55 protein-coding genes and 1 tRNA gene (1 of these 56 cut by a window edge) are annotated in these 57,671 nt (G+C 54.7%); 53 read left to right on the top strand and 3 right to left on the bottom strand.

The features are described 5' to 3' along the window. Window positions 1–8: 8 nt before the first annotated feature. A tRNA-Asp gene (locus BU251_RS08035) sits at window positions 9–87 on the bottom strand. After that, the gene (locus BU251_RS08030) at window positions 63–332 is read right to left on the bottom strand and encodes a GIY-YIG nuclease family protein (RefSeq protein WP_128700668.1); all 270 of its coding nucleotides are present in this window, start codon (window positions 330–332) and stop codon (window positions 63–65) included. Before BU251_RS08030 ends, BU251_RS08035 begins: the two co-directional genes overlap by 25 nt. Window positions 333–634: 302 nt before the next feature. Here BU251_RS08030 and BU251_RS08025 point away from each other — a divergent pair, with 302 nt between their 5' ends. The 43 genes from BU251_RS08025 to BU251_RS07825 all read left to right on the top strand — a co-directional run bounded on the left by BU251_RS08025 (window position 635) and on the right by BU251_RS07825 (window position 46,454). Then, the gene (locus BU251_RS08025; RefSeq protein WP_128700667.1) at window positions 635–2,032 is read left to right on the top strand and encodes an HD domain-containing phosphohydrolase; all 1,398 of its coding nucleotides are present in this window, start codon (window positions 635–637) and stop codon (window positions 2,030–2,032) included. Between the two features lie 44 nt (window positions 2,033–2,076). Beyond that, on the top strand, window positions 2,077–2,733 hold the full coding sequence (locus BU251_RS08020) for a hypothetical protein (RefSeq protein ID WP_128700666.1): 657 nt from the start codon (window positions 2,077–2,079) through the stop codon (window positions 2,731–2,733). A gap of 134 nt (window positions 2,734–2,867) precedes the next feature. Further along, window positions 2,868–3,581 carry a hypothetical protein gene (locus tag BU251_RS08015; protein WP_128700665.1) on the top strand — a complete coding sequence of 238 codons (714 nt, stop codon included), beginning with the start codon at window positions 2,868–2,870 and terminating at the stop codon, window positions 3,579–3,581. Between the two features lie 40 nt (window positions 3,582–3,621). Next, window positions 3,622–3,957, top strand: coding sequence for a hypothetical protein (locus tag BU251_RS08010; protein ID WP_128700664.1), 336 nt, complete (start codon window positions 3,622–3,624; stop codon window positions 3,955–3,957). A 19-nt stretch (window positions 3,958–3,976) separates the two neighbouring features. Next, window positions 3,977–4,486: a flavin reductase family protein gene (locus BU251_RS08005; protein WP_128700663.1), complete on the top strand. Its 510-nt coding sequence runs from the start codon at window positions 3,977–3,979 to the stop codon at window positions 4,484–4,486. A 105-nt stretch (window positions 4,487–4,591) separates the two neighbouring features. Then, entirely contained in the window at window positions 4,592–5,122 is a 531-nt protein-coding gene (locus BU251_RS08000; protein ID WP_128700662.1) for a hypothetical protein, read from the top strand. A 7-nt stretch (window positions 5,123–5,129) separates the two neighbouring features. After that, window positions 5,130–5,378, top strand: coding sequence for a hypothetical protein (locus BU251_RS07995; RefSeq protein WP_128700661.1), 249 nt, complete (start codon window positions 5,130–5,132; stop codon window positions 5,376–5,378). Between the two features lie 869 nt (window positions 5,379–6,247). Further along, window positions 6,248–6,523, top strand: coding sequence for a hypothetical protein (locus BU251_RS07990; protein WP_128700660.1), 276 nt, complete (start codon window positions 6,248–6,250; stop codon window positions 6,521–6,523). A gap of 10 nt (window positions 6,524–6,533) precedes the next feature. Further along, window positions 6,534–7,898, top strand: a complete 1,365-nt coding sequence (locus BU251_RS07985) for a TrpB-like pyridoxal phosphate-dependent enzyme (RefSeq protein WP_128700659.1) — start codon at window positions 6,534–6,536, stop codon at window positions 7,896–7,898. A gap of 54 nt (window positions 7,899–7,952) precedes the next feature. After that, on the top strand, window positions 7,953–8,273 hold the full coding sequence (locus tag BU251_RS07980) for a hypothetical protein (protein WP_128700658.1): 321 nt from the start codon (window positions 7,953–7,955) through the stop codon (window positions 8,271–8,273). Between the two features lie 131 nt (window positions 8,274–8,404). Further along, window positions 8,405–8,827 carry a secondary thiamine-phosphate synthase enzyme YjbQ gene (locus tag BU251_RS07975; RefSeq protein ID WP_128700657.1) on the top strand — a complete coding sequence of 141 codons (423 nt, stop codon included), beginning with the start codon at window positions 8,405–8,407 and terminating at the stop codon, window positions 8,825–8,827. Next, window positions 8,824–9,345 (top strand): YkgJ family cysteine cluster protein, encoded by a 522-nt coding sequence (locus BU251_RS07970; RefSeq protein WP_128700656.1) that lies wholly within the window; start codon window positions 8,824–8,826, stop codon window positions 9,343–9,345. The genes BU251_RS07975 and BU251_RS07970 overlap by 4 nt, the downstream gene beginning before the upstream one ends. 12 nt (window positions 9,346–9,357) lie before the next feature. Further along, window positions 9,358–10,266, top strand: coding sequence for a DUF2156 domain-containing protein (locus BU251_RS07965; RefSeq protein WP_128700655.1), 909 nt, complete (start codon window positions 9,358–9,360; stop codon window positions 10,264–10,266). Further along, complete coding sequence (locus tag BU251_RS07960; protein WP_128700654.1) at window positions 10,247–11,668, top strand: anthranilate synthase component I family protein; 1,422 nt, start codon at window positions 10,247–10,249, stop codon at window positions 11,666–11,668. The genes BU251_RS07965 and BU251_RS07960 overlap by 20 nt, the downstream gene beginning before the upstream one ends. Beyond that, window positions 11,665–12,525, top strand: coding sequence for an aminotransferase class IV (locus BU251_RS07955; RefSeq protein WP_128700653.1), 861 nt, complete (start codon window positions 11,665–11,667; stop codon window positions 12,523–12,525). Before BU251_RS07960 ends, BU251_RS07955 begins: the two co-directional genes overlap by 4 nt. Before the next feature lie 191 nt (window positions 12,526–12,716). After that, on the top strand, window positions 12,717–15,110 hold the full coding sequence (locus tag BU251_RS07950) for a DUF3857 domain-containing protein (RefSeq protein WP_128700652.1): 2,394 nt from the start codon (window positions 12,717–12,719) through the stop codon (window positions 15,108–15,110). Window positions 15,111–15,139: 29 nt separating this feature from the next. After that, window positions 15,140–15,550 (top strand): tetratricopeptide repeat protein, encoded by a 411-nt coding sequence (locus BU251_RS07945; RefSeq protein ID WP_128700651.1) that lies wholly within the window; start codon window positions 15,140–15,142, stop codon window positions 15,548–15,550. Continuing rightward, the gene (locus BU251_RS07940; RefSeq protein WP_164908929.1) at window positions 15,534–16,706 is read left to right on the top strand and encodes a M48 family metallopeptidase; all 1,173 of its coding nucleotides are present in this window, start codon (window positions 15,534–15,536) and stop codon (window positions 16,704–16,706) included. Before BU251_RS07945 ends, BU251_RS07940 begins: the two co-directional genes overlap by 17 nt. Beyond that, window positions 16,703–18,664, top strand: coding sequence for a PilZ domain-containing protein (locus BU251_RS07935; RefSeq protein ID WP_128700649.1), 1,962 nt, complete (start codon window positions 16,703–16,705; stop codon window positions 18,662–18,664). The genes BU251_RS07940 and BU251_RS07935 overlap by 4 nt, the downstream gene beginning before the upstream one ends. Further along, window positions 18,633–19,277: an endonuclease III domain-containing protein gene (locus tag BU251_RS07930; protein WP_128700648.1), complete on the top strand. Its 645-nt coding sequence runs from the start codon at window positions 18,633–18,635 to the stop codon at window positions 19,275–19,277. The genes BU251_RS07935 and BU251_RS07930 overlap by 32 nt, the downstream gene beginning before the upstream one ends. Further along, entirely contained in the window at window positions 19,264–20,790 is a 1,527-nt protein-coding gene (locus BU251_RS07925; RefSeq protein ID WP_128700647.1) for an ArnT family glycosyltransferase, read from the top strand. Before BU251_RS07930 ends, BU251_RS07925 begins: the two co-directional genes overlap by 14 nt. Next, entirely contained in the window at window positions 20,787–21,689 is a 903-nt protein-coding gene (era, locus tag BU251_RS07920; RefSeq protein ID WP_128700646.1) for a GTPase Era, read from the top strand. The genes BU251_RS07925 and era overlap by 4 nt, the downstream gene beginning before the upstream one ends. Before the next feature lie 88 nt (window positions 21,690–21,777). Beyond that, a complete protein-coding gene (locus BU251_RS07915) occupies window positions 21,778–22,923 on the top strand; it encodes a M20 family metallopeptidase (RefSeq protein WP_128700645.1) in 1,146 nt (381 codons plus the stop codon). A gap of 48 nt (window positions 22,924–22,971) precedes the next feature. After that, window positions 22,972–23,940, top strand: a complete 969-nt coding sequence (locus BU251_RS07910; protein WP_128700644.1) for a PAC2 family protein — start codon at window positions 22,972–22,974, stop codon at window positions 23,938–23,940. A 38-nt stretch (window positions 23,941–23,978) separates the two neighbouring features. Next, complete coding sequence (locus BU251_RS07905; RefSeq protein ID WP_128700643.1) at window positions 23,979–24,617, top strand: HAD family hydrolase; 639 nt, start codon at window positions 23,979–23,981, stop codon at window positions 24,615–24,617. Continuing rightward, window positions 24,590–25,351, top strand: coding sequence for an ABC transporter ATP-binding protein (locus tag BU251_RS07900; RefSeq protein WP_128700642.1), 762 nt, complete (start codon window positions 24,590–24,592; stop codon window positions 25,349–25,351). Before BU251_RS07905 ends, BU251_RS07900 begins: the two co-directional genes overlap by 28 nt. Beyond that, a complete protein-coding gene (locus BU251_RS07895) occupies window positions 25,348–26,157 on the top strand; it encodes a hypothetical protein (RefSeq protein ID WP_128700641.1) in 810 nt (269 codons plus the stop codon). The genes BU251_RS07900 and BU251_RS07895 overlap by 4 nt, the downstream gene beginning before the upstream one ends. 268 nt (window positions 26,158–26,425) lie before the next feature. Then, on the top strand, window positions 26,426–27,430 hold the full coding sequence (locus BU251_RS07890) for a D-alanine--D-alanine ligase family protein (RefSeq protein WP_128700640.1): 1,005 nt from the start codon (window positions 26,426–26,428) through the stop codon (window positions 27,428–27,430). A 246-nt stretch (window positions 27,431–27,676) separates the two neighbouring features. Beyond that, window positions 27,677–28,894, top strand: coding sequence for a KamA family radical SAM protein (locus tag BU251_RS07885; protein ID WP_228767805.1), 1,218 nt, complete (start codon window positions 27,677–27,679; stop codon window positions 28,892–28,894). 437 nt (window positions 28,895–29,331) lie between these two features. Beyond that, a complete protein-coding gene (locus BU251_RS07880) occupies window positions 29,332–31,290 on the top strand; it encodes an elongation factor G (protein ID WP_128700638.1) in 1,959 nt (652 codons plus the stop codon). Window positions 31,291–31,441: 151 nt separating this feature from the next. After that, on the top strand, window positions 31,442–32,143 hold the full coding sequence (locus BU251_RS07875; protein WP_228767804.1) for a DUF933 domain-containing protein: 702 nt from the start codon (window positions 31,442–31,444) through the stop codon (window positions 32,141–32,143). Window positions 32,144–32,218: 75 nt separating this feature from the next. Continuing rightward, window positions 32,219–33,766, top strand: a complete 1,548-nt coding sequence (gene purH / locus BU251_RS07870) for a bifunctional phosphoribosylaminoimidazolecarboxamide formyltransferase/IMP cyclohydrolase (RefSeq protein WP_128700988.1) — start codon at window positions 32,219–32,221, stop codon at window positions 33,764–33,766. A gap of 175 nt (window positions 33,767–33,941) precedes the next feature. Then, complete coding sequence (locus tag BU251_RS07865; protein ID WP_164908927.1) at window positions 33,942–35,318, top strand: bifunctional folylpolyglutamate synthase/dihydrofolate synthase; 1,377 nt, start codon at window positions 33,942–33,944, stop codon at window positions 35,316–35,318. After that, complete coding sequence (gene mnmE, locus BU251_RS07860; RefSeq protein ID WP_228767803.1) at window positions 35,306–36,742, top strand: tRNA uridine-5-carboxymethylaminomethyl(34) synthesis GTPase MnmE; 1,437 nt, start codon at window positions 35,306–35,308, stop codon at window positions 36,740–36,742. The genes BU251_RS07865 and mnmE overlap by 13 nt, the downstream gene beginning before the upstream one ends. Before the next feature lie 12 nt (window positions 36,743–36,754). Continuing rightward, entirely contained in the window at window positions 36,755–37,318 is a 564-nt protein-coding gene (gene folE / locus BU251_RS09490; RefSeq protein WP_194946677.1) for a GTP cyclohydrolase I FolE, read from the top strand. 149 nt (window positions 37,319–37,467) lie between these two features. Beyond that, window positions 37,468–37,641, top strand: coding sequence for a hypothetical protein (locus BU251_RS09460; protein WP_164908926.1), 174 nt, complete (start codon window positions 37,468–37,470; stop codon window positions 37,639–37,641). Between the two features lie 97 nt (window positions 37,642–37,738). Further along, entirely contained in the window at window positions 37,739–38,179 is a 441-nt protein-coding gene (locus BU251_RS07855) for a PPC domain-containing DNA-binding protein (protein WP_128700632.1), read from the top strand. Between the two features lie 780 nt (window positions 38,180–38,959). Further along, window positions 38,960–39,238 (top strand): thioredoxin family protein, encoded by a 279-nt coding sequence (locus tag BU251_RS07850; protein WP_128700630.1) that lies wholly within the window; start codon window positions 38,960–38,962, stop codon window positions 39,236–39,238. A gap of 19 nt (window positions 39,239–39,257) precedes the next feature. After that, complete coding sequence (locus tag BU251_RS07845) at window positions 39,258–39,887, top strand: OmpA/MotB family protein (protein ID WP_128700628.1); 630 nt, start codon at window positions 39,258–39,260, stop codon at window positions 39,885–39,887. A gap of 140 nt (window positions 39,888–40,027) precedes the next feature. Then, the gene (locus BU251_RS07840) at window positions 40,028–42,184 is read left to right on the top strand and encodes a tetratricopeptide repeat protein (protein ID WP_164908925.1); all 2,157 of its coding nucleotides are present in this window, start codon (window positions 40,028–40,030) and stop codon (window positions 42,182–42,184) included. Between the two features lie 91 nt (window positions 42,185–42,275). Continuing rightward, entirely contained in the window at window positions 42,276–43,808 is a 1,533-nt protein-coding gene (locus BU251_RS07835; protein ID WP_128700624.1) for an alginate export family protein, read from the top strand. Between the two features lie 55 nt (window positions 43,809–43,863). Next, window positions 43,864–46,026 carry an ATP-binding protein gene (locus BU251_RS07830; protein WP_128700622.1) on the top strand — a complete coding sequence of 721 codons (2,163 nt, stop codon included), beginning with the start codon at window positions 43,864–43,866 and terminating at the stop codon, window positions 46,024–46,026. A 50-nt stretch (window positions 46,027–46,076) separates the two neighbouring features. Continuing rightward, the gene (locus BU251_RS07825) at window positions 46,077–46,454 is read left to right on the top strand and encodes a response regulator (protein WP_128700620.1); all 378 of its coding nucleotides are present in this window, start codon (window positions 46,077–46,079) and stop codon (window positions 46,452–46,454) included. Between the two features lie 67 nt (window positions 46,455–46,521). Here BU251_RS07825 and BU251_RS07820 read toward each other — a convergent pair whose 3' ends face one another. After that, window positions 46,522–48,078 carry a YifB family Mg chelatase-like AAA ATPase gene (locus tag BU251_RS07820; RefSeq protein ID WP_128700618.1) on the bottom strand — a complete coding sequence of 519 codons (1,557 nt, stop codon included), beginning with the start codon at window positions 48,076–48,078 and terminating at the stop codon, window positions 46,522–46,524. Between the two features lie 329 nt (window positions 48,079–48,407). On the opposite strand from BU251_RS07820, the gene BU251_RS07815 reads away from it, so the two are divergent. The 10 genes from BU251_RS07815 to BU251_RS07770 form a co-directional block, all read left to right on the top strand. Then, window positions 48,408–49,106: a hypothetical protein gene (locus BU251_RS07815; protein WP_128700616.1), complete on the top strand. Its 699-nt coding sequence runs from the start codon at window positions 48,408–48,410 to the stop codon at window positions 49,104–49,106. Next, a complete protein-coding gene (locus BU251_RS07810) occupies window positions 49,103–49,546 on the top strand; it encodes a divergent PAP2 family protein (RefSeq protein ID WP_128700614.1) in 444 nt (147 codons plus the stop codon). Before BU251_RS07815 ends, BU251_RS07810 begins: the two co-directional genes overlap by 4 nt. Before the next feature lie 196 nt (window positions 49,547–49,742). After that, a complete protein-coding gene (locus tag BU251_RS07805) occupies window positions 49,743–50,576 on the top strand; it encodes a L,D-transpeptidase family protein (RefSeq protein WP_128700612.1) in 834 nt (277 codons plus the stop codon). Between the two features lie 22 nt (window positions 50,577–50,598). Next, window positions 50,599–51,567 carry an acetyl-CoA carboxylase carboxyltransferase subunit alpha gene (locus BU251_RS07800; protein WP_128700610.1) on the top strand — a complete coding sequence of 323 codons (969 nt, stop codon included), beginning with the start codon at window positions 50,599–50,601 and terminating at the stop codon, window positions 51,565–51,567. A 140-nt stretch (window positions 51,568–51,707) separates the two neighbouring features. Next, window positions 51,708–52,268 carry a PadR family transcriptional regulator gene (locus BU251_RS07795; RefSeq protein ID WP_128700608.1) on the top strand — a complete coding sequence of 187 codons (561 nt, stop codon included), beginning with the start codon at window positions 51,708–51,710 and terminating at the stop codon, window positions 52,266–52,268. Between the two features lie 221 nt (window positions 52,269–52,489). Continuing rightward, window positions 52,490–54,016: a class I adenylate-forming enzyme family protein gene (locus BU251_RS07790; protein WP_228767855.1), complete on the top strand. Its 1,527-nt coding sequence runs from the start codon at window positions 52,490–52,492 to the stop codon at window positions 54,014–54,016. A gap of 467 nt (window positions 54,017–54,483) precedes the next feature. Beyond that, on the top strand, window positions 54,484–55,236 hold the full coding sequence (locus BU251_RS07785) for a phosphorylase family protein (RefSeq protein ID WP_128700604.1): 753 nt from the start codon (window positions 54,484–54,486) through the stop codon (window positions 55,234–55,236). 209 nt (window positions 55,237–55,445) lie between these two features. Then, window positions 55,446–56,414: a translation initiation factor eIF-2B alpha/beta/delta subunit family protein gene (locus tag BU251_RS07780; protein ID WP_128700603.1), complete on the top strand. Its 969-nt coding sequence runs from the start codon at window positions 55,446–55,448 to the stop codon at window positions 56,412–56,414. Then, window positions 56,404–56,883: a translation initiation factor eIF-2B alpha/beta/delta subunit family protein gene (locus tag BU251_RS07775; protein WP_128700601.1), complete on the top strand. Its 480-nt coding sequence runs from the start codon at window positions 56,404–56,406 to the stop codon at window positions 56,881–56,883. Before BU251_RS07780 ends, BU251_RS07775 begins: the two co-directional genes overlap by 11 nt. A gap of 4 nt (window positions 56,884–56,887) precedes the next feature. Beyond that, window positions 56,888–57,671 carry the 5' portion of a class II aldolase/adducin family protein gene (locus BU251_RS07770; RefSeq protein WP_128700599.1) on the top strand. Its footprint extends 212 nt past the window's final position, so only the first 784 of its 996 coding nucleotides appear in the window; the start codon lies at window positions 56,888–56,890; its stop codon lies beyond the right edge, outside the window.

The following is a 57,671-nucleotide window of genomic DNA, read 5'->3' as shown; positions in this document are numbered from 1 at the left end:
TTTTATTTTGGCGGGGACGATGGGATTTGAACCCACGATCACTTGATCGACAATCAAGGGCCTTAAACCAGGCTAAGCGACGTCCCCGAAGTTTTTGCGATAAGTTTCTTAAATGCGCGGCCGCCCTTATAGCGTTTTATCTGCTTCTCTCTTTTTAGGGCTTCCGTCTTTGTAACAAACTCTTCGATACGAACTATCTCAAATGGACCTTTATTTTTCAGCGACTTTGTCTCGCTTCGCTCGTGTTGTTTGATGCGATCACGAACATCCTTAGTTGAACCTATATAAAACTGATGGTTCTTCTGGCTCCTGATTATATACACATAATGCATAGTACAAAAGAACTATTCTTTCGGATCACAGCCAGAATAATAAACCAGGCTTCCCGCCGTCGCTTGCGCTTGGGCGGGATCCCGCCAAGCCCGAAGGGCGCCAGGCGGGAAAGCGACGTCCCCGAAGCAATCTTTAGAGTGGGAAGATTATACAAAAAATACCTTTCGAATTCAACAAGTTTTTGTCGGGCCTGTCCGCTTCCTTTTCAGCGTTCCTTCTTGCGGTTTTTTATTCCCATTTCCCCTTTTTTGCGTTATGCTGATGCTAACACTACGGCAAGAACAGGAGCGATTTCTCGTCCATGAAGAAAATATTTCCTCTGTATTTGAGTTTCCGCGCGAAAGTCACCGTCGCGTTCATCTTTTCCTTGTTCTTCGTCACCTTCCTCGGCAACATCCTGATCCATCGCGTCAGCCTTGAGGCCCAGTTCCAGCAGTTGAGGCAGGGGCTTATCGTCCTGACAAAGACGGCGAGCCTGATGATCGACGGCGATACGCTGATGTCCGTCCCCCTCGACAGGCAAGGGGTCGATAGCGAAGCTTATCAGGCGATCGCCGCGGTCCTGCGCCGGATCAAGGAGACAAACCCCAGGATCCTTTATATCTATACGATGACGCAGACGCAGAAGCACGGGGCCTGGCAGTTCATTGTGGACATCAATCCTGTGGTCAAGGATAAGAACAACCGCGTCCTGACTTCTTATCCCGGCGATCCCTATGACGCCTCGCGTTTCCCGGAGATGGAAAAGGCGTTCGAGGCCCCGTCGGCCGACAAAAAGCTGATGGTCGACGAGTGGGGCGTCACTTTGTCCGGCTATGCGCCTGTGCGCGACAAGACGGGCCGGGCCGTGGCCGTGCTGGGTATTGATATTTCCGCCAAAGACGTCTTCGACATGGAGCGGGAACTCAACCGCCGTTTTCTGATCGTTCTGGCGTTCGGCATCGTTCTTTCTCTTCTTTTGGGCATCTGGGTGTCCAGGCAGACAACAGGGCCTATTTTGAAACTCCGGGAGGCCACGCAGCGCATCGCTGCCGGAGACCTGGGCTATAAAGTCGATATCAAGGGCCATGATGAGATCAGCCAGCTGGGGGATTCTTTCAATAAGATGGCAGGAAGCCTGCTTGAATCGCGCCGTGCCCTGCGCGATTATTTTTACCGTATCGTCGAGTCTTTGGTGCGGGGACTCGAGGCCAAAGATAGCTACACGCGCGGACACTCGGACCGCGTAGCGGATTATTCGAGGGCCATCGCCCTCCAGATGGGGTTTGGCGTCCAAGAAGCCGACATGCTCAAGGAGACGGCCCAGCTCCACGATATCGGCAAGCTGGGCATTGATGAGAGGATCCTCAACAAGGTCGAAAAGCTTACCGATGAGGAATGGGCCACAATCAAGCAGCATCCCGTGACAGGGGAGGAGATCCTGAAGCCCATTTTTCTGGAAAAGAAGATGCTGGCTGTTGTGCGCTCTCATCACGAGCGGTATGACGGCAAGGGGTACCCCGACGGGCTCAAAGAGGGTCAGATCGATCCCTGGGCGCAGATCGTGACCGCCGCGGACGCCTACGATGCGATGACGTCCAGGCGGTCTTACCGCGATGCGCTTAGTAAAGAGACCGCTATTGCCGAGCTCAAGAAAGGCAGCGGGACGCAATTCGCCCCGGCCGTCGTGGAGGCTTTTTTGAAAGTTCTTGACCGTTGAAGAACGGTCCATAACCGTATGTGAAGGCAAAGAGGGGGGGCTAAATGGAAGCCAAGAGATTTACCCGGCAGGAGGCGTTTGGTTTTGGGTGGGAAAAGATGAAAAAACACTTCTGGTTTTTTGCCGGAGCGCTTTTGATCGTCATGGCTGCGAGCGGCGTGCAGAGTTATTTTTCCCACCTGAACCCCAAGCTTTTTCCCGTGGCCCATGTCGTGGGTACTTTCGTTTTTTGGGCCGTCGGCCTTGTCGTCCAGATGGGGATGATCCGCGTAACGCTCCAGATCCATGACGGCGCGCCGACGGGGCTCGGTAGCCTTTTTGCGGATTACGGTCTTTTTTTCAAATACCTGGCCAGTTCTGTTCTTTATTCCCTCATTGTCCTGGGTGGCCTCATTCTCTTGGTCGTGCCCGGCTTCATGTGGGCGGTGCGTTTCCAGTTTTTTTCCTATTTCATCATCGACAAAAAGGCGGGGCCTGTAGAGGCGTTGAAATTGAGCTCGAAGGTGACAGAGGGTATTCGTTGGGATATTTTTTGGTTCGACCTGGTAGGCATCGGCGTGGTCCTTTTGGGGATGGCGGCGTTGCTGATCGGTATCTTCGCCGCCATACCGACGGTCATGATGGCGACCGTTTATATTTATCGCAAACTTCTTCCGCAGTTGGCGGAACACCCGCGCAATTCCGATAAGCGCGGGGTGTAGCAGTTGGCGGAACACCCCTGCCTGCCGGCAGGCAGGCGCGCAATTTTCGCCGGCGGGCGAACACTGGCGCAATACCATTTAGCGCCAGGTGCCGATAAGCGCGGGGTGTAGCAGTTGATGGCATGAGGAGGAGCATGGGGCGGGCGTTACCGTTTTTCAGAAAAAGTCCTGTCGTTCTCGGCTTGTCGGCGGCCGGTCTTGTGGGATGCGGTTGGCTGGAGGCAGCCTCTGGGGTGCGCGGCATGCCTTCGGGGATTCCTCCTGGTCTGCGGTCTGTGATCGTCGAATTTGGCCCTCTATTCCTGATCTTTGCTGTTTTTCTGGGGGTTTATTACGGATGGAACCTGAAGAGGGTCGGCGCTCTCAAGGCGCTGGAAAGGCAGTTCGGCGGCCGCGTGGCGCGGTTTTCCTTGTTTCCGGTCTGGGATGTTTCTGTCGGCGGATACCGCCTGCGCGTGCGGCTGATACCGGAAAGCAGGAATTCGCCTTCATATCTTGAAGTGTACCTTTTCAAAAAAAGTTCGTTTGTCGTCAAGGTCCAGAGGGAGACCTGGGCGCACCGCGCCGGCAAGTATCTGGGATGGCTGAGTGAAGTCCGGATGCAGGATGTGGAGTTCGCCAAATTTTTTGTGACGTCCGATAAGCCGGTCAGGGCCCAGGCGTTCCTGGCCGATACTGAGGTGAAGCCGGTTGTCTTGTCGCTGTTTGCCGACGGCTTTGAGTTGTTGACGCAGGATGCAAAGAAGATATTTGCCCGCAAGCCGCGTTTTTCTCTGGAGCGCGACCTGTCCGTTCCGGCGATGCAGGAGGTTTTGCGGCGCCTTCAGATATTGGCCGCCCAGGAATAAGCGTGGAGGGTTTCTGCAAAGTCCAAACGAAAGGATACGCATGAAAAAAGCAGCATTTATGGTTTTGTCTGCGGCGCTCCTGTGCTGCGGGGACGTGCCGGCCGAGGATGTGGATCCTGCGGCCGTCCCCCGGATGCCGGAGATCCAGGGATGGGTCGCCGATGTCGACTGGGTCGGCGACAAGCTTGTCGTCAATACGGGCGGCGATGAAATCACGTTTGTGGTGACGGATAATACCGAGGTGGAGCAATTCGGCAAGGTCATCTCGCTCAATGACGTCAATCAGGGCGATTTGGTGTCCGTCAGATACGTCGATAAACAGTATGCCGGCCTGGTCGCGGTCCAGATCACGGACAATGCGGCGCTGCGCAGTTGAGAGTCTTAGGAGGGTGGTTATGGCCAGGAAATCCATGATATTGAAACCCGAACAGATCAAGGACAATCCTTTCCGGGCTGTCGGCAAGGACTGGATGCTGATCTCCGCCGGCACGCAGGAGGCGCATAACATGATGACCGCCAGCTGGGGCGCGTGGGGTGTTTTGTGGCACAGGCCGGTCTGTTTTTGCTTCGTGCGGCCGAACCGCCATACCTACGGGTTCATGGAGCAGAACTCTTTTTACACGCTGAATTTTTTTACGGAAAAATATCGGAAGGTCCTGAATTTTTGCGGTTCGAAGTCCGGCAGGGATGTGAACAAGGTGGAGGCGACCGGCCTGACCGTGCGCTCCGACAAGAGCGGGGCGGTTTATTTTGCCCAGGCGCACCTGGTGATCGTCTGTAAAAAGATCTATGCCCAGAGGGTCGATCCCCGATGTTTCCTGGATCCCTCCATTGAGGACAATTATCCCAAAAAAGATTACCACCAGATGTATGTGGGCGAAGTGGTCAGGTGCTTGGAGCCGTGAGGTTTCCGGCGGCAGGCGGTGTTGCTTGACAAAAGGCACGGCAGTTGAGAGAATAAACACAGCCGCAGGCGGGCCTGCGGCTGAAAACCCGCAAGGACAACTCCAATGGAAAAGACGGTGAAGGATAAAGGCGTTTTTGGGTCCAAACATTTCCTCGGGATTCCCGTCGTCATTTTTTGCGGCTTATGCTTTTTTGCGCTGGCCGGCTTTGCGGCTGAGCAGGGCCAGGAGAAGGTCAAGGCCAACGCCTTCATTAAATTGAAGGACGGCGGGGTCGTTGTCGGGCAGGTCCTGGGCAAGGAAGACGGCAACTACCGCATCATGACCTCCACGATGGGGATCGTGACCATACGCGAGACGGATATTGCAAGCTTCGAAGACAGGGGCGAGTTGAACTGGGAGAAATACCAGAAGGCCATTACGGAAAATCCCCAGACGATCTCCGGCATCCAGGACCTGTCCCAAGACCAGGAAGTGATAGCCATCGTCTCCGATCCCAAGATCAAAGAGGCGATCGAGCGCCAGGACCTCGATTACCTGCGGACCAACGAGAAATTCCTCAGGTTTATGAACAACCCGAGGGTCAAGCAGATCATTCAAAACACCCAAGATACTGTCGAATCACAGGCAAAGTGAGGCTCCTATGGCGGATAAGGTGAAGCTTAATTTCGGGGCGGAGCTCGTCGATGCGACGCCCATTGATATCAATCAGGCCAACGAATATTTCAACCAGTATTTCCTGGAGGACGGCACCGTCCTCAAGATGAAGCTGGTGGCGACAAAGGTCTTCCGGATCGATGATCGCTATGACGCCGAGGGTAACCCCGTTTATTTCGTCCAGTCCACGAACGTCCTTTCCGTCGATTCCCCGAAAGGGTTGAAGAAGAAGTGAGCAGTTTTTTGATTTAGCCCCTTGCTTAAGCACTTGAAGATTTCATGCCAGGGTAGGCCGTCGGCCTGGCGTAGCCGGCCAGGACGGCCATCCGGCACGAAATCTTCTGCGTAAGCTTCGGGGTTGTTTAGTCCGCCCTTAGGGCGGACTAAACAAGAAAACGCTTTCTTGAAAAGCTGTTTTTTCCCTTGTTTGGCCTGGCAAAATCCGTAAACTTGTCTATACAAGAAAGGAGCGGGTGCGAGAGAGTCGCACTAAGCGCTTCACTCATCAAGGCTGGCTAACCCCAGCCTTCTTTTTTTAATGAGGCCACGGCTTATGGAACGAAGCGTAAGCTGAGTGAACATAAGTCGTTGGCCGCCTGCCTGCCGGCAGGCAGGAATTAACCCTGTTCGCCAGCGAAGTAAATTTTCGTAAAAAAATTTACGAAGCGTATCTGGCGAATCAGGGTAGTCTATAAAAGAGAATTATAAAGCGATACCGAACATAAGTTATCTGACCCAACAAAACCCGCCAAAGGCCGCCACTAAAGCATCGTCGGCCGTCCGCCGAAGAAGTGGCGGCGGACGCAGTAGTGGTGGGTGGATCATGTCGTTTATCGTCTTACGAAGCGTCTTTGGCGAATCGGGGTAGAAAGAGGTGGCCTTTCAGGGAGGCCACGACTTATGTCTGTCTGTTACTAGACAGGGATTATCCCGCACGGTTGTATAGCCGTGTGAACCACCCCGAAGCTTACGAAGAAAATTTCACGCACGGTTATACCGTGCACGAAATTTTCGAGTGGTCAAGCGGAGGGGGTCCTTCCCCGTGATTTCTATTCAAAATCCCTCCATCTCAGGGTATAATAATGTCCTAAAAACAGGAGACTTATGCCCTATAATTCCTTTGACCCCGTGCTCCAGGATAGCGAAGCCTTCCGTAATGCCTTGATCGAGGCCTTTACCCAGGCCTCCCAGCGTATCCAGCGGCCCAGCTGGATGGATGCTTGGGGACAGTTTATCCGGCAGCATCCGTGGATTTCGCTTGGGGTGGCGTTCTTTGTCATCTTTCTGTTGACGGCGTTCATCCGTGAGCTGATCTGCGGCTATCTCAAGACCAATGAAATTCTGGCACGCTTAAAGAGACTGGAAGACAAAATCAAGTGAGGGTCATCCTATGAAGACATCTGACGAAAAGATCTATTTGTCGGAGAAGGATATTCCCCGCTCGTGGTATAACGTTGCCGCAGACCTGCCGTTTGAGCTGGCTCCGCCCATGAATCCGGCGACCAAGAAACCCCTGGATCCTAAGGACCTGGAGCCGATATTCCCGAAGTCTCTGATCAGACAGGAGTTGAGCCGGGAGCGCTGGATCGATATCCCGGACGAGATCCGCGAGATCTACAAGATCTGGCGGCCGTCGCCATTGAAGCGGGCCGTGCGTCTTGAGAAGGCCTTAAAGACGCCGGCGCGTATCTATTACAAAGATGAATCCTTGAGCCCGCCGGGCAGTCACAAGGCCAATACGGCCATTGCCCAGGTGTATTACAACAAGAAAGAGGGCGTTAACCGCATCTGCACGGAGACAGGCGCAGGCCAGTGGGGATCCGCCCTGTCCCACGCCTGCAGCATCTTCGGATTGAAGTGCACGGTGTATATGGTCAAGGTGAGTTTTGAGCAAAAACCCCACAGGAAATCCCTCATGCATATCTGGGGCGCCGAAGTCTTTGCGTCCCCTTCGGAGCATACCCGCGTCGGCCGGGAGATCCTTAAAAAGCATCCTCATACGCCGGGGAGTCTGGGGATTGCCATTTCAGAGGCGGTCGAAGACGCGGCGACGCACGACGACGCCAAGTATTCTTTAGGGAGCGTCTTGAATCACGTGCTCTTGCATCAGTCCGTGATCGGCCTGGAAACCAAAAAACAGCTCAAGATGATCGGCGAAAAACCGGACGTCCTTGTCGGGTGTGTCGGCGGCGGCAGTAATTTTGCGGGGCTTGTGTTCCCGTTTGTCAAGGACAAGCTCAAAGGGGCCAAGATCGATTTTGTGGCCGTAGAACCGACGGCGTGTCCGACGATGACTGCCGGGCCTTTCTGTTATGATTATGGGGACACGGCCAAGCTGACGCCGCTGTTGAAGATGTACACGCTTGGCCACAGCTTCATTCCGCCCGGCATCCACGCCGGCGGACTGCGTTATCACGGTTGCGCACCTCTCGTGAGCGCGCTGATCGACAAAAAGATCATCCGTCCCGTCTCCGTTTCCCAGACAGGGATCTTTTCTTCGGCGATCCTTTTTGCCAAGGCCGAGGGGCATCTGCCTGCGCCGGAGACGGCGCACGCCATTCACGCCGGTATCCAGGAGGCCCTGGTTGCCAGGGAACAGAAGAAAGCCAAATGCATCGTGATCAATTACAGCGGTCACGGCCATTTTGACCTGACCGCTTATGACAATTATCTCTCCGGCAACCTCAAGGATTTCCACTATCCGAAGGAGATGATCGAGGAGGCCTTAAAAGAACTTAAAGGCCTCGGCGTTTAAAAGGATAAGCAAAAGTCGTTTGGGTCATCTCACACAAAGGAAGAGCAGGCAATCATGATCACTTATGAGGATTTCAGGAAGGCAGAGTTGAAGATCGCGACGATCAAGACGGCCGTACCCCACCCCCAGGCGGACCGCCTTTATGTCCTGACTGTCGATGTTGGCGGAACGATCAAGCAGATCGTCGCCGGCATCCGTCTTTTTTATGAAGCCGAAAAGCTCGTCGGCCGCCAAGTCGTCCTCGTCGACAACCTGGAGCCGGCGGTCATCCGCGGCGTCGAGAGCCAGGGGATGCTTTTGGCGGCCTCCGATGACGCGGGCGTTTCTGTGCTCTCTCCCGACCGCACCGTCAAAGAAGGCAGTATTGTAAAATAACCAAATCCCAAGACGCGATAACCAAGCAATGCCCAATAACCAAATTCGAATGACCAGAGAAGGACGTTTGATGTTTGGTGATTGGATATTAGGTTTTGTTTGGAGTTTGTCACTTGGTTATTGGTGATTGCATGAAAATATTTTCTCAAGAATTGACTTATCAAACCAAGGGGCATTGCGATATCGTCGATATATCGTCGGATGTCTCCGGCGTGGTGGCGCGTTCGGGCTTGAAAGAAGGGATGGTGTTTGTTTTTGTCGTCGGTTCCACAGCCGGCCTGACGACCTGCGAATACGAGCCGGGCCTCGAGCAGGACATCAGGGTTTTTTTTGAGAAGCTTATCCCGGAGAAGAAGGGATACCATCATGATGCGACCTGGGGGGATGCCAACGGGTTTTCCCACCTGCGCGCTTCGCTGTTAAAACCGTCCCTCGCCGTTCCTTTCTTGAAAGGCAGACTCGCTTCGGGCACCTGGCAGCAGATCGTCCTGGTCGATTTCGATAACCGCCCCCGGGAGAGGAAGATTATTGTCCAGCTTCAGGGAGAGTCATGATCGTCCTGCGGCAGTTGATACCTTCGGATGTGTGTTTGTCCTGCGACGGCTGCTGTCGTTTCGCCGAGAACCCGAGCGCCTGGTCGCCTTTGTTCCTTTTCGAGGAGATCAGGGAGCTGACGCAAAAAGATATCGTCCCCAGCTGTGTCTTCAGCCATGAGGGTGCCTCCGGCCACCAGGCGGCGCGCATCGACCTCGTGGCCGACGGGGATCATTTCATCTGTTCCTGTTTCGACGCCTCCGGCCGGAAATGCAAGATATATCCTTCCCGGCCGCTCGATTGCCAGATCTATCCGTTCCTTCTGGCGCGCCACGAGGGACAGGCGGTCCTTGCCGTGGATACCAAGTGCCCGTATATCCGCGAACACCTGGAGGATGCCTTGACCCGCGAATACATTGTCTATCTTAAAAAGTTTCTTCTTTCGCAGGCCTTCAAGGATGCGGCGGCGAGAGAGCCGCGGCTATTCCAGGAATATCCGTCGGATTATGATGTCGTGGCCGTCTTGCCTGGACTTTGATCCTATAGACACATGAAACTTCGTCTTCTTCGTCTTTCTGACCGCGGGATCTTCGATCGTTATCTCTCAAGGGTCCGCCGGCCGCTGGCGGCGTATGCCTTTGCCAACATCGTCGTCTGGCGCCGCTTGTTTGCGATCCGCTGGGCCTTTGTGCAGGATGCCTTGTGTTGTTTTTTTGAAAATAGGGCCGGTTGTTTTATGTATCTGCCGCCCCTCGGCTGCGGCGATGAAGGGATCTTGAAAGAGTGTTTCCGGTTCATGGAAGAGAAAAACCGCAACCGGGACATCTCGCGCATCGAAAACGCGGCCGCAGAGGATCTGGCTGTGTTCGATCATAAAACCTTTCGTCATTACAAGAAATGCGACGAGTATGTCGTGCGCCGTCGAGACATGGCCGCGCTCGCCGGCAACAGCTACCGGCACCAGAGGAACCTTTGCAATTATTTTGAAAAACACTGCCGGGCCCGGGTGCGGGCGTACCGGCCGGGCGACCGCCGCGCGGTTTTGGGCCTCTATGACCGGTGGGCGGCGCAGCGAAGAGAGAAAGGGCGCGATGATATTTATCTGGCGATGCTCGACGACAGCCGCCGGGTCTTGGAGGCCATGCTGGGGTCGTTTGCGGGGTTGAAAGCGAAAGCTGTGGTCGTGGAGTGCGGCGGCCGCCCGGCGGCCTTCAGCTCCGGTTTTCTTCTCTCCGACGGGAAATTCTGCATTAACTTTGAATTTGCGGACCTCGCCCTGAAGGGGATCGCCGCCTATGTCTTCCGGGAATTCAGCCGTCGCTGCAGCCTCTCTGAAGAGATCAACATCATGGATGCCGTCGGTCTTGATAACATCCGCCGGACAAAAGAAATGTACCATCCGGCGCAGATCGTCCCGAATTACACCGTTCTCCTGAAAGATGATGCATGTTTCCTATAAGTTGATCAAAGGCCCGGCGCCTGTGCGCCGGTATTTTGGGTCTTTTTCCGGCGAACCGCACGCATTCCTCTTGGAGAGCGCGCAGGGGCATTCCCGGCGCGGCCGTTTTTCTTTTTTCGGCGTTTTACCTTTTGCCGTCTTGCGCTGCCAGAACGGCCGCACGACACTCAAGAAAGGAAACAGGGAAGAGGAGATCAAAGATTCTGTCGGCGGCTTCTTGCGGTCGTGCCTGGAAGAATACGTCCTGGCCGAAGATGAGCGCCTGGCCTATCCGTTTTTGTGCGGGGCGGCGGGATTCGTGGGGTATGATTTTGGTTTTTCTTTCGAGAATATCCGGCGCAGGAAAAAACCTCCGACAGGCGTGCCCGATGTCCTGTTCGGCCTTTATGATGGCGCCGCCGTCTTCGACCGGCTCAAAAACGAGATGCTTGTTTTTTCAAGCGGTTTTCCCGAACACGGGCGCAGCCGCAAGAAAAGGGCCCGGCGGCGCCTCGAAGAGATGCTGGCCGCGCTGGAAGCATCCGGGCCAGACGGGCGCGTTTTGCGCCAGGAGCCATTTTTGCCGGGCCCGTCTGACTGGCGGTCAGATTTTACCAAAAAAGGATATCTTGCGGCGGTCAGGAAGGCCAAGGGGCATATCGCGGCAGGCGACATTTACCAGATCAACCTGTCTCAGCGGTTCACCGGCCGTACCTCTTTGGAAGACTGGCAGCTTTATGAACGTCTCGTCCGCGCTTTTCCCGTTTCTTTCGGCGCATTTTTTCGCGGCGATGATTTCAGCATTATCAGCGCTTCTCCCGAACAATTTTTGTCTTACGACGGCAGGACGGTGACGACGAGGCCGATGAAGGGGACGCGCCCCAGGACGGGCGACCGCCGCAAAGATGGGCGGAACAGGCGGGAGCTGTGGGAGAGCGCAAAAGAGAAGGCGGAGTTGTTGATGGTCGTCGATCTGGAGCGTAACGATCTCGGACGGGTCTGCGACTACGGCACGGTGCGTCTGCGCCAGAAGCGGACCATCGAGGCCTACCGGACGGTCTTTCAGGCGACGTCGGAGATCGAAGGCCGGCTTGGCCCCAGTTGCGACCGTTGGGATTTATTGAGGGCTTGTTTCCCCGGCGGGTCGATAACGGGGTGTCCGAAGATCCGCGCCATGGAATTGATCGAGGAGCTGGAGCCTGTAGCCCGCGGCATCTATACGGGGTCGCTGGGATATATGAGTTTCCATGAGACGCTGCAATTCAGCATCCTCATCCGCACGCTTCTGAAACAAAAAGAGAGGGTGAGCTTTCATGTCGGCGGCGGCATTGTCGCGGATTCGGATCCCCGGAAGGAATATGAGGAGACCCTGGTCAAGGCACGCGTTTTATTCGAGGCCTTGACAGGAAAGCAGGAGTTATGAAACAGCTATATCTTGACGGGCATTTTATCCGGCAGGCTGCGGCCGGCACCGGCGCGGCCTGCCTGAAGTCAGGTGCCGGTTTGTTTGAGACCATGCGCGTGCGCCATGCCAGGGTGTATCTTCTAGAGAGGCACCTGGAACGCTTGTATGCAAGCTGTCCGGTTGTCGGCCTTAAAGCCCCGAGCTGCCGGGGACTTGCGGGGGCTGTGAGGGAATTGATCCGGCGTAACGGCCTGCGGGATGGCGCCCTGCGGTTGGTTGTTTCGACAGCCCCTGCTGCCAATGGGGTTTGTGGCGGGGCGAGTCGCCGCAAAACAGAAGTTTGCATAGTGGAGAGGCCGTTGCCCGTCGAGATTTCTTCGAAGAAAGCCCCTGTGTTTTCCGCCGTTCTGTACGATAAAGAACGGGCTGGGTTTTCCGGCGTCCCTTGCGTGAAAACCACTCATCGGGATTTTTACCGCCGTGTCGGCCTGTTTGCCGCTTCCCGCAAAGCGGATGAGGCGTTTTTCCTGAATGCCGGCTTTGAGGTGGTGGAAGGGTCGCGCACGAACGTCTTTTGTGTCAAGCAGGGGGATGTCCTGACGCCGTCCCTGGAGGGCGGCTGTCTGCCCGGCATCACGCGAGCGAGAGTTTTGGAACTCCTGGCCGGCATGAAGGTCCGTTGTTATGAGACGGCATTCGGCCCCGAATGGCTCTATGGCTGCGATGAGATCTTTGTGACGAACGCCCTCGTTGGCGTTGCGGCCGTGACACGATACAACGGCAAGCCTGTCGGTTGCGGCCATCCGGGACCGGTGACCAGCCGTCTCGTCACGGTTTATCAAAACGACATTGAGAAGACGTGCCGTATCCGGTAGAATAGCTTTAAGCTGTAAGTTATAAAACATAAGTTAGGAAGAAAATATGAACTTTAAAGATTTGAAGGTTTGGAGTAAGGCACACAGTTTAGCGCTCGCAAATGATGGCGTTTTTAAGGATATGTTTGCTAAGTCTGAAGAGATAGGAAAGATGCTCAGGGTTTGATGAAAAAGCTTAGGACTTAAAACTTATGACTTATCGCTTATTGATAAGAAGGTCGTTTTTGTTATGTTTCTTTTGTCTGTCTCTCTGCGGCTGCCGCGTCTCCGACATCGAGACGTGGACGGCAGACCGCTATGCCGCTGTTTCCCAGGCTGCTGCGCAGACAGCCGCCCGTCTTTACGAGAAAACATTGGTTGCCTTGCCCGAAGGTCAGGCCAGGGACATTGTCTGCGTCAAGCTGGGGCGCCTCTACCTGAACATGGGGCGTTTTGGTCTTGCGATAGAGTGCCTGAAAAACGGCCGCTCGCCTCAATCCCAGTCGCTCCTCGCCGAGGCCTTTTTCCAGAACGGCGAATACACCCGGGCCCTCGATGTCTTTAATCGCCTGGGCGAAGAAGGGGCCCCTGATTATCTGTATTATTACGCCATGACTTTAGAGAAATCCAATCTCTACGACCAGGCGCTAAAAATCTATCGCCGCATCCAGGAGGATCCCGGGTTCGGCGCCCGCGCGCGGGAGCGCATCGCCCTCATCGGCCTGTCTATGCCGGAGGCGCGTTTTTCCGGCGTTTCGCCCGAGGTCCGTTCTTTGATCGAAAAGAGCCCTGCGGCCGAGGCCTATCCGGATGCCAGCGTCCTGTATCTTTTGGCGGACGAAGCGATCCGTCTGACGGAAAACTTCCAGGTTGAATCCGAACTTCATTATGTCGTCAAGATATTGAACGACCGCGGCAAGGAGGGTTATGGCGAGGTGACGCTGCCATACGATTCGACCTACGAGACCGTGGAGCTTGAGTATGCCCGCACCATCCGGCCGGACGGCACGGTCATATCCGTCGGCGACAAAAACATCAGGGATGTCTCGCTCTACCTGAATTATCCTCTTTACAGCAACGCGCGGGCCCGCATCATTTCCATGCCCGAGGTGGCGCCGGGGTGTGTCATCGAATATAAGGTGAGGATCCTGCAGACCAAACTTCCCAACAAGAAGGATTTTGACAGTGTTTATTGGCTCCAGATGGACGAGCCGGTCCTTTTGCAGCGCGTTTCCCTTGCCGTTCCCAGGGATCGGCAATTGCGCTATAAGGTGGTCAACGCCGGCTACAATACGTTCGGCTTCACGATGACGCCCCAGGTCCGCGAGACAGGAAACAGCCGTATTTATGCCCTGGAGTTCAGGGATGTGCCGCAGATCATCCCGGAGCCGTCCATGCCGCCTGTTTCCAAGATCAACCCCTATGTCCTGTGGACGACGTTTGCAAGCTGGGAGGAGATCTATCGCTGGTGGCGTGATCTCTATCAGGACAAGATCCGCGCGGATGCCGCGATCGCCGCCAAGGTCGAGGAGCTGGTGAAAGGCAAAAAGACGGAAGAAGAAAGGATCCGCGTCATCTATGATTATTGCGCGCAGGAGATCCGCTATGTGGCGGTGGAATACGGCGATGCCGGTTATGAGCCCCATGAGGCCCCGGAGATATTCCGCAATAAATACGGAGACTGCAAGGACAAAGCTATCCTGCTTGTCGCGATGTTGAAGAAGGCCGGTATCGAGGCATATCCTGTCTTGATCTCGACGGATGACGAACTGGATAATCAGGAGGACCTTCCGAGTCTTTTGTTCAACCATGCGATTGCCGCGGTCAAAGTGAGGGGGCGGCTGGTTTTTATGGATGCCACGGCTTCCACGACATCTTTCGGGGACCTGCCGGAGCCGGACCAGGACAGGCTGGTCCTTGTTTTCTATCCCCAGGATTACGAGTTGGTAAAAACGCCGTTGTTCGAGCCTTCCCATAACCGCGCCGTGACGAAGACAAAGATCGAAGTCCGCAAGGACGAGTCCATTCTGGGCGAGCGAAGGCTCCAGACGGAAGGTTTCTTCCTTCAGGCCCAGCGGTATTGGCTGAGATTCACGATGCCCTCCCTTATCGAGGAGAGCATCAAGCAGAGGGTGCGTTCCATTTCCGAAAATGGCCGTCTTCTCGATTATACGATCAAGAACGCTGACAGCCTTGAAGATCCTGTTATTTTCTTTTACCGTTTTGAAGCCCCCAGATATTTCATCAAGGCGGGGCGGTCGCGCATCATGAGCCAGATGAGCGGATTCGATACGTCGGTTGTCGCCAGGGAGGCGCGCCGCTATCCCTTGCAAACCGGCGGCCTGCGCGTAGAAGAAGATGAATTGGAAGTTGAATTACCCGACCGTCTTGCGGTAAAATATCTCCCCAACCCCGTCATGGCGGACACGCCGTGGTTTTCCTTGTCGAGCCGCTACGGGATGACCGACAGCCGTCATTTGCGTTATGTTTATGTTCTGGAAGTCAAGAGGCGCGACGTGACGGTGGAGGATTACGCGGAATACAAAAGGATCGTCGAACATATCGCGTCCCAGTTGAACCAGCAAGTGATCCTGGAAGAAAAGTAAGATAACCGTCCTTCTTTTTGACAATGGCTATGGCAAAGAAACCACCTAAAGAAGACCTGGATTTTCAGATAGTTTTTTTTGAGGGTATTTTGCGCCGCCGCCCGGACTATGTCGATGCCCTGATCGTGTTGGGAGAGATCTATACCAAGAAGGGCCTGTACCGCAAGGGACTCAGGGTCGACAAGAAACTTTCCAGGCTGCGGCCCGACAACCCCATTGTTTATTATAACCTGGCCTGTAGTTTTTCGCTCTTGGGCGACCTCTCGAAGTCGTTCGAGGCGATCGAACGAGCGATCGCCCTGGGTTATGAAGATATCGCCTTCATGTGCAAAGACCCCGACCTTTCAAACCTGCGGCAGGATGAACGGTTCGAGGAGCTGGTCGAGAAGGCCAAGCGTCTGAAACGCCCGGAGGATGTCCCTGATGTCTCCACAAGATAACAGTCTTTCTTCGTCCCCCGAGGCCAGGCGATACCAGGCGATACGATATCGCCTCTTCTTTTTTCGCCTTTTCGGCAGCATAGCGGCGCTCCTGGTTTTTTTATGCGCGGGCTGGTCGCGCGCCCTCAAGGTCTGGCTTCTGGCATGGAGGGAGGATTTTTTTCTTCTGGCGGCCCTCTACATCTCCTGCTTTCTTTTTTTGTCTTTTGTCGCCGGACTTCCCCTGGATATTTTTGAAGGGTTTTTTCTTGAACACCGTTTCCACCTGAGCCGGCAGACCTTCGGAGAATGGTCCAAGGATCTCCTGAAAAAATCCGTCGTTGCCTTTATCGTCTCTTTGGCGTTATTAGAAAGCGTCTATTTTTTTCTTTCCCAGTTTCCCGGGACCTGGTGGTTGTGGGCCGCCTGTTTTTGGTTTTTTTTGAGCATCATCCTGGCCCGGATCTTTCCGTATGCGATCCTGCCGTTGTTTTTCCGCGTCAGGCCGCTGGAAGAAGGCGAGGTCCGGCGCCGGATCCTGGCGCTCTTTGGACGCTACGGGGTCAGGCTCAAGGATATTTTTGTCCTGGATTTTTCCAGAAAAACAGTCAAGGCGAACGCCATGGTCGCCGGCCTCGGCGCCGCCAAGCGGATTTTTCTTGCCGACACGCTTTTGGGATCCTTCAGCCCCCAGGAGATTGAAGTTGTCTTGGCCCATGAATTGGGCCATTACCTCAGGCATGATACGGCCAAGCTCGTCGTGGCCAGTCTGGCGTCCGGCCTTTTTTCTTTCGGGCTGGCTTATTTTCTCTTCGACCGTTTCCTTGCTGTTTTTGGTTTTGCGGGCCCCAGCGATGTGGCGGCCCTGCCCTTGCTTTTGCTCATCCTTTTTGCCGCCGGGTTTGTCCTTCTGCCTCTCCAGAACGGTTTTTCGAGGATTTTGGAGAGACAGGCGGACCGTTTTGCCCTGGAGGCCACGCGGGCGACCGAAGGAAGTCCCGAACAGCGTCGAGGGGCGACGGAAGCGTTTGTCTCCATGATGCGCAAGCTGGGCGAGAAGAACCTTGCGGATTTTTCGCCTTCGCGCGGAATGGAGATTTTTTTCTACGATCATCCGCCGATCGCCAAGAGGATCCGGATGGCCCGCGCTTTCCAGGATGCTGGTGAACATATATGACGCATACGCCCCCTATCCCCAAGACCGAAGAGCGCCGCCGTTATAAACGTCTCGACCACATTTTTCCGGTTGAATTCCGTTTCCTTTCGGCCGAAGGATCGCCGCAAGGCGATTGGAGGGAGGCTTTTACCCAGGACGTCAGCGCCGGCGGCTTGTGTCTGGTCGTCACGCAGATCAACGAGCGTGACATGGGGCTGTTCGGCGACCCCAAGGCCCTGATCGCCCTCAACATCAATATTCCCTCGGGGACGAGACCCGCGCAGGCGACGGCGCATCCGGCATGGCTCAGGCCCCTCAAGGAAGGGCTCATCAACCAGTACATGGTCGGCATGCGGTATGTCCGCATCGAGAAACGCGACAATGCGCGCATCTTGCGGTATGCTGATATGCGCAAGTTCCTGAAGGCGATGGCCATCGTGTTCACCATCTGTCTCAGTCTGGGGCTTGTGACCGTCGGATTTTACAACGCCCGTCTGCGTTATCAGAACGAAAAGCTCCTGGGAGGGCTCACCGACACCCTTGTGCGCCAGAAGAACCTGGAAAAAGGAAAGGACTTGCTCGAGCTTAAGATCGACGAGATGAACTTCCTGTTGTCGCAATCGGGCCGCAGGGTCGAGATGCTGGAAAGGGCGCTCCTGCTGACCAATCGCGATGAAAAGCAGAAGGTCGAACAACTCCAGGCCTCCATCGACTTCTTCAAGAAATATCAGGATAAGCTCAAAGCGGACCTTGCGGGGCTCGTCAGCCACAAGGCCCAGGTGGAGATGGATGTGACCGCCAAGGTCGAAGAGGGAAAGGCGATAGAGAAGAAAGTCGTGGATAAGTTTTATCGCTGGCTTACCGTGCACCAGAACAACAACACGGGCCTGGTGGCCAGCTTTGAAGGCGATTCGGATGTCGCGGACTGGGCATTTACCTATGATCAGGCGCTGGCGACCATTAGCTTCACTTTGTTCGACGATGCCGGCCGGGCGGGCCGGATCTTGGATTTCTACACGCACGCCATCCAGGCCAACGGCGGCGGTTTTACGAACGCCTATTATGCCTCCACCGGCGACGTGGCGGAATATATCGCGCATGCCGGCCCCAACATCTGGCTGGGGATAGCGATCCTGCAGTATACCCGCCATTTCGGCGACAAGAGATATCTGCCGATCGCCGAGGATATCTATCGCTGGCTCGACACCATCCGCGACCAGGAGGGAGGATTGAAGGGCGGCCCGACCGTCACCTGGTACAGTACGGAGCATAATCTCGACGCCTACGCTTTTTATACGATGTTGTATGAGACGACAGGAAATCCCGAAGCCGCCGCGCGGGCGCAGGAGACCTTGAAGTGGCTCAATGCCAACGCCTATTCGCGGATTTCCCTGCCCATTGTCAAGCGCGGCAAGGGGGATGCCACCATTGCGACGGATACATACGCATGGTCGATCGCAGCCGTGGGGCCGGGAAAACTCAAGGATATCGGCATGGATCCCGATGAGATCATGGATTTCGCCATAGAGAATTGCGCCGTGAAGGTGGATTACAAAAAGCCGGAAGGCTACCTTGTCTGCGTGAAGGGATTTGATTTTGCCAAGGGGACAAACATCGGCCGCGGCGGCGTCATTTCCGGCGAGTGGACGGCCCAGATGATCCTTTCGCTCAGCATCATGGCGGACTACCATGTTCGCCTGGGCGAAGAAGAGAAGGCCCGCGAGTACCGCCGGATGGCCAACGACTATGTCGTGGAACTGACAAAGATGATCATCACCAGTCCTTCTCCCGTCGGGCAGGGTGATTTCTGTCTGCCTTATGCGTCGCACGAGTTCGCCGATACGGGCCACGGCTGGCGCACGCCGAAGGGAAACAGGACCGGCTCCGTCGCGGCGACCGCCTACACGATCCTGGCCATGCAGGGATACAATCCTTTGTCTTTGAACAATGAAACAGAAGTTAAAAAAGACGTACCGTAAGCTCTACAGGCATTTCGGCCCTCAAGGATGGTGGCCGGCCCGCACGCCGTTCGAGGTCATGGTCGGCGCCATCCTGACGCAGAACACCTCCTGGCAGAACGTCGAGAGGGCGATCGCAAATTTAAAAAGAGCACGGGTGTTGTCGTGGAAACGCATGTTGCGTTTAAACGACAGGGCCCTGGCGCGCCTCATTCGGCCGGCGGGTTATTACAATATCAAGACCAGGCGCCTGAAGAATTTTTTGCATTTTCTTCAGGAACGTTACTCGGGGGATTTGAGGCGGATGAAGGAAGGCGGCACCTCCAGGCTCCGCCAGGAGCTCCTGGGCATCAACGGCATCGGCCCGGAGACAGCCGATTCCATTCTCCTCTATGCCCTGCATAAGCCGATTTTTGTCATCGATGCCTATACCCGGCGCTGGATGGTCCGCCACGGGTTGGCGGCGCCGCAGCTCCTCTACGAAGACCTGCAGAAGATATTTATGGAAGGCCTGCCGGCGGATACGGCCCTTTTTAACGAATACCATGCCTTGATCGTCCGCCTGGGTAAGGAGTATTGCCGTAAGACCAAGGAAAAATGCGCGATCTGCCCGCTGCGAGATGAAAAGCTTTAAGACATTTCTAACGAAGACGCTTCTGCCCTCCATCATATCTTCCCGGACGGTTTTTCTGGTTTTGCTTTTTTGTCTTGCCTTCTTTGTGAGACTGATGCTCATCAGCAAGGGGCCGTTCCATTACGACACTCTCGACCTGGCGAATGCCGCGCAAAAGACGCTGTCGGCGCACGCGCTCCATTACGAGCATGGTTCCGGATATCCCCTGACCGTCATCATCGCCGCCGTTTTTATTTCCTTCATGCGCCTCTTCGGCGCGGCAGATCCGGTCTTTTGCGTCAACATGATGAGCGTTGTTTTCGGCGCCGCCGGCGTCGTGATGTTTTTCTTCCTTGTGGAAAAATTGTTTGATACGCGAAGGGCTTTTTTTGCCGGTCTCCTTTTAGCCTGTTTCGGCGCCCATATCGCCATCTCCACATTCGGCAAGAGCCTGACGTTGAGTATATTCTTCGCCCTGGCGAGCGCCTATTTTCTTCTCTGTTATCTCAAGGACGGCCGCCGGATATGTTTTTTCTATGCCATCGCCTTTCTGGGGTTTTGCGCCGCCGCACGGCTTTCCGATTTCCTGGTGTTCATCCCGCTCGTGTATCTTCTGGCGCGCTACGGTTCTTCTGCGCAGGGCAGGTTCAGGGATATATGCGTCTTGGCGGGCCTCTCTCTGTGCGTGGCCTTCATGTATTATCTGCCGATGTTCATGCAGGAAGGCTTCAGCCAGTTCAGGGATGTCCTCTCGACCAGCCGCCAGGCCAGCTTCCTGGGGCCGGTGTCATTTATTCTTCACAAATCCTTCGGCTGGCTCTGGGACGCCTTCCGGCCCGAAGGCGTGATCGTGGCGGTTTGCGGGGGCGGTTTCCTCTATATCCACAGGCGGCTGAAAGAACTCGTGTTTCTTTTGCTATGGTTTTACGTTTTTCAATTATTTTATGGAAACGTTTCTTCCAGCGGCACGCGTTACCTGGTGATCGCCTGGCTGCCGCTCATTGCCGCGCAGGGTTACTTTCTCGGTTCTTACCGTTCAAGGGCCTCGTACGGGGCCTTCGCGATTTTCTTCTGGCTTCTTTTGGCGGGCCTCTGGCGTGACGTGCCGGCGCTGGAGTTCCGTCACCGGCATGCCCTGCAGGTGGATTTTGCGCGCTGGGTGGCTGCGACCGTCCCTGCCGACAGCGCCGTCATCGCCGTGGACGAGGCGATCTTCCTTAAGTCTTATGCCCCCAATGAAATCATCGTCAGGCCTGTCACATGCGACCCGGCAGAAATGGACGCATTTTTCCGCGAGACGATCGACCCTATCCTTTCGTCGGGCCGGCGCGTCTTTCTGATCCATTCCAGCTTTGCCTACGATGAGTGCCACGTCTTCAGAAAATCCATTGGGAAGCATTACCGCCTTAAAGCGGTCGGCGCCAAGGCCAATGAAGACTGGCACCATGCTTTGTTGAATCAGGTTTTATTCAAAGAATATCTTTATGAATTGAAACCAAGGAAGGATGAAGGGAAGGGACCGGCGCATCCATGAAATCCGGAATCGTCGCAATCATCGGCCGGCCGAACGTCGGCAAGTCGACCCTGCTCAATCATCTCGCCGGTGAGAAGGTGGCCATTGTTTCGCCCGTGCCGCAGACGACGCGGCACCAGATCCGGGCTGTTTTCAATGATGTCCGGGGACAGATCGTCTTTTGCGATACGCCGGGACTCCACACCAGCCGTCATGCCCTGGATCGTGCCATGATCAGCCTTGTGAATGATACGGTCGAGGGGGCGGATGTTCTCTTGCACCTGGTCGATGTCACCAGACATGTTGGAGATGAAGAGACGAAGGCCATCCAGAGGCTTTGCGCGGCACGGGCCCCGGTGGTCCTGGGATTGAACAAGGTGGATATACCCGTGCACTATATCCCCGAATATCTCGCAGCTTGGGAAAACGCCATCGGTCGATCTTTGAATGAGGCGACAGACCGCTTGATGCCCGTTCCTGTGTCGGCGTTGAAAGGGACGAATGTCGATAAACTGGTGGACGAGATCTTCGCGCGCCTGCCGGAAGGAGGGCCTCTTTATCCGGCGGATGTCCTGACGGATTTTCCGCGGCAGCTGGCGATCCAGGACGTTATCCGCGAAAAATTGCTCTTGGTCCTTAAAGAAGAGCTGCCGTTTTCGCTGGCCGTTCATGTCGAAGAGATTGCGGACAGGAGCCGGAGGTTGACTTATGTGAAGGCCGCGGTCCTTGTCGAGAGAGAGACGCAAAAGGCGATCGTCATCGGCAAGGGAGGGGCCGTGCTGAAAAAGGCCGGAGAGAGCGCCCGCAAGGAATTGCAGCAGATCTACGGGAGAAAATTTTTCCTTGACCTCTGGGTAAAATGCGAGAATAAATGGAAGGAAGACAAGGACCTTCTGAAGAAGATGGGATATCTTGCGTGAGCCGCAAGTTTTAATCCCGTTTGCCAGAATTCCCTGCCCGCTTGGGCGGGCGAGGCTCAGCCCGTGGGGCTCCAGGTGATGAGTAAAAATGATAAATAAACAACGCTTGATACGCTTGATACGGCAATTGGTGGCCGTTAATTCCGAAAATCCTCCCGGTGACGAACGGGCTGTTGCCGCTTTTGTGGCCGGTCAGCTGCGTCAGGCAGGCCTCAAGCCCGAGATCCTGACATATGTTCCCCGCCGCGACAATGTGATGGCGGTCTTGAAGGGGCGGGAGAAAAAATATTCCGTTCTCTTGTCGCCTCATCTGGATACGGTGCCGGCAGGAAACGGATGGGTCCACGGCCCTTTTTCAGGGAAATTGGAGGCCGGCAGGATTTACGGCCGCGGCGCGACAGATTGCAAGGGGAATCTGGCTGTGGCCTTGGAAGTCCTGCATAGCCTCAAGGAAGACGGTGTTTCCTTGAATGGGGATTGGATTTTTCTTGCGACCGCCGACGAAGAAACAGGGTCTGCCAAGGGACTCGTGCCGTGGCTGGAAAAAAGCCGCGTCAGGCCGGAGTACGCCCTTATCCTGGATGCCGACGCGTTCAATATCGTCACGGCGCAGAAGGGGTTGATTCATTTCAAGGTCGAAGTGCCCGGCCGCAAGGCGCACGGCGCTTATCCGCACAGGGGTGTCAATGCCATCGACCGGGCTGTCACGCTGATTGCTGCGCTTAAACAGATGAAGTTTGTCTCCAGGCCGCATGCACTTCTGGCGCCTCCGACCGTCAACATCGGGACGATCCGCGGCGGAGACAAGGTGAACATGGTCGCCGACTGGTGTGCCTTCGAGGTGGACCTGCGTTTCCTGCCGGGGATGAATGCGGCGAAGATCCTGGCCGCGATCAAACTAAGGTTGCGCAGGACTGGTATTCCTTTCAGGCTGGCGGTCAACGACATTCAGCAGCCTTATGAAATTTCATGTCATCATCCGCTTGTGCGCGGTCTGAAGGCGGCCGCCAAGGGGATCGCCGTTTCCCGTGTTACGGGCAGCGAAGGGGCGACCGTCATCACGTTCTTCAAACGCAAGGGCATCCCGGCGGTGGCCACCGGCTGGGGGGCAAGCGGCTGCGCCCATGCGACGGATGAATTTGTCAGGGTCGTCGACCTTGAGCGCGGGGCGCGCGTCCTGGAGCGTTTTATCAGGATCTTCGACGCTGGTTTCTCGCCCGGCGGGGACAGGTGATTCTTCTATTGAACTGTTTTTCAAAAAAGGATAGAATGGGCTACCGTTATGAAATCTATTACTGTTAAGAAACGTATCCGCCTCAAGAATCCGGTTTTGATCGCGGCGTGGCCCGGCATGGGAGATGTCGCCCTGAAGGCCGCGACCTATCTCAAGGACAAACTAGGGGCCCAGGAGTTTGCGACCCTGGAGTCCTGTGAATATTTCCATCCTTCAGGCGTCTGGATCGATAACAATCTGATCGACATCCCCCAGCATCCCGTCGGCCGTTTTTATTTCTTTCGTAACCCGGCCGGCGTCTCCGACATCATCATTTTCATCAGCGACGCCCAACCGTTCATCGAAAAAGGTTATGAGTACGCCTCCGAGATCGTGGATTTCATCGTTTCAATGAAGGTCAAAACCGTCTATACCTTCGCGGCCATGCCCTTGCCGATCGAGCACACGCAGATACCGGAGGTGTACGCCGTCGCCACAAAGAAGGAGATCCTCGACCAGTTTGAGAAAGCCAATGTCAAGAGCATGCCTTCGGGGCAGATCAGCGGCTTGAACGGCCTCATCCTGGGTGTCGCCAAGGAAAGGGGCCTGGACGGCGTTTGCCTTCTGGGTGAGATCCCTCTCTACACCATCCAGATCGAAAATCCCCTGGCTTCCAAGATGGTCTTGGAGGCCCTGGTGCGCCATCTGAAGCTTTCCGTGGATTTGGGCGAACTGCAGAAACACGCCGATCAGATCAGCCAGGAGATCGAGCACCTGATAGAATATCTTAAAAATCCCCCCGAAGAGGAAAAACCGATCGACCAGAAAGAGATTGATATCATCAAAAAGGGATTGGCGGAGTCGGCCAGCCTGCCGGAGTCGGCCGCCAAAAAGATCGAAGATCTTTTTAAGATGGCCAAGAAGGATCTCTCCCGCGCCATCGAGCTCAAAAAAGAGCTGGATAAGTGGAATGTTTACGAGCAGTATGAAGACAGCTTCCTCGATCTGTTTAAAAAGCCCCTTAAAAAGAACAATTAGCCCGCAGTCATGCCTCTTGCGGGTCTTAAGGCGATTCCATGACGACGGCCGACGTGAAGTTGATCCTTTGTGACCTGGGGAATGTGTTGTTGCATTTTGACCATCGCATCGCTGTGCGCCGGATCCTGCCCCATTGCGCCAAGTCCTCCGATGAGATCTACCAGCTTTTTTTCGATTCCCCCTTTACCAAGGATTATGAGGAGGGCCGTGTTTCCTCGGCGGATTTTTTCAAGCATGTGAGCGCCGCGTTGGCGGCCCCGGGCTTGGGGTACGAAGAGTTCTGCGCCGCCTGGAGCGATATCTTCTTCGATTCCGGCGAGATGCTCGCGTGGCTCAAAGAATTGAAGAAGGATTTTCGCCTGCATCTGGTCTCCAACATCAACGAACTGCACTACGCTTTCATCCGCAAGAATTTTTCCGATCATATTGCTGTCTTCGACGACATCTTCTTGTCTTATGAGATCGGCCACCGCAAGCCCCATCGGGAGATTTACGACCGGGCGATCCGGGCATCGGGCTATGGCGTGCCGCAATGCCTTTATATCGACGACAGGGAAGACCTCGTCGCCGCTGCCAGACAGATGGGGATCCGTTCGGTCGTTTTCAAGGGTGCCGCGGCGTGCCGGCAGGAACTTCAAGAGATGGGCATATGGCCTCAGAAGAAAACATCGTTTTAAAAACGCAGAGTCTTTCCAAAGAGTATAAAAGCGGCCCTGTTTTTTTTCAAAAAAAGGTCCGGGCCGTTATCGATTTGACCCTGGATGTCCGCCGCGGCGAGGTTTTCGGTTTTTTGGGCCCGAACGGCGCCGGCAAGACGACAACCCTGCACATGCTCGCGGGGATCTCGCGTCCGACGGCTGGCGGCATCGAGATTTTCGGAAAGCCTTTTCGCTGCGGTCAGATTTGGCCTCTGTCCCGCATCGGTTATGTCCCGGAGAGCACGTATCTGCCGGCGGATATGACGATGACGGAACTCCTGTCTTTTTTTGCGCGTCTCTATGGTTTGCCGGGCGCGACCGTCCGGGAGCGCATCGCTTCCATGTTTGAGATGATAGGTTTTGTCTTGCGGGAACGCGCCACCTTCGTGCGCAGCCTTTCGATGGGGCAGCGGCGTCTCCTGGATTTGGCGCTGGCCCTTGTTCACGATCCCGACCTGATCTTCTTCGACGAACCCACCGTTTATCTCGATCCTCTGGCCGTCGAGCGTTTCCGGGGCATCATCGGCATGCTCAAAAAGAAAGGCAAGACCATTTTTTTGTCTTCTCACACCTTGCCATTGATCGAGAGGCTTTCCGACCGCGTCGCGGTCATCGCCCGCGGCCGTCTCCTGAGGGTCGCATCGGCTCAGGATTTTGCCGCCGAGGGCGGCCTGGAGCCGATCTTTTTACAACTGGTCAAGGGGGCATCATGAGAGGTCCTCTGCTTTTCCTCTGGCAGGTCCGCCTGATCGCCGGAGATGTCTACCGTGCCGCCGTGCGCGAGAAGATGATGTACGGCTTTCTCCTCCTTTCCTTTCTTTTTATTTTAATGGCCAATGTCCCCTACATGGTGGCCGACCCGAAAGTTTTTGAAAACCAGCCGGCCCTGACTTCGTCTTTGCAGATCGGCTTCGTCGCCATCCACATCTTTATTCTCTTGATCGCCGTTTTTGTTTCGCTCAATACGATGCAGAATTACCTGGCTTTTGAAAGGCTCGTCCTGCTTTTATCGCGGCCTGTGCGGCGGTGGCAGATCATGGCCGGCGTCCTTCTCGGCCTCTATCAGATGATCCTCATTAACTGGTTTCTGATGACCTCCGGCATCTGGCTGGTCGTCTTGTCCCATGAAAGGATGCTCTTGCCGTTTGTCTGGAGCGGGTTGTCCGTCGCCGCGCTCCTGGGGATCCTGTATGTCAGCCTCGTCGTTTTTTTCTATTGCCTCATGCCCAACATGATGGCCGGCGTCTTGACCATTTTTGTCGTCATCGCCGGTTTCGGCACGTCTTCGGCGCGCCTGGTCTTTGCGCGTTTCGGCTGGCCCGTCTTTTTTGAAAAAGCGGCCCGTCTGGGCCTCAATGCCTTGCCGCAGATCAATACCCTCCTCGGTATTTCCATGAAAGAGCTCCGGTTTTTCCATCTCGACATCCCGGCAGGACTCTATATCTTTCAATCTTTCCTTCTGATCACCGCGCTCGGGCTGTTCTCCTGCTCGGCATTCGAGCGGCGCAGCCAGTTTTAGGGAAAATTTTAGCGAATTGTTTTTCCGGCAAGGATATTTTCCGCGCCGTGAGACGAAAATTTTTTTCCCGACGGGAAAAAGGGCGAAAAAAATCGGCTCAAGCCGCTCAAAACATCTTGACAAGGGTAATTTATTGTGATAATTTTTGTTTATAGATAAAATTTTTAAATCAAAGGAGATTCAAATCAAAAAGTTAATGTGTTAAGGGACTCTCGACAGCGGGGTCCCTTTTTTTATTATTTAGCCCCCGTCGAAAGAGCGGGAATTCATGGGAAAAACAATCGGTTTTACATATGACCTGAAAAGCGACCATCCTGCCGTGGCTGACGTGCCGTCGGACCATTTCGCCGAATTGGATCATGAAGCCACGATACAGGAAGTCGTAGAGGCCCTGGAGTCCGGCGGGCACAAGGTTGTCAAGATCGGCAATGCCGCGAATCTTTTGGGCCGCAGCCGCGAGCTCGCGAGTATCGACATCGTTCTTAATATTTGTGAAGGGTTGGGCAACAGGAACCGCGAATCACAGGTGCCGGTGGTTCTTGATATCCTTGGTGTTCCCTATGTGGGTTCCGACGGTTTGACGATGGGGTTGACCCTCGACAAGGCGATGGCGAAGAAGGTTTTTTTAAGCGAAGGCGTCTCGACGCCGAAATTTTTCCTGGCAGACGAGCAATATGATTTTAATAATCTGGATTCGATGCGATTCCCTTTTATCGTCAAGCCTTGCCATGAGGGTTCGTCCAAGGGGGTTTCCGAAGATTCTATCGTTTTCGACAGGACGGCCTTGGAGCGCCAGGTGAGGGAGCTGTCTCGGCTTTACAGGCAGCCGGCGCTTGTCGAGGAGTTTATCCGGGGTGGGGAGTTTACGGTCCTGGTGATCGGCAACAAGGAGCCGCGTGCCCTGATGCCCGTGCAGATCCAGATCACCGGGCACCTGCAACTTGGAGACTTGATTTATACGTCGCGCCGCCTGGAAGGCGATGATGTCGTCTATGTGTGTCCCCCGAAAGTGGATGAGGCCTTGCGCCGTGAGCTCTGCGATATGGCGGTCCGGACTTACAGGGCTGTCGGCTGTCTGGATTTCGGCCGCGTGGATTTTCGCGTCGACGAATCCGGCCGGCCCTATGTCCTTGAATTGAACCCGTTGCCGTCGCTGTCGAGCGCCGACGTCTTTCCGCTGATTGCGCAGGCGGAAGGTATGACGTATCAGGGGTTGATATTGAAGATTATCGACACAGCCCTGGAACGCACAGGGCAGGAGAAGGATAGGTAAAATTAAGGAATCGACTTGACTCCTCGTGTAAACAGCTGAAATTTCTGGATGCACCCAGCCTCGTCTCGGCCCGGCCTTTGGCCTGGGCCAGGTCTCGGCGGGCATCCACAAATTTTTCAGCTACACTCGGAGTTAATCCTGCCAGAGGCAGGATTAAGGAATGCATTTTCACCCCTCGCTTAAGCACTTGAAAATTTATGCCACGACGCGTCGGCATAAATTTTCTGCGTAAGCTCGGGGTTGATTTTGCAGGGAAAATACTTCAATATAGGCAAAATCAAGGAGGGTCAACTGGCAAGCCAAGCCCAGACATTGGAACATGCGTCACCGCAGACGCTGGTGCGCCGCGGCTGTATCGGCGACTATCGCAAGGTCGCGCTTTGGAAGGACGTTCCTGAAGAGCAGTGGGAAGATTGGCATTGGCAGATCGACAACCGTATCCACAGCCTTGAGGCGATCTCCAAGGTTCTTATCCTGACGCCGGAAGAAGAGGAGGGTATCAAAAAGTCCAACGGCCGTTTGTCGATGGCCATCACACCTTATTGGACGACCTTGATGGACCCTGACGATCCCGAGTGTCCCATCCGCAGGCAGGCCGTCCCTTTGAAACAAGAATTCCAGTTTGGCGCTAACGAATTCGTCGATCCGTGCGCCGAAGACCGTGATTCTCCGGCCAGCGGCTTGGTCCACAGGTATCCCGACAGGGTCCTTTTGTTGAGCACGGAGAAGTGCGCCATGTATTGCCGCCATTGCACGCGCAGGCGCCTCGTGGGCGAGAAGGTATCGCATGCCATGAATGCCAAAGCGCTCGACGCGGCCGCGGATTATATCCGTTCCAACAAGAAGATCCGCGATGTCTTGATCTCAGGAGGCGATCCCCTGATGCTTGAAGATAGCGAGCTTGAAGAGATCATCAGGAAGATCAAGAGCATACCGCATGTGGAATTTGTCCGCCTGGGCACACGCGTCCCGGTCACTCTCCCCCACAGGATCACTGAATCCCTTATTGCGATGCTCAAAAAATATTCACCGCTTTGGATCAGCATCCATTTTAACCATCCGCGGGAGGTTTCGCGGCGTTGCAAGGCAGCCTTGGACATGCTGGCTGATGCGGGCATTCCTTTGGGCAGTCAGACTGTGCTTCTGAAAGGCATCAACGACAAACCCTACATCATGAGAAAGCTCATGCATGAGCTCTTGAAGGTGCGCGTGCGGCCGTATTACATTTATCAATGCGACCCGGTCAAGGGCACGGCGCATTTCCGCACGCCCGTGGCGGTAGGCATCAATATCATTGAAAAGCTGCGCGGTTTCACCTCTGGCTATGCCGTCCCGACCTACGTGGTGGATGCTCCGGGAGGCGGCGGCAAGATCCCCGTGGGCCCCAGCTACCTGATTTCGCAGGATAAGGGCAAACACGTATTGCGTAATTATAAAGGTAAGATTTACACCTATGTAGAATAATGGCGGTTTTCCCGCGATCTTGAGCCCCCTTTTGAGCAAAAGGGGGCTTTTTTTGGCCTCCAGGGCCTTGAGCACCCCTTCTGCGGCCTCCGTGACGGTTCCATTGACGCTTTGAGGTTTATCTATTATAATAAACACCTAACGTTTTTTGCGGCAGACAGTTAAATACAGCCCAGGTTTATGGAGCGCTACGGACGTAACACAATTTGCGTTCATTTATTTCATTCGTTCGTGTAAATTGTCCGTTCATTGAGTTTGACTCCTTGCTTATGCGCTTGTAAATTTTTCCAGGGAAGGCCGTCGGCCTGGCGCAGCCGGCCAGGACGGCCATCCGGAAAAATTTCCCTGGTCTGCTGTTTCAGCAGACCGAGCAAGCTTGGAGTTGATTTTGCAAGGTAAACTCACCCACTCGTGGCAAAATCAAGGGGAGATAAGAAATGGACAACGTCAAGCCTGATGCCAAAAGAACTGTTGTTTTTGTATCTCACGCCCAAGCGGGCAAGACCACGTTGGTAGAAGCCCTTCTTTTCGCCGCCGGTGCCGTTTCCCGCAAGGGGGCGATCGCCGAAGGCAATACAACGAGCGACTATAACGCCGATGAGATTCAGCGCAAGAATTCTATCAATTCCAGCCTGTGCCATTTGTCCTGGCGTAACCACTCTGTCCAGATGGTGGACACGCCCGGTTATGCGGATTTTGCCGCAGACATGCTCGGGGCCGTGCGCGCGGTCGATGCCGGCATCCTGGTCATAGACGCGACCGGAGGCATTGAGGTCGGCACCGAACGGGCATGGGATGCCTTAGAAGAATTGAAGCTGTCGCGCTTGATCTTTATCAATAAGACCGATAAGGAGAACGTCAATCTGGACGAAGTTGTCCGGGAGATCAAAGAGAGGTTTTCCAAGGCTGCGGCCGTCGTTTCCTTTCCTGTCTCGGCAGAATTGAAGGAGGCGATCGCCGAGACCAATGACGAACTCCTGGAGCGCTACCTTGAGGGCAAGGAGATCAAGGAAGAAGAGTTCAAAAAAGCCCTTAAAGACGCTATCGTGAAGGGAAAACTTTATCCTATCATCGCAGGCTCGGCCCTGACGGACAAGGGCACCAAGGAGCTTTTGGATTTTATTGTGGATTATCTGCCTTCGCCGCTGGAACGGCCGGCCGTCGCCGTGACCGACGCCCAGACGGACCAGCCGCGCGAGCTCAAGCTTGCCGAGGATGCGCCCTTCGCGGCCTTCGTGTTTAAATCCGTCGTAGACCCCTTTGTCGGCCAATTGACGATCTTGCGGATTTTTTCAGGCACCCTGGCAGGCAATACCGGTTTTTATAATGTGACGCGCGGCACAAAGGAGAGGATCGGCCAGTTGATTCTTTTGCAGGGCAAAGAACAGCGGCCGGTCGCGTCGGCTTCATGCGGCGACATTGTGGCTGTGTCCAAACTTAAAGAGACCCTTTTGGGCGACAGCCTGGCCGACGAGAAACAGCAGGTTGTGTTTGCGCCGATCGCCTTTCCGGAACCGGTCTTTTCTTCTTCCATCAAACCCAAGACCCGCCAGGACGAAGAAAAGATCTCGGAGGCCCTCGCCAAGCTTTGCGCCTCAGACCCGACGTTCAAGATCTCTCGCGATACGCAGACCAAGGAGACGATCATTTCCGGCCTCGGGGACCAGCATATCGACGTCATGGTCAAGCGCCTCAAAGAGCGTTATCACGTCGAGGTTGAGATCGGCACTCCCAAAGTGCCCTATAAGGAGACGATCAAGAAGGCGGCCAGGGCCCAGGGCAAGCACAAAAAACAATCCGGGGGCCGGGGCCAGTATGGCGACGTTTGGCTGGAGGTCGCGCCTCTGGAGCGTGGTAAGGATTTTGAGTTCGTCGACAAGATCGTCGGAGGCGCCATCCCGAGGAATTTTATCCCTTCCGTCGAGAAAGGGGTGCATAACGCCATGCTGGGCGGGGTGATCACATCGTTCCCCATGGTGGGCGTGCGCGCCACCGCTTATGACGGCTCCTATCACGACGTAGATTCCTCCGATATGGCTTTTCAGATCGCCGGCGCCTTGGCGTTTCGCAAGGCGGCCATGGATGCCCAGCCGATCCTGCTTGAGCCTATCATGGAGGTCGAGGTGACCGTTCCCGAGGAGTGCATGGGCTCCATCCCCGCGGACCTCAATTCCAGGCGAGGGCGGGTCCTCGGCGTTGAGGCGCGCGGCAAGAACCAGACCATCAAGGCCCTTGTGCCCTTGGCCGAGATGTTTCGTTACGCCACGGACCTGCGTTCCATGACAGGGGGCCGGGGGAGCTACACGATGCATTTTTCGTCCTACGAAGAAGTCCCGGCAAAAATCTCCCAGGGGATCGTCGCCCAGAACCCCCGGCACAAGCACGAGGAAGAGTAAGGCATTTTGCGATTTCGGCAATGTCGTTCGGCTGCGGCAGCGAAGTCCGTGAGGGCAAGGTTGTTCGGTGACGCTTTGGCGAACGATGTACCCCGACAATGAGACGGGTTTCTTGGCCGTAACCACGACCGAGATGCAAGAAGGAATCTCTATGAAAATATGCGTTTTCGGCGTTTCTGATTTTCCGTTCGGCAAGAAGGCCTTGCCCGAACCGCGTTTAAAAAAGATCGAAGAGTTATATAAGGCCCAGAAGGTGACGCAGATCCAGGTAGAATTCGTCACGGAAAAGGACTTGAAGACTGCGGATGCGATCGTCTGTCCCGAAGGCAAGCGGCTGGATCTTTTGATCCTTGATATGGAGGTCCTTGAGGGCAAGCTGGAGCGTCAGCCGCCGCAACAGGAAAAGACACTTTTGGAACGCGCTCAAAAATACCTGGAGAAGGAAACGCCTTTGTCCTTGGGCGATTTCTCTCTCGACGAGAAAAAGTGGCTGGCCAATAATAATTTCGTTTCCATCAAGCCCGTTGTCTTTGTCCCCGAAGCCCAGATGACCGATATCGCGTCGGTGACGCGCAAGGCTTATGACGAGGCGGGAATGATCTGTTTTCTGACCGGCGGCACCAAGGAGGCCCGCGCCTGGGAGATCCGCCGAGGTGCCACAGCCGTTGAGGCCGCAGATGCCATTCATTCGGATATCGCGCGGGGGTTCATCCGGGCCGAGGTCATGGATTACGATGCCTTGGTGAAAACGGGCAATGTCCACCAGGCCAAGTCCTCCGGCGTCCTGCGCCAGGAAGGGAAGGATTACGTCGTCAAGGACGGCGATGTCATGGAATTCAAGTTTAGCGTGTGACTTTCTAGAGATAACAGAGAACACCTGCCTGCCGGCAGGGAGTACAGAGAACAGAAAGAAAATGGAGAACACGTGCTGAAGATAAAAAGGGCGTTGATCAGCGTTTCGGATAAAACGGGCGTCGTGGAACTTGCGAAAGTCCTCTCGGATTTCGGCGTTGAGATCGTTTCGACCGGCGGGACGGCCAGGGCTTTGAAAGAAGCGGGGATCGATGTTGTCGAGATGTCGGATTACACGGGATTCCCGGAGATGCTCGACGGCCGCGTCAAGACCCTGCATCCGAAAATCCATGGCGGCCTTCTGGCGCGCCGCGACAATCCTGAGCATTTGAAACAAGCGGAGAGTTGCGGCATCGGCCTGATTGACATGGTCGTGGTCAATCTTTACCCTTTTGAAAAGACTGTTGCAAAGGCCGGCGTTACCGAAGAGGAGGCGATCGAGAATATCGATATCGGCGGTCCGTCGATGTTGCGTTCAGCCGCAAAAAATCATGCTTCTGTCGCCGTTGTCTCCCGGCCGCAGGTGTATCCGTCGATCATCGAAGCGCTGAAAGAGAATGACGGCTGTCTTCCGGTATCGCTCCTTAAAAGCCTGGCTGCGGATGTCTTTGAGCTGACGGCACGCTACGATGCGGCCATTGCGCAGTATTTAAGGGGGCCGCAGGACCGGTTTCCCGGACGCCTGGATGTAGTTTTGTCCAAGGCGGCGTCGCTGCGTTACGGAGAGAATCCTCATCAGGAGGCCGGTCTCTACCGCTGGGAGGGATCTGAATCCGCTGCCACCCTGGTCAACGCCAAGCAGCTCCATGGCAAAGAGCTTTCCTTTAATAATTACCTGGACCTGAATGCCGCCCTGGAAAATATCAGGGGTTTTGTCAGGCCCTGCGCTTGTATCGTCAAGCATACGAATCCTACGGGAGTGGCCCAGGCCAAGACCCTTGATCGTGCGTTTCATGACGCCTGGCAGAGCGATCCGCTTTCCGCTTTCGGAGGGATTGTCGGTCTCAATAGGCCGGTCGACGCCAAAACAGCCCGGGCTCTTTTGAAGAGCGGATTTTTGGAATGCATCCTGGCCCCTGCGTATGAGCCGGCGGCCTTGGCGTTGCTCAAGGCCAAAAAGAACCTGCGTCTTCTTCAAATGGCCGCGGGGGTTTCCGCAGATCCCCAGGCATGGGACGCCAAGAGGATCGACGGCGGTTTTCTCGTCCAGGACAAGGATGCGAGAGATGCCGCTGCAAAGGATCTCAAGGTCGTCACGCACAAAAAACCGACGCGCGCCCAGATGATTTCTTTGTTGTTCGCCTGGGAAGTCGTCAAGCACGTCAAGTCCAACGCGATCGTCCTGGCGCACGGCACCGCGACCGTCGGCATCGGCATGGGCGAGACCAGCCGCGTGGATTCGATGTTCATGGCCGTCAAAAGGGCCGGCCGGCGCAGCCGCGGTGCTGTCCTAGCCAGCGACGCCTTCTTTCCTAAATCCGATAACGTTGCCTTGGCCAAAAAAGCAGGGATCAGGGCCGTCATCCAACCCGGCGGCTCTATCGCCGACGAAGAGATCATCCGCGCCGCCGACAAAGCCGGCATCGCCATGGTAGTCACAGGCGTCAGGCATTTCAAGCATTAACGAGGCCGCAACTTACGGAAGTTGCCCGCGAAGCGGCAGTTCAACGGTAGTTGCTTGGCCGAGTTAACCCTCTCATCAATGATGCGGTGATCTTCGATCGTATTCATTGGTGTGGGGGTAAATTCGCACGAATGACTTATGCCGCGCGAGAGCTCCATAAGTCATGTGCTCATTCATGACCTACGAAAACGCCCTGGCATATCTGGAAAAACTGATCAATTACGAGCGCCGGCCGCCGGAGACCTACCGGACGGCCTTCAAGCTCGATCGGGTCGCGGCCCTTCTGCGGCTGATCGGCAGCCCTCAGGATACGCTTTCCATCGTTCATGTCGCCGGCACAAAAGGGAAGGGCTCCACGTCCTGTTATATCGCGCAGATCCTGCGTGATGCAGGCTATCGCACCGGCCTTTATACCTCGCCGCATCTGCAGGATATGCGGGAACGCATCAGGATCCTCGAGCCGAGTCATGCGGCGGAGGGTCATACGATGTTTCCGGGGATGATCCTTAAAAATGATTTTGCCGCTTTGCTCGAAAGCCTGATGGGGGCGCTGGAACAATTTGATCGCCTTTCCGCGCCTTATGGTCCTCTGACATTTTTTGAAGTCTTGACGGCGATGGCGTTCAAATATTTCGCAGACAAGAAAACGGACGCCGTCGTGCTTGAGACGGGTCTGGGGGGCCGCCTGGATGCGACCAATGTGGCGTCGTCTTTGGTCTCGGTGATCACCCCGATCAGTTACGATCACGAGCATATCCTCGGCAAGACGCTGCCGGAGATCGCCTTCGAGAAGGCCGGCATCATCAAGGCCGCCAACAAGAAGACCTCGCAGGGTTTTGGCATCTGCATCAGCGCCGCCCAGATGAAAGAAGCGGCCCAGGTGGTCAGGCGGCGGTGCCGTTCGCAAAACACGATGTTTTTCGTGATGAACAAGGATTTCCGTTATAAAGAGATGTCGCATGACCTTTTGACCCAGCGGTTCTTTTACCGCGGGCTCAACGGCAGCTCTCATTTTTTTGATATTCGAATGCTGGGGGAGCACCAGTTGACCAACGCCTCTGTGGCGCTGGCGGCGGTTGAGGCACTGGGCCTTTACGGCATACGCGTTCCAGTCGAGGCGATGGTTTCAGGCCTCAGAAATGCTTACTGGCCGGGCAGGCTGGAAGTGGTTTCAACCCAGCCTTTTGTCATCCTGGATGGCGCCCATAACAGGGAGTCGGCTTACCGTCTTGCTCATTTCATCGAGAAGGAATTCGAGGGTTTCAAGAAATGGCTTGTCTTCGGCGCCTCTTCGGATAAAGACCTCAAGGGGCTCTCGGATCTTTTGGGGACCATGGCGGACCGGGTGATCCTCACGAAGGCCAACCATCCGAGGGCGGCGGATCCCGAAAAACACCTTAAAGGGCTTTTCCATAAGAAATCCCCTCTTGTCACGCACTCGGTGGAAGAGGCCATGGATATTTTGAGCCATCAGATGCAGCCTCAAGAGGTGGCTGTGATCACGGGATCCCTTTTTGTCGTCGGGGAAGCCAGATCTTTATGGCAGCACTAGTTTCTATGAACGATACGATTGCCGCGATCGCCACGCCCGTCGGTCAAGGTGCCGTGGGGATCGTGCGTTTGAGCGGGGCCGGGGCCATTGCCGTTGCCGATGCAGTTTTTTCATCGAAGAGAGGAAAGCCGCTGTCTGCCGCCCGGACATTTTCTCTCTGCTACGGCTGGATCGTGCGCGACAAAGAGGTGTTCGAACGCGCCGGCAGGACACCGCAGGCGATGCCCGAACTCATCGTGGATGAGGTCGTCGTTTCCTTGATGCGTTCCCCCCATAGCTATACGCGGGAAGATGTCGTTGAGATCAATTCTCACGGCGGCCCCCGCGTCTTGTCCGTTATCCTGGAATTATTGCTGGCTAAAGGCGCCAGACTCGCTATTCCCGGCGAATTCACCAGGCGGGCATTTTTGAACGGCCGGCTGGACCTTGCCCAGGCGGAGGCAGTCCTTGATATCATCCAGGCCAAGAGCGAGCTGGCCCTGAAAACCAGCCTGACGCAGCTTTCCGGTGAGCTTTCGGGCAGGATCAAGGGGTTGCGGCGCCGGATGCTCGATGTCCTGGCAGACATAGAGGCGCGGCTCGATTTTTCCGACGAGGAGCTTGGCGGCGTTCCCGATGACGCCTTATCGGTGTTGAGGACCACCCTGCAGGCGCTTCGCTCCCTCTTGGAGGGGAGTTTTTGCGGTCGTATCGTTCGCGAGGGACTGAAGGTCGTTATTTATGGACGGCCGAATGTCGGGAAGTCGTCTTTGCTCAATGCGCTCCTTCGGACCGACCGGGCCATTGTGACGGCCATCGCAGGCACGACGCGGGATACGATCGAAGAGTGCGTTTCCATCAGGGGGCTGGCGGTTTGTTTTGTGGACACGGCGGGGATCCTGGAAGCCCATGATGAAATCGAGCGTCTTGCTTTGGAACGGACGCGCAAGGCCATCGACGCCTGTGATCTTTTATTGTTTGTCTTCGACGGGTCGGCGCCCTTGGGTCGCGAGGATGAGGCGCTCTTGTCGCAGGTCAATCCGTTAAAAAAGATGATCGGCGTCATCAACAAGAGTGATCTGCCTGCCCGGGTTGACGCCAGCCGGCTGCGGGGCCTGTTCGGCGTAAGGCCGCTTGTCCATGTGTCTGCTCTGGAACGGGAAGGCATAAAACAACTGGAAGACGAGATTTTCGGGGCCGTGTTCCATGATCCCGGCCTTTTATCTGCGGACGTCCTGGTTTCCAACGTCCGCCATATTGAAATCCTCAAAAACTCCGCCGCATCGCTGGAGCGGTCGATTGATTCTTTGCAAAAAGGCCTTTCTCCCGAGTTTGGCGCTGCGGACCTGCGCCGGGCGGTCGACGGTCTCGGAGAGCTGACGGGGGAGGTTTTTCGCGAGGATGTCCTGGATGTCATTTTTTCTAAATTCTGTATCGGTAAATGAAGCGAGGGCGACATGAATAAGCAAAAATTGATCAAAGCCGTCAAGATGATCCTTGAGGCCGTCGGGGAAGACCCCAAAAGGCAGGACTTGCTCGAGACCCCTGAGCGTGTCGCGGATATGTACGCAGAGATTCTTTCCGGCCTTTCAGCCGATCCCAAGAAAGAGCTGGAAGTCGTCCTGGATCAGAAACATGAGGAGATCGTTCTTTTAAAAGACATCCCGCTTTATTCCATCTGTGAGCATCACCTTTTGCCGTTTATCGGCCGCGCCCACGTTGCGTATATCCCGAAGGGCGGCCGCGTGACAGGTTTAAGCAAGATCGCACGCGTTGTTGAGATCCTTTCCCGCAGGCCTCAGGTCCAGGAGAGGTTAACGACCCAGATCGCTACGGTTATTATGGAAACTCTTAAACCTCTTGGGGTTATGGTTGTAATTGAGGCCGAACACCTGTGCATGAGCATGCGAGGTATTAAAAAACCGGGCATCACCACCGTGACTAGCGCCGTGCGCGGGGTCTTCAAAGAGAACGAGAAGACAAGGTCCGAAACCCTCGCCCTGATGAAGGGCGGACGTTGAGATGTCCGGCGATCGCGGAGAGTTGTTTTTCCGACGGAGAACACGGATCTTTTTTACAAGAAGGTCCGCTCCCACCCTAAATATTTCTTGAAAGTTGCTGTCAAAAGAATACAATGACTTTAACCGATAGAAAGTCAGAGGGGGTGCGCATGGCTAAAGTTAAAAAGGGTTCTCGGTTGGTGTGTGTGCCTTGCGGCAGGGAAGTCATCGTGGATGCCTGCGGAATTTCACAGCAGACCATCTGGTGTTGCGGCAAGCCTATGGCCCGCAAGAAGACCTCTTCCAAAAAATCATCCGGCAGGAAGAAATCCGGGAAGAAGTAGGCCTTAGTCACTCTGGTTTTTCTCTTTTTTGGCGGCACTTAAGAGATCCTGCGTTCCTGTTGTTTGTGTCCGCTGGGATGAACGGTTATCGACGACGATGCAATATAGCCAAGGCCGATTGGGCCGTGTTTTCCTGGTTAAATTCGAGAATAAGGACGACATCCTGAAGTCCCTGGAAGGTTTTGTCAAAAAAGAAGGACTGAAGAATGCCGTTCTTGTTTTTCTTGGGGCATTCCGCCGGGGCCAGCTGGTCACGGGGCCTAAAAAAGCCGTTGTGCCGCCGGAGCCGAACTGGAAACCTTTTGACGGCGGCTGGGAAGTCATGGGTGTGGGGACCGTGTTTTCGGGCAAGAAAGGGCCCCAGATCCACATGCATGCGGCCATGGGCAAAAAAGACAAGGCCCTCACCGGGTGTGTGCGTAAAAAAGTGGATGTTTTCCTGGTGATCGAAGCCGTTGTTTTCGAACTCAAGGGCATTAAGGCCAGAAAAGAGATAGATCCGAAAACAGGGCTGAATTTATTGAGGATATTGAGATAGGGCGGAGGAGTTAAGGAATAAGTGTTACTCCTCGCCTGGGCGCTCGGAAATTTTCCACCAGGGCTAGGCCGTCGGCCTGGCGCAGCCGGCCAGGACGGCCATCCGGTGTAAAATTTCTCTCGCAGGCTCGGAGTTAACCCAGAAAGGGTAGGCCTCCGCATACCGCAGAAAGCGGCACCCCGCTTTAATAGGATAAGCGGGTGCGTCCTGCTGGACGGCATACTGGCTCATCCGATTGAGCCAGGTAATCCACATAGCGGAGGGTCTAATTTTGCGAGGAAGAAGCGCCTCGGTATAGGCAAAATTAAGGAAATAAACGTCACCCCTTGCGTAAGCATCTTGAAAATGTTTCTCTGCACCCTGCCTTCGCAGAGCTCGGACGGGTTCCGCAGAAAGCGGAACACTGGCCCTACGGATGGGGCCAGGTGCAGCCATAAATTCTCAAGATACGCTTTGCCTGCCATAGCAGGCAAGCAGAAAGCGGCACACCGCCACAGAAGGTGGCGCACTTGCCGTCCGAATGAGGCAAGGTGCGGCCATCCGATGGGGCCGGGTGGAGGAGTTAACCCCACAAGGGGGTAGACCTTCGCAATACCAAATAAGCGAAGGGTCTAATTCCGCCAGGGGCGGAAGGTTAAAGGAAAAAACGTTACTCCTCGCGTAACCATCTTGACAATTTATGTCTGCGACCAGTCCTCGCAGAGCTCGGACGGGCAGCCATAAATTTTCAAGATACGCTCGGAGTTAATTCCGCCAGGGGCGGAATTAAGGAGGTCAGGTATGGCCATCAAAAAGGTAGAGATCGTCTGCAAGCCGTGCCCAAAGTGCGACGGTCTGGAGAACAAGATCAGGGATATCATCAGATCGATCGGCATTGCCAACAAGATCACCATCGTTTTCACCTTTGTGCATACGAAGGAATTGACGGGATTGGCGGATTTGGGCGTAAACCCGGGGATGACCCCTGTTATTTTGATCAACGATCAGGTGGAGCTTGCCGGCCGGGTGGATATGCAGGCATTAAGAAAGCGTTTTGAAGCCATCCACAAGATCGGCTGACAAGAAAGGGGCTTTGTCCATGGCAAAAATTATTTTCAGGAGCGTTATTATTTCCGTTCTTGCTTTGACGTTGACAGGTTGCACGACCTTATCGAAAAAACGGGCCTTAGAGAGGGAGAATGAGCGCCTCAGAGAACAGGTTGCGACGCTGGAGGAACAGAAGGACGCGGACTTGCAGAGGGCGCTGAAAGATCTGACCGCTAACCTCAAAGATGAACTGGCGAATTACAAGGCCAAGCTTGAGATGACCGAGAGGGGGTTGGTGATCACGTTCCTTGCCGAGGTCTTTTTTGATTCAGGCAAGGATACGCTGCGGCCCCAAGGCAAGGTCTCGCTGGAGAAGGTGGCCCAAGTCATCAATAAAGATGTTCCGGATTCAAGGGTGGCCATCGAAGGCCACACGGATTCAGATCCCATCAAGTATTCCGGCTGGAAATCCAATTGGGAATTGTCCAGCGCCCGCGCTTTGGCCGTCTTGCATTATTTTGTGGATGAAGGGGCTGTCAAGCCGGAACGCCTCTCGGCTGTGGCTTATGGAGAGTACCAGCCCGTGGCATCCAATGACACGAAAGAAGGTAAACAGGAGAACCGCCGTGTCGAAATCGTCATCCTGCCTTCGCATGTCGAGAAGGTCAAGGCCGAAGAGTAGTTTGTTCTGATGGGTATCGCAGGAAAACACCTCTCCTGGATCCAGGAGAGGTGTTTTTTCTTTCCACACCCTGCCGGTTTTGTTATAATGGGCGCCTGAAGGACGCCCTTTTTTGGAAACATTTTCCGACGACAATGTCCATGCCGAGGTTATCCGTACAAGACATCCGCAGGACCTTTTTGGACAGGTATGCCGAACATTCCAGGCTCATCCTTGCCTGCCTGCTTGCCGTTATTGTCCTTTTGGTTTTTCTGCCGTCATTGCGTAACGGTTTCATCAACTGGGATGACCAGGTCTATGTCCTGGATAACTCTTCCATCAAGGCCTTGACGGGGGCCAATCTGCACAAGATCTTTACGTCTTATTATGTCAGCAATTACCAGCCGTTGACGCTTTTGAGTTTCCTGGTCAATTACCAGATAGGGCATTTGGAGCCTTTCGGCTATCATTTGACGAATTTGCTTTTGCATCTTTTGAACGGCCTTTTGGTCTTTTGGCTGGTACGCTTGCTGCGCGGCCGGGCCGCGTTCGCGTTTTTTGTGGCGCTTTTGTTCAGCATCCATCCCCTGCGCGCCGAGAGCGTCGCGTGGGTGGCGGAGCGCAAGGACGTCCTCTATGCGTTTTTCTATTTGGGGGCCCTTGTCAGTTACGTGTATTATCTGCAGCGGGGGCTTCGGTCCCGTTATCTCTGGCTCACCCTTGCGCTTTTCGTTCTTTCGTTATTGTCCAAATCCATGGCGGTGACCCTGCCGGTCATTCTTTTTTGTTTTGATTATTTCCTGCGCCGCCGGCCGGATCTCCACATGTTCCTTGAAAAGATTCCCTTTTTCGTCCTGTCGGCGTTTTTCGCCCTCGTCGCGCTCTATTCCGTTTATGGCGGCAGCCACGATATCGTCGGCCTGGCGGCCGCCGAGAGATTCCACAACGGTCCTTTGTTCACGCTTGCGTTCTATCTGGGACGGATCTTTTGGCCCGCGGGATTGTCCGCCTACTATCCGGCAGATGTGTTCTATGCGACCGCCTATCGGCTCAGCAGTTATCTTTGGCCCTTGGCGTTTTTTTCCGTTTTCGTCCTGGCGGTCCGCCGCAGCCGCGCCGTTGTGTTCGGCTGCCTCTTTTTTGTCGTTTCTCTTTTGCCTTTGCTGCAATTTCTTCCGATGGGGGATACGAAAGTGGCCGATCGGTTTGTCTATGTGGCGTCCATCGGTATTTTCTTTATCCTGGCTGAGGGATTTTTCCGGCTTTGGGACAAGATCGGCGGCCGAGTGACGGGAATAAGGGTTTTTTTGGTCGTTTTGCTTGCGGCCGTGGCCTTGTTTTGCGCCACGACGACATACAGGCGCTGCAGGGTCTGGGAGACAAGCGTGACCTTCTGGACGGACATCCTCAAAAAATATCCCCAGGTGGTCATCGCCTACAATAACCGGGGCCTGGCTTTCATCAATGAAGGGTCATATAGAAAAGCGCTCATGGATTCCACGGAGATGTCGCGCATTATCGACGAGCGCTATACGTTATATAAAGGATATTATCAGCTTTATAACGCCAACCTAGCCATCCTTTATTATCTTTCAGAAGGACAATATCGCAAGGCCATCGAGGTGTCAGAGGCCGCCATCAAGGCAGACCCGGACAAGAGGTATAGATATCAGATCAATCTGGCGGTGGCCTATGCCTCGCTGGGCGATGCCGCCCGCGCCGAGGAGCTTCTCAGGGAATCCATCGCCAGGGATCCCGAGGCGCGCGTCGAAGCATACTACAATCTTGCGCTTGTGGCTGTTAACCGCAATGCCTTGCCCGAAGCCGAAGATTTCCTGCGCCGATCCTTGCAGGAGAATCCCGATTTCGGCCTGGCCCATGAGGCCCTGGCCGCGATTTTCTACAAGCAGGGCAAACTTGACGAAGCGATCGCCCATTACAAACGGGCAGTCGCTTCCGGGCCCCAGGATGTCGCGGCTTATAACGGTCTGGTGACTGCGATGATGGCCAAAGAGGAGTATGCGGCCGCATGGCCTTATGCCCGTCAGGCCGTCAAGAAGATGCCGGAGGACATCGGCGCGCTCTCCAATCTCGGCTCCGTTCTTTGCGCGCTGGGGCGGCCGCAGGAAGCGATCCCGGTTTTCCAGCGGGCCCTTTCGCTCGCGCCGAGCTCAGGGTTGGTCCATAATAATATTTGTTTTGCTTATTACCTCAACGGGGATTGCCGCCGGGCCGAAGCGCATTGCCGCAAGGCCCGCAGCCTCAGCTATCCTGTTCCTGATCTCCTGTGGCAAAAACTCGATACGTGCCGCCCCTAGGAAATCTTTTACATTTTTTCATTGGCGGCGAGATATAATAGGTTAGCTGTGTGCAGTGGACAAATCCGGCCTTGAGCTTTCAGGGTGATCAATGCGGAAAAAACAGAAAATATCTCGGAGCGGTCCGCTCGTTGTCGTTTGTTTTTTTGGCTTTGTCGGCGCTGTCTCGGCAGAGATTGAGATCGTCAAGAACGAGAATTTCCTTTTCAGCGTCACTCCTTATTTCAGGACTGACGCTGTTGTTTTAAAGAACACGGTTGACCTGGATAACAAGAACAAGGATGATTCCTCGGCGTATCTCGGCATCGATTACAGTCTGGGTTTTGACCTCACATTCAAAGACGACGGCCCCCAGGCGCATCTGAAGCTGGAGAGGAACGGGCCGTATGACTACGATGCGCCCGTGTTCATCCACAATACGCTCATGACGTCCACGGCGAAGGTGGAAAGATACCGCGACGCAGAACTCCTGCCTCACCTCGAGGAGTTCTGGTATGATTTCGGCCTCTATAGCCTGCCCTCCAGATTGAAAAGCGGCCTCTTTGTCTATGAGGCCGGTAACAATCTCGCCGTGCCTTCCGACTACGAGAATTATTCGGTGAGTTTATACGGCGAAAAAGAGAATTTGAAGTGGACCCTTTATTATTGCCGTCCCGACCTGGCGAACAAGAGCTACCGCGGGCCGCGCATCGACCAGGAAAGGGAACAGGGGATTCATTACACGCCGAACAAGGCCAATTTCTTCGCCGCCGACGCGCTTTTCACCTTCAAAAACTATTCCCTCCAGCCCTATCTGGAGGTTCTGTCGGATTATTCCGGAGCCAAACGCACGAATCTTTTTTCTACGTCTACGCATGAGGACATCCTGGGCACCTGCGGTCTTTCCTGGAATGCGACGTTGGACAAGTTTTCTCTAGGGATAGAGGCGGCCAGGAATTTCGGCGAGGCCAAGTCTACGGACCCGGCCCGTAAAGATGTCGAACATTGCGGTTACCTGGTCTATGCGGATGCCGCTTACAGATTCGATCGGATCGTCCCCCATTCGAGATTCGCCTACGCCTCCGGCAACAAGGTGCCCGTGGACCAGGTGGGCGACGACACGTTCACCAGCGGCAAAAACCGCGCCTTCAGCGTTTATTCTCCCCTGAACACCAACCTGGCGGATTCCATTTATCCCATCGGTCCGGAAAGCATGCCTTTGGTGGCTATGGGCGGCGGCAACGGGTTGAATTACGGCGTCGGTCGTCCGACCACCTTTTCAGACCCTTATTTGTTCGAAAACCTCATCCTTGTCTGTCTGGGCCTTGATTTTCAGATAACGGAAAAGCTTTCTATGACGTTTGACTGGTGGTATTTGAGGTCTGCCGAAAGAGGTGTGGGCACCTGGGCGGGCGAAACCAAGACGCTTGCGACTGACCTGGGTAACGAGCTGGACATGTATTTCAACTATGAATTGAACAAGCATGTGGCGCTAAGTCTGTTCTGCGGCTATTTTTTTCCGGGCGAGTATTACAAAGAGGAGCGGGATGATACCGACGGCAGCCTTTTTTCTCCTTTTTTGCGGGGCGACGGCGAGGCCGACGGCGCTTATCAGATCGAGGCCAGCGTGACATTCAGCTATTAGATAGGATGCATGAGACGCACAGGGGCGATAGAGATCATCAAGGGGACATGAGACCATGAGAGTCCAGACAAAATTAACCTCGCTGTTGTTGTTTCTCGCCGTCATACTGCTCGCCGCAAGGCATCTGCACCAGACCTTTGAAAATGAACGCGTTTATCTTCTGTTTCAGCAGAGCAGCGAAGAAAAGAAGATTTATTTCAACAAGCTGATCATTCTCAAGGGCGCCAACCTGAAAAGTTTGTCCGTCGATTATACCTATTGGGATGACATGGTGGGTTTTGTCCGCGGCAACAAGGACATGGCATGGGCCAGGCAGAATATGGATGAAACCGCCCTGGGGACATATCAGGCGGACGCGATATGGGTGTATCGCCCGGATCTTTCTCGGGCGTATTCCATTCAGAGCGAAAACGCCTCCGGCCTCAAGGACCTTCCTTTTTCCGTCGAGATCATTAAGGACATTTTTTCAAAAAAGCGGCTGTGTCATTTTTTTGTGTATACAGGCGCAGGCCTGATGGAAATCCGGGGCGCCACCATTCATCCGACAGCAGACCCGGAAAGACAGACGCCTCCCCAGGGGTATTTTTTTGCCGGCCGCCTCTGGAACCAGGGTTTTCTCGACGATCTCTCGGAGCTGATCGGCGGCGAGATCGTTATCGACCGGATGAAACCGGCGATCCCTGATTCCAAGACCCTTTTGGATACCAATATGATTATTTTTTCAAAGGAGCTTCTCGATTGGCGGGGAGGGCCGGCGGCATATCTTTATGTCAGTATCCATTCCGCGGAACTGGACATTTACAAACGATTCTCCCGGAATGTCACAGCGACGTTTATTTATTTCCTCGTTATTATTATCGTCGTCATCACGGCATTCATGATGATGATGCTCAGCAGGCCTTTTGGGTTTATTTCCCAGGCATTGAAAAAAGAGAACGCCGTTTACCTTCGCCCTTTGGAAAAAGACACCAGTGAGTTCGGGGACATATCGCGGTTGATATCCAGATTTTTCAGGCAGAAAGAGGATTTGGTCAGGGAAATCATCGAGCGCAATAAGGCGGAAAAGAGGTTCCAGCAGGTGGCCGCTGCCGCCGAGGAGTGGATCTGGGAGTTGGACAGCGACGGTCTCTATACGTATTCCAGCGCCATCGTCGAAAAGATCCTTGGTTATCGGCCGGATGAGATTGTCGGCAAGAAGTATTTTTACGATTTATTTGTTCTCGAAGACAGGGAGCGCCTGAGAAAGCAGGCCTGGGAGGCTATCGGGGCCCGGAGATCATTCAAGAATTTTATCAACCGGAATATGCATAAAGACGGCCATATCGTTTGGTTGGATACGAGCGGTTCTCCGATCATCGACGAAAAGGGCCGTTTTTTCGGATACCGCGGCGTGGACACAGACATTACCGAGCGCAAAAAGGCCGAAGACGAACTCAAAGAAGCGTATATCAGGCTCAAAGAAATACAGGAACAGCTGATCCAGGCCGAGAAATTGAACGCCGTGGGCCAGCTGGCCAGCGGCGTGGCGCACGAGGTCAGGAACCCTCTGGCGATCATCCTGCAGGGCATTGACTATCTTGAGATCAAGACATCTCCCTCCTCGGGGGATATTTTCGAGGTCCTGGCGATACTGCGGGAGAACATCAAGAGGGCGGACAAGATCATCAATGACATGCTTGATTTTTCCAGGGCCGCGCATCTGAATCTCACGCCTGCAGACGTGAATTTGATCATTGAGAGTTCTCTGGATCTGGTCAGGACCAGGTCCAGATTCGACAATATTCTTATCATTAAAGAACTCAAGAAAGATATGCCCTTGGTCCTGGCGGACAAGAACAGGCTGGAGCAGGTTTTTATCAATGTTCTCCTGAATGCAGTCCAGGCCATGCCCCAGGGCGGCAGCATCACCGTGCGCAGCTATGACAAAAAACTCGAAGAGATCAGGAACGGCATCGGTAAAAGGGCGCAAGACAGTTTTTATTTTGGAGAATTGGCGGCGGTCGTAGAGATCGAAGACACGGGCTGCGGCATCCCCGAGGAGAACCTGAAAAGGATCTTCGATCCGTTTTTTACGACGAAAGGCCAGAAGGGGTCGGGGTTGGGGCTGTCCGTTACGAGAAACATTATCCATATGCACCGGGGGCTGGTACATGCAGAAAGCGTCGAGGGAAAGGGGACTAAGATAACATTGATCTTGAAGCTGGCCGAAAGAGCATAATGCAAAGAGAGCGCGAGGCAGCGATAAGGTGATCGGAAAGGAGCCGCGGCATGAAAAAGAAAAAAAGAATATTGGTGATCGATGACGAAGCGGATTTTGCGAAGCTGATCAGGCTGAATCTTGAGCAGACCGGAAGATTTGAGGTCAGGGCGGAAAGCCGTGGGACGGCGGCGCTGTCGGCGGCAAAGTCTTTTAAGCCGGATCTGGTCTTAATGGATGTCCTGATGCCGGATCTCATGGGCAGCGAAGTGGCCGCCCAGATGAGGGAGGATGATGAGACAAAAGACATCCCCGTCGTTTTTTTGACCGCCGTCGTCGGCAAGGAGGAAGTGGTGCAGAGAGGGGGCATTATCGGCGGCCATCTTTTTGTGGCCAAGCCCGTCGATATCAAACAGCTGATCGAAGTGATCGACGAGAATATCCGCTGAATCCCGTTTGTCAGAATTTCCTGCCCGCCCGGGCAGGTCCGCGGGGCTCCGGATGGCCGGCGGGGCCCTACAGGAAGAATCCCCTGTCCAGCGAACGATAATGGATGGCTTCCGAGAGATGCTGTGTCGTGATATCCTGGGATCCTGTCAGATCCGCAATCGTCCTTGAGATTTTCAGTATTTTGTCAAAGGCCCTGGCGCTCAAGTGAAAGTTGTTCATTGCCGTCCGGAGCAGCTCGCTTTCTTCTTTTCCGAGGGCGCAATATCTTCGGGTCTGCCGGTGTGACATCTGCGCGTTGGATAAGATGCCGTCTTTTTTGCCGTCTCGGCCCTCGCCAGCGGAAAAGCGCGCTTCCTGGACGGCCCTGGCTTTATTCACTCTTTCTTTTATCTGCGCCGAGCTTTCCGCAGGAGTATTGTCGCTTAATTCCTGGTATTTGATGGCAGGGACTTCCACATGGATGTCGATCCTGTCCAATAATGGACCCGAGATCTTTCCAAGGTACTGATGGATTTTACTTTGGGAACAACGGCAAGGACGTACCGGGTCGGTGTAATACCCGCAGGGGCAGGGATTCATCGCGGCGATCAGCATGAAGCGCGCCGGGAAATTCAAGGACCTCTGAGCCCTGGCGATCCGGATGCAGCCTTCTTCGAGGGGCTGGCGCAGGATCTCCAGGGCGTTGCGGTGGAATTCCGGAAGTTCGTCAAGGAAGAGGACGCCGTTGTGGGCGAGGCTGATTTCGCCGGGCTGGGGATTGGATCCTCCTCCGGCCAGGGCCACGTCGGAGATCGTGTGGTGGGGCGCGCGGAACGGCCTTTGGCGAAGCAGGGGGGATCCGGGCGGGGCGTAACCGGCGACAGAATGGATTTTTGTGATTTCCAGCGATTCGTGTGCGGTCATCTCCGGAAGGATGCCGGGCAGCCGCCTTGCCAGCATGGTTTTTCCGCTTCCCGGCGGCCCGACCAAGAGGATGTTGTGCCCGCCAGCGGCGGCGATTTCCATGGCCCGCTTGGCCAGGAATTGGCCTTTGACATCCGCAAAATCCGGTTCGTCGCCGGCGTCATGACGAGCAGCGCAGGCCACGGGGTTTCGGAACGGCTTGAGGGTTTCCGGGTTGTGGAGACCTTCTATGAGATCCCTAAGCGTTTTGAAACCGAAGACCTGGATGCCTTCCACGAGAGCTGCTTCAGGGGCGTTGGCAGCAGGAAGGACAAGTTTTTTTATTCTGTGTATTGAAAGGGCTTGGGCCATGGCCAGAATGCCCTTGACGGGCCGCAGGCGGCCGTCCAGTGCAAGTTCGGCGGCAAACCAATATTCTTCGAGCAATGCAGGCTGGATCTGTTTTGAGGCGGCCAGGATTCCCATGGCGATAGGGAGATCATAAAGGGCGCCTTCCTTTTTGATGTCCGCCGGGGCCAGGCTGACCGTGATCTTGTCGGCCGGGTAACGGAAACCGCTGTTCTTTATCCCTGAACGGACACGCTCCTTGCTTTCCTTGATGGCTGAATCAGGAAGGCCGACAATGGTCGTCTGCGGCAGGCCGTTGGCGACATCGACCTCGATGTCTACGGGATGGGCATCCAGGCCGATAAGACCCAATGTATGCGTCTTGGCAAGCATTTTTTGATAGAGGCTAAACCCCGCCAGGGACAACGTGTTGAAGTTTCGTAAGTCGAGCGTTTTCTGCCTGTAACGGGGTAAATCCGCTTGATTTTTAAAGAGGATGCAATTATAATCAACCTACGACGACCTCGGCCTTCAGGTCGAAGTTTGCCACAGATTGATGCCGAGCCGCCTTTGTGACTGCCTTGAATGATTGCCTGGGCGGCGAACGTATGAACTGCTGGATTTGGTCCTTTGAGGGAACGGGGCGGGGGAAGGATTAGAACAGAGGGTATCCTATCACGTGCCTTCTTTTTTGTCAAGAACGGCCGGAGGGATTGTGTGTCGTGAATAACAGGATTAAAACAGGGATCATCGCGTTGTTGGCGGGTTTCTCGATCTTTGGGTTATATCAGTCCTTGGCCCTGATGCACAAAAACAGCTATTTATTTGAGCAGTTGGGGCGTCTTCAGATCGAATTGTCCGCCACCCAATTGGGATTGAATCAGACCAGGACGCTTCTGACTGAGACGTACCAGAAGAATACCCAATTGGAAAATGAAGCGGTTTTATTGAATTCCAAGCTTGCCCGCGCCAAGCAGGAGCTCGAAGAACAAAAGAACAAGATCAATTCTCTTGGGAATATCATCCAGCAGGCCCGCCGGGTTAATGAATTCTTGCAGGCCCGCAATCAGGAAATGAGCGAGCAGTATGTGCGCGTGTCTTTTGAGAACCAGGAGATGAAGAAAACCCTTTCCTCGGCCGCGGAATTAAAAAAGGCGATGGCGGCGCTGCGCAAGAAGCCCGCGCGCCGGGCAGCCTCCAAAAATAAACAGGCGGGTAAGAAGGTCGCTCCTGTAAAAGTCCGGCAGCCCAAGAAGAAGGTGCTTGTCGTGAATCCAAAGCCTGCCGTGACGCCGCCTGTTCCTGCAGACCAGGCCACGGAGGGGAACGAGGGATTTGTGGTCAAGGATGGAGAGTCAACGTTGTTGGATAAGGTTGATATCCGTGTCATCCCTGTTCCCCAAGGAGGAGGGCCGGCATGAAACTTGTGATTTATGAAATCGTTCATAATCACGTTCTGATAGTGACTTTTTTGGCGTGGTTGACCGCCCAAACGATCAAGGTGGCGTTGGGCGTTTTGCGGACCAAGCGGTTTGATTTTCGCTGGTTCATCGGAACGGGCGGCATGCCTTCGGCCCATTCGGCGGGATCCAGCGCTTTGGCCGTCGTGATCGGCACGGATTATGGATTCGATTCTCCTTTGTTTGCTTTGGGCGTCGTGTTTGCGATCGTGACCATGTTCGACGCCCAGGGGGTCCGCCGCTCTACAGGCAAGCAGGCGTCTATCCTGAACAAGATATTGGACGATATTTATTGGCAGGGAAAAATAGAGGAAGACCGCCTCAAGGAATTGATCGGTCACACACCTATCGAGGTCATCATGGGGGCGATTATCGGGATCCTCTTGGGGTTGATTTATTGAGCGATTTTCCGGGATTTCGAGAATATGGCTTTGCGAAAAGGAAGCTTTTTGCTTTTCGAGATGGATAGAAGCCTCGAAGTGATTTTTGATGCGTAGGTGCGGTGGTGAACGGCCCCTCGCTTCCGGGAAGAGCGCTGACCGAAGCGTCGGGGTCAATTCCAGACAAACATATTCAGCGGGAAATTGAGAGGAAGATGTGAAAAAAAATATTTTATGGACGGCGCTCGCCGTTTGTGCCGTTGCGGTTCTTGTTTTTATCGTTTTGAGGCTGAAGGGAACGCCTGCTGTTTCAGGTAGCCAGAAGCCGGCCGTCGACGCATCTGCCGGGAGTTTTGACAAGGATGTGCGCCGTGCAGACGGTTTGTTTCAAAAGGGCGAGCTCTTGGCGGCCCGGGATGCTTTTCGGGAGATCCTTCTGAAGAATGCGGCCGATCCCGGCATCGAGGCCGTGCAAAAGAAGCTTGAAGATGTGAACATGAAGATCATCTTGTCCGCCATCCAAGTGCCGGATGAGACGGTGATGCGGGAGGTGAAGGCCGGCGATACGTTGAGCATGATCGCCGATGAATACCGAACGACCGTCGAGATGATCAAAAAGGAGAATGGGCTGACGTCGGATGTCATCCGGCCGGGCATGCAGTTGAGGATCTGGACGGGCCGTTTTTCCGTTCTGGTAGATAAGTCCCAGAATCTTTTGACCCTGCGTTGTAACGGGGACGTCGTTAAGACCTACCGCGTCTCTACGGGCAAGGACAATATCACTCCTGTCGGGACGTTCAAGATCGTCAATAAGCTCAAAAATCCTCCCTGGACGCACGACGGCAAGGTTTATTCGCCGGAAAGCCCAGAGAATATCCTGGGGACACGCTGGATGGGGTTCGATATTCCCGGTTACGGTATCCACGGCACGACGCAACCCGAAAGCATCGGTCAGCAGGTGACGGCAGGATGCGTACGCATGCTCAACGCGGAGGTCGAGGAACTCTACGATCTCTTGCCTGTCAATACCGAAGTCACCATCATCGACTGAACGGGTTTCCAAGGATATTTCTATGATCGCCCTTGATTTTGAAAAGCCTATCGTTGAGCTTGAAAAAAAGATCCGTGAGCTCAGAAGCTTCACCGAAGAAAAGCACATCGATCTTTCGGGCGAAGTCAAGCGTCTTGAAGAGAAGCTCGAGCGTCTGCGCAGGGATATCTACGGCAGATTGACGCCTTGGCAGCGCGTGCAAATCTCGCGTCATCCCCACCGGCCGTATACCCTGGACTATATTCAACTGATCCTCAAGGATTTCCTGGAGATCCACGGCGACCGGTCTTTCCGCGACGACCGCGCCATCGTGAGCGGGTTTGCCAGGCTCGACGGACAAAAGATCATCGTGATGGGCCATCAGAAGGGGCGCGACACCAAGGAGAATCTTGTCCGTACTTTCGGCTGCGCGCATCCCGAAGGCTACCGCAAAGCGTTGCGCGTCATGGAACTGGCGCAAAAGTTCGATCTCCCCATTCTTATTTTTATCGATACGCCGGGGGCCTATCCCGGGATCGGCGCCGAAGAGAGGGGGCAAGCCCAGGCTGTCGCCTGGAACTTGAAGATGATGTCTGGCATCCGCACGCCGATCGTCGCCGTCGTTATCGGCGAAGGAGGTTCCGGAGGGGCGCTCGGGATCGGTGTGGCTGACCGTGTCTGCGTCCTGGAGAATGCCTATTACTCGGTCATCTCGCCAGAAGGGTGCGCCGCAATCCTTTGGAAGAGCAGCACCAAGGCGCCTGAAGCGGCCGAGGCCCTGAAGCTGACGGCCCAAGACCTTCTGAAGTTCGGCGTGATCGACGAGATCGTCAAGGAGCCTCTTGGCGGAGCGCACCGCGATCCCGAAGAAGCGGCCAAGAATGTCAAGGCGTGCGTGAAAAAATATTTTATCGAACTCATGAAACTCTCCGAGGATCAGCTGGTTGACCGTCGTTACCAGAAATTCCGCGCGATGGGGCAAATTCTCGAGGAGGCCCACGAGTCCCGTTAGCCCTTTTTCGATATGGCAGGGGGGGATCTGTTCTTTGTGGATTAGGCATTGTGGAGAGCGTTTCGTTTCATGTAAGTTCGGGTTATTATGAAGAAGATGATTTTTGTTGAAGCGTCCGTTTCTTCCGGAGGTCTAACGGAATGAAGATTGAGCAGGAATTGATCATCCTGGGGCTCTTGGAGGATAAGCCGCGGCACGGCTACGAGATCAAAAAACAGATCAAGGACGTGATCAGCACGTTTGCCGCGTTGGAAGTCGAATCGATCTATTACTCCCTCAACCTCCTTGAAAAAAAGGGATATCTCAAGAAGGCGGTCAGTACCGGCGGCACAAGGCCGGAAAAATTCATCTACAGCCTGACGCCCAAAGGGCATGAACGCTTCCAGCAGTTGTTGACGAAAAGTCTTTTGACGGCCGACCGCCCGAATTTCAGTATCGACGTTGCTCTTTATTTTCTGCCCTATCTGCCGCCGGATGTCGCCTTGAGGCGGCTCAAGGGCCGGATACGGGTCCTCTCCAAAGTCGAGGAGGCCTTAGGGAAGCTTTCCGAACAACTTCAGGTGAAGTCGTCCTACCATCTTCATTCCATCGTCGAGCACAATCTGGAGCTTCTGCGCGCTGAAAAAAAGTTCATCCAAAACGTCAGCCAGGAGCTTACCAATAAGAATATCAATATCCCCGAGTGGCCCCATTCCTCTTAGCCATAGTTTTCTTCTGAAGAGATATCCACACAACTAATTGAAAATATGATAGTTAAGGTTTTGTGAAAACAAAACAAGAATAATTCTTGACATACTAAAATTTAATTAGTAAAATTTTACTAATTTGCCAGAATTTTCTGTCCGTCGTAAGCGGCTGGCGAGGGCGTATCAAAAAAGCCCCACGGACTATACCCGTGGGGCCCCAGGGAAAGTATGTGGCTATGCAGATAATCCGGGACTTGGTGATAAAACAGGCGGCTGCTTTTCCAAAAAAAGCCGCTATTATCTTTGAAGACAAGCCTGTTACGTTCGGTGAGCTCAAAGACAGGGTCTTCAGGCTCGCCAACAATCTGACGGCCTCGGGGGTCAAGAAGGGCGACAAGGTCGCCTTGTATCTGCCGAACTGGCCGGAATATATTTACGCCTACCTGGCTTTGTTTTCTATCGGCGCCACCGTCGTTCCGTTCGATTTCATGCTGAAGAATGATGAGCTGGAAGCCTGCTTAAACCATTCCGATTCCGTCCTTCTCGTCGCCAAGAGCAGGCCTGATGTTTCTCTGGAGAATATCAAGGCGCACGTGCCGAAGCTCAAGGATATCCTTCTTGCGCGTGAACGCAAAGAAGGATATCTTTCTTTCGATGACTTCGTTGCCCAGGGGTCTTCCAAAGCTCCCTCGGCGTCCATCGGCGCATCCGATCCCGCCTTGATCCTGTACACCTCGGGTTCGACCGGCCGCCCCAAAGGGGTTTGCCTGAGTTACCGGCATTTGAACGCGGCGCCGGAGGCGATGGAGTTTTTCGTGGACTTGACGCCGTCCGACGTGAAATTATCGGCCTTGCCGTTGTCGCACGGCGGCGGACTGGTCTACCTGCAGAACTGCATTTTTTACGGCATCACCCTCATTCTCATGGAACGCTTCATTCCCGTCGAGTATCTCAAAAATATAGAAAAATACAAGGTGACCTGTTTTCACATGGTGCCGTCGATGTATTACGCCCTCCTGCACCTCAAGGAATTCGAGAAATACGACCTTTCCAGCATCCGGTGGGTCAACGTCTTCGGCGCCCCGAATTCACCCGACGCCATCCGCCGCTTCAAGACCTATTGCCCGAATGCCAAGCTGCTTAACGGCTGGGGGATGACCGAGACAAACGCCCCGAATATCGTGACGCCCATGGGGTCCGAGAAGATCGAGTCTATCGGCAGGCCGGCGCCGTGGATCAGCGTCCGCCTGGTCGACGATGACGACCAGGACGTGCCCGAAAGCGAGATCGGGGAGATCGTCCTGAAGAGCTGGGTGGTCATGGACGGTTATTACAAGGACCCCGCCCTGACCGCAGAAGTCTTGCGGGACGGCTGGTTCCATACGGGTGACCTGGGCCGCCGGGACAAAGAGGGCATGTATTATATCGCCGGCCGCAAGAAAGACATGGTCAAGGTTTCCGGCCAGATTGTCTTTCCGGCGGAAATCGAAGAGGCGGTCCACAAGCACCCGGCCGTGGCGGAAGTCGGGGTTATCGGTGTCTCCGACGCGCTGCGCGGAGAAGCATTGAAGGCGTTTATCGTCCTGAAGACAGGCACAGCGCTCACGGATCAGGACGTCAAGCAATTCTGCCGCCAGCACCTGGCGCATTTTAAGATCCCCCACACCGTTGTTTTCGTCGATACTCTTCCTAAGACGAGGACCGGCAAGATCGACAAGGTGGCGTTGAGACAGAATGACGTGAATGTGGGGGAAAAATGTTAACTTTTGTGATGAATAACCTGTTGTAGGCAGGAATTAAGGTAAAACTACCTCAATATAGGCAAAATGAAGGAAATTAACCTTACTCCTCGCGTTTGCATTTTGTCAATATCTGTCTGCGACCAGTCCTCACAGAGTTCGGACGGGTTCCGCAGAAAGCGGAACACTGGCCCGTTCAGCTGGGGCCAGGTGCATCCAGAAATTCTCAAGATACACCGCCGCAGGAAGCGGCACACCGGCCAATCCGATGAGGCCGGGTGGTGGAGTTAACCCAGAAAGGGTAGGCCTCCGCATTCCACATAGCGGAGGGCCTAACCCCGTCAGAGACGGACGATTGTTAAGAAAGACCCCTTGCTCAAACGCTCGAAAATTTATTGCCAGGGTAGGCCGGCAATAAATTTTTTTCGCGAGCTTCGGGGTTAATTTTGTAAGGAAAAAACCTCGGTATAGGCAAAATTAAGGAGTTCACTATGCAGATGAAGAAAGACATCCATTTGACAGGTCGGGATCTTCTGGGAATGGTCCAAGTCAAGCCGGGAGATTTCGGCAAGTATGCCATTATTCCGGGCACGGCCGAGCGCCGAGATGCGATCCTGGAGCATCTGGAAAAACCGGTCAAGAGCTTTTCCTTTTTTGAATATACGATGTATACGGGCTTTTATGAGGGCATCAAGATCGCCGTCGGCAACGGCGGGCGGTTTTCGCCGGATTCCGCGATCATCGCCGAGATCCTGTGCGCCGGGAAGGTCGAGTGCATCATCCGGGCCGGTTCCTGCGGCGCCCTGGATGAGACCATCAAGGTCGGCGATGTCGTCCTGGCCACAGGTGTCGTGCGCGGCGACGGTGTGACGCCCTATTACGTGGACAAGGATTATAAAACAGTGACGGATGTGTCTGTGACGGCGGCCCTGGAAGCAACGGCCAAAGAAAACGAGGTCTCGATCCGCAAAGGACTGATCTGGACGACGGATGCGCTGTTGCGCGAGACCCGGGAATTGATCGAGAAGGTCAAAAAAGAGGGGGCCGTGGCCGTCGACATGGTGTCGAGCGCGCTTCTGACGATCGCGCAATTGAACAATGTCAAGGCCGCCTCGATCTCGGCCGTCAGCGATAATCTGATCACCGGCGAGCTCGGTTTCATCAACCCGGATTATTACGAGGCCGAGGCCAGGGTGGTCAAGGTGTGCCTGGATGCGGTCAAGAAGCTGGCGCAAGGGTCATAAGGAATAATACCTCGGTAGAGGCAAAATTAAGGATATTAAGGTTACCCTTGCGTCTAATCACTTGGAAATTTCCGCCAAGGCTAGGCCGTCGGCCTGGCGTAGCCGGCCAGGACGGCCATCCGGCGTAAATTTCCTGCGTAGACTCGCCCGCCCAAAGGCGGGCAGGGGTTAATTTTGCGAGGAAAAGGACCCTAGTATAGGCAAAATTAATGAAAGAATCTGTTCTCTTTTGGCCCGTGCATCTGAAGGGCCGCACGCTTTATATCTTAGACGAGACAAAGATACCGCAGCGGATCGTTTACCTGAAGGTCCGTCATTATCATCAGGCGATCGACGCGGTCGTGACGATGAAGACGCGCGCCTTCGGGCAGTTTTTGACCGTCTGCTATACGTTCATGCTGGAGATGCAGAAGGCCGACGGGCTTTCGGCCGGTGCGCAGATGCGTTTGCTTGAACGCGTCGCCGCGGCCTTCAACAGGAGCCGTCCCACGTTTCCCTTCGAGGAAGTGACGGGCATGGTGCTGGGGGTGGCGCGCAAGGTCTCCGGAAGTCCCATGTTCCGTCAGGATTTTATTTCGGCCATGAACGGTTTCTTGGAGCAGGGGATCAGGCAGAAGAGGTATCAAAGGGCCCAGGAAGCTGCCGCATTGATCAAGGACGGCGCCACGGTATTGACGCACTGCAACGTCTCCGGCGAGCTGCCCCTAGTCGCGGAGTTCTGCCGAAAGGCAAAAAAGAAGGTCCGTTTTCTGGCCACGGAGACGCGGCCTTATTTTCAGGGTTCGCGGCTGACCGCCTGGGAACTGAAACGGGAGGGTTTTGATGTGACGCTTATCCCGGACAATGCGGCGGCCAAGGTCATGAGCGATGGTGACGTGGATTGCGTCCTTGTCGGCTCCGACCGTTCCGCGGCCAACGGCGACTTCGCCAACAAGATAGGGACATATCAGATCGCTCTTCTGGCCCGGCATTTCGGCATCCCTTTTTACGTGCTTGTCCAGTCGTCGGACAAATTAAGTTCAGGCCGCGAGATCCCGATCGAGGTGCGTCGGGACGAAGAGATCCTGTGTTTTGCCGGCAGGAATCTTGCGCCTGAAGGCACAGCCGCTTTTTATCCGGGTTTCGACGTCGTGCCGCACCAATGGGTGACAAAACATATTGCGATTCATGCTCGTTAAAGAACAAATACCTCTTATTTTCGGCGTGCCGCAGGAGGATTTTTACGCGCAACTCAAGGCGAAAAAGGTCTTTGTGGCGGAATTGAGGCCGGCCTTGGAAGGCATGAAAGACGTCGCCAAAGAACTCATAGGGCGCGGCGTCAAGCCGGTCGTCATCTGCGATAATATGATGGCGTTTTGTATGGAAAGGAAACTCGTGAGCGCCGTCCACATCTTTGCGCAAGGCCGGAAAAACGATGTCGCGCTTTGCCGCACGGGTTCCCTGATCGCGGCCCTCTGCGCCCACACCCATCGGATCCCGGTCGTTTTGCATGAGGGCGCCATGCCGCGCGAGGCGAAGGGCGCCGACCTGTTAAAGATTGGGGGGATGAAGGTGACGTCGTCGAAGATCAAGACATATGTCCCTTTGCTGGAAGAAGTGCCGATGAGCCTTGTCGGCCGCACGCAAGGACAGAATCCGGGAGCATAAGGATATGCAGAAAAAGATAGACGAGATTATCCGTATCGGCAAGTGGATCTGGGAGAAGGACCTCTCGGGCGGCGCCTCTGGTAATCTAAGCCTGCGCGTTGACGACGAGACCATCCTGATCACGGGCCGCGGCACCTGCTTGGGTGCGCTCAAGGCCGAAGACGTCTGCACCATACGCATGGACGGCGACCCCTTGGTCAAAGGGTTCGTCCCGTCTTCTGAAAAATTGTTCCATACGAGCGTTTATCAGCATCTGGATGCCAAGGCTGTCGTTCACGTACATCCGACGTTTTGCAACGGGTATTTTGCCGTCCATGACAGGATCAGTTTTGATACGTTCGAGACACGTCTTGTTTTAGGGGACGTGCCGGTCGTCGACCAGAAGACGCCGACGATCACCGATATCATGCCGGTGATCGAGGCGCTCAAAAACAGCAATATCGTTGTCTTGAAGCACCATGGGGTCGTGGCCATCGGAGAGACGTTGAACGATGCGTTCTTTTTGGCGCAGACCCTGGAGGAAGCGGTCAAGATCGCCTGCATCAAAGATCTTTATGTAAGAGTGGATCGTCCGGCGGCGCCGGCTTCGGGCGGGAATGCGGCTGTTTCTCCTGCGGGCGGGACTTTTGAATTGTTCTCCAAAGAGCAGATAGTCGAGATTGTGCGTCTCGTGAATCAGGACGCCCAGTTCCGCCAGCTCGCCCTGCAGACGAACCTGGAGACGAAACTGGCGGTCGTGCTGGACGAGACCCAGACGGCATACTGCTTCCATTTTTCCGGAGGCGGGA

This window comes from Candidatus Velamenicoccus archaeovorus, assembly GCF_004102945.1.
Classification (GTDB): domain Bacteria; phylum Omnitrophota; class Gorgyraeia; order Velamenicoccales; family Velamenicoccaceae; genus Velamenicoccus; species Velamenicoccus archaeovorus.
The sequence above is the reverse complement of the archived record's forward strand: the minus strand, read 5'-3'. Positions and strand labels throughout refer to the sequence as shown.

Bases quoted from the DNA above. Each gene is read 5' to 3' on its own strand.
- BU251_RS07865 (WP_164908927.1), top strand. From the start codon at position 33,942: ATGACCTACGAAAACGCCCTGGCATATCTGGAAAAACTGATCAATTAC.
- BU251_RS07850 (WP_128700630.1), top strand. From the start codon at position 38,960: ATGGCCATCAAAAAGGTAGAGATCGTCTGCAAGCCGTGCCCAAAGTGC.
- BU251_RS07960 (WP_128700654.1), top strand. From the start codon at position 10,247: ATGATGCATGTTTCCTATAAGTTGATCAAAGGCCCGGCGCCTGTGCGC.
- BU251_RS07935 (WP_128700649.1), top strand. From the start codon at position 16,703: ATGACGCATACGCCCCCTATCCCCAAGACCGAAGAGCGCCGCCGTTAT.
- BU251_RS07880 (WP_128700638.1), top strand. From the start codon at position 29,332: ATGGACAACGTCAAGCCTGATGCCAAAAGAACTGTTGTTTTTGTATCT.
- BU251_RS07955 (WP_128700653.1), top strand. From the start codon at position 11,665: ATGAAACAGCTATATCTTGACGGGCATTTTATCCGGCAGGCTGCGGCC.
- BU251_RS07900 (WP_128700642.1), top strand. From the start codon at position 24,590: ATGGCCTCAGAAGAAAACATCGTTTTAAAAACGCAGAGTCTTTCCAAA.
- BU251_RS07875 (WP_228767804.1), top strand. From the start codon at position 31,442: ATGAAAATATGCGTTTTCGGCGTTTCTGATTTTCCGTTCGGCAAGAAG.
- BU251_RS07990 (WP_128700660.1), top strand. From the start codon at position 6,248: ATGCCCTATAATTCCTTTGACCCCGTGCTCCAGGATAGCGAAGCCTTC.
- BU251_RS07855 (WP_128700632.1), top strand. From the start codon at position 37,739: ATGCAATATAGCCAAGGCCGATTGGGCCGTGTTTTCCTGGTTAAATTC.
- BU251_RS07780 (WP_128700603.1), top strand. From the start codon at position 55,446: ATGAAAGAATCTGTTCTCTTTTGGCCCGTGCATCTGAAGGGCCGCACG.
- era (WP_128700646.1), top strand. From the start codon at position 20,787: ATGAAATCCGGAATCGTCGCAATCATCGGCCGGCCGAACGTCGGCAAG.
- BU251_RS07985 (WP_128700659.1), top strand. From the start codon at position 6,534: ATGAAGACATCTGACGAAAAGATCTATTTGTCGGAGAAGGATATTCCC.
- BU251_RS08005 (WP_128700663.1), top strand. From the start codon at position 3,977: ATGGCCAGGAAATCCATGATATTGAAACCCGAACAGATCAAGGACAAT.
- BU251_RS07840 (WP_164908925.1), top strand. From the start codon at position 40,028: ATGCCGAGGTTATCCGTACAAGACATCCGCAGGACCTTTTTGGACAGG.
- BU251_RS07795 (WP_128700608.1), top strand. From the start codon at position 51,708: ATGAAGATTGAGCAGGAATTGATCATCCTGGGGCTCTTGGAGGATAAG.
- BU251_RS07905 (WP_128700643.1), top strand. From the start codon at position 23,979: ATGACGACGGCCGACGTGAAGTTGATCCTTTGTGACCTGGGGAATGTG.
- BU251_RS07910 (WP_128700644.1), top strand. From the start codon at position 22,972: ATGAAATCTATTACTGTTAAGAAACGTATCCGCCTCAAGAATCCGGTT.
- BU251_RS07950 (WP_128700652.1), top strand. From the start codon at position 12,717: ATGACTTATCGCTTATTGATAAGAAGGTCGTTTTTGTTATGTTTCTTT.
- BU251_RS08000 (WP_128700662.1), top strand. From the start codon at position 4,592: ATGGAAAAGACGGTGAAGGATAAAGGCGTTTTTGGGTCCAAACATTTC.
- BU251_RS07930 (WP_128700648.1), top strand. From the start codon at position 18,633: ATGAAACAGAAGTTAAAAAAGACGTACCGTAAGCTCTACAGGCATTTC.
- BU251_RS07915 (WP_128700645.1), top strand. From the start codon at position 21,778: ATGATAAATAAACAACGCTTGATACGCTTGATACGGCAATTGGTGGCC.
- BU251_RS08020 (WP_128700666.1), top strand. From the start codon at position 2,077: ATGGAAGCCAAGAGATTTACCCGGCAGGAGGCGTTTGGTTTTGGGTGG.
- BU251_RS07820 (WP_128700618.1), bottom strand. From the start codon at position 48,078: ATGCTTGCCAAGACGCATACATTGGGTCTTATCGGCCTGGATGCCCAT.
- BU251_RS07970 (WP_128700656.1), top strand. From the start codon at position 8,824: ATGATCGTCCTGCGGCAGTTGATACCTTCGGATGTGTGTTTGTCCTGC.
- BU251_RS07940 (WP_164908929.1), top strand. From the start codon at position 15,534: ATGTCTCCACAAGATAACAGTCTTTCTTCGTCCCCCGAGGCCAGGCGA.
- BU251_RS07825 (WP_128700620.1), top strand. From the start codon at position 46,077: ATGAAAAAGAAAAAAAGAATATTGGTGATCGATGACGAAGCGGATTTT.
- folE (WP_194946677.1), top strand. From the start codon at position 36,755: ATGAATAAGCAAAAATTGATCAAAGCCGTCAAGATGATCCTTGAGGCC.
- BU251_RS07965 (WP_128700655.1), top strand. From the start codon at position 9,358: ATGAAACTTCGTCTTCTTCGTCTTTCTGACCGCGGGATCTTCGATCGT.
- BU251_RS07845 (WP_128700628.1), top strand. From the start codon at position 39,258: ATGGCAAAAATTATTTTCAGGAGCGTTATTATTTCCGTTCTTGCTTTG.
- BU251_RS07890 (WP_128700640.1), top strand. From the start codon at position 26,426: ATGGGAAAAACAATCGGTTTTACATATGACCTGAAAAGCGACCATCCT.
- BU251_RS07785 (WP_128700604.1), top strand. From the start codon at position 54,484: ATGCAGATGAAGAAAGACATCCATTTGACAGGTCGGGATCTTCTGGGA.
- BU251_RS07800 (WP_128700610.1), top strand. From the start codon at position 50,599: ATGATCGCCCTTGATTTTGAAAAGCCTATCGTTGAGCTTGAAAAAAAG.
- BU251_RS09460 (WP_164908926.1), top strand. From the start codon at position 37,468: ATGGCTAAAGTTAAAAAGGGTTCTCGGTTGGTGTGTGTGCCTTGCGGC.
- BU251_RS07975 (WP_128700657.1), top strand. From the start codon at position 8,405: ATGAAAATATTTTCTCAAGAATTGACTTATCAAACCAAGGGGCATTGC.
- BU251_RS07775 (WP_128700601.1), top strand. From the start codon at position 56,404: ATGCTCGTTAAAGAACAAATACCTCTTATTTTCGGCGTGCCGCAGGAG.
- BU251_RS08030 (WP_128700668.1), bottom strand. From the start codon at position 332: ATGCATTATGTGTATATAATCAGGAGCCAGAAGAACCATCAGTTTTAT.
- BU251_RS07835 (WP_128700624.1), top strand. From the start codon at position 42,276: ATGCGGAAAAAACAGAAAATATCTCGGAGCGGTCCGCTCGTTGTCGTT.
- BU251_RS07895 (WP_128700641.1), top strand. From the start codon at position 25,348: ATGAGAGGTCCTCTGCTTTTCCTCTGGCAGGTCCGCCTGATCGCCGGA.
- BU251_RS08010 (WP_128700664.1), top strand. From the start codon at position 3,622: ATGAAAAAAGCAGCATTTATGGTTTTGTCTGCGGCGCTCCTGTGCTGC.
- BU251_RS08015 (WP_128700665.1), top strand. From the start codon at position 2,868: ATGGGGCGGGCGTTACCGTTTTTCAGAAAAAGTCCTGTCGTTCTCGGC.
- BU251_RS07980 (WP_128700658.1), top strand. From the start codon at position 7,953: ATGATCACTTATGAGGATTTCAGGAAGGCAGAGTTGAAGATCGCGACG.
- BU251_RS07945 (WP_128700651.1), top strand. From the start codon at position 15,140: ATGGCAAAGAAACCACCTAAAGAAGACCTGGATTTTCAGATAGTTTTT.
- BU251_RS07925 (WP_128700647.1), top strand. From the start codon at position 19,264: ATGAAAAGCTTTAAGACATTTCTAACGAAGACGCTTCTGCCCTCCATC.
- BU251_RS07810 (WP_128700614.1), top strand. From the start codon at position 49,103: ATGAAACTTGTGATTTATGAAATCGTTCATAATCACGTTCTGATAGTG.
- BU251_RS07790 (WP_228767855.1), top strand. From the start codon at position 52,490: ATGCAGATAATCCGGGACTTGGTGATAAAACAGGCGGCTGCTTTTCCA.
- BU251_RS07830 (WP_128700622.1), top strand. From the start codon at position 43,864: ATGAGAGTCCAGACAAAATTAACCTCGCTGTTGTTGTTTCTCGCCGTC.
- mnmE (WP_228767803.1), top strand. From the start codon at position 35,306: ATGGCAGCACTAGTTTCTATGAACGATACGATTGCCGCGATCGCCACG.
- BU251_RS08025 (WP_128700667.1), top strand. From the start codon at position 635: ATGAAGAAAATATTTCCTCTGTATTTGAGTTTCCGCGCGAAAGTCACC.
- BU251_RS07995 (WP_128700661.1), top strand. From the start codon at position 5,130: ATGGCGGATAAGGTGAAGCTTAATTTCGGGGCGGAGCTCGTCGATGCG.